This is a genomic window from Brevibacillus sp. FSL K6-6036 (genome assembly GCF_037964015.1).
GTDB lineage: Bacteria > Bacillota > Bacilli > Brevibacillales > Brevibacillaceae > Brevibacillus > Brevibacillus borstelensis.
In genome coordinates this window covers 3,825,192-3,882,862 of sequence record NZ_CP150173.1, presented here as the reverse complement: position 1 = coordinate 3,882,862, position 57,671 = coordinate 3,825,192, and the positions used below count along the sequence as shown (strand labels likewise).

Annotated in this window: 44 protein-coding genes (2 of these 44 cut by a window edge); 42 read left to right on the top strand and 2 right to left on the bottom strand. The window is 54.3% G+C overall.

Going from position 1 to position 57,671, the window contains the following annotated elements:
- From NST37_RS19410 to NST37_RS19305, 22 genes are all read left to right on the top strand, one after another.
- Positions 1–520: the 3' portion of a hypothetical protein gene (locus NST37_RS19410; RefSeq protein WP_171506434.1), read on the top strand. The gene continues 236 nt to the left of window position 1, outside the view; 520 of the gene's 756 nt are visible here — the last part of the coding sequence; its start codon lies beyond the left edge, outside the window; the stop codon is at positions 518–520.
- The gene (locus NST37_RS19405) at positions 517–1,239 is read left to right on the top strand and encodes a thioesterase domain-containing protein (protein ID WP_003389547.1); all 723 of its coding nucleotides are present in this window, start codon (positions 517–519) and stop codon (positions 1,237–1,239) included. The genes NST37_RS19410 and NST37_RS19405 overlap by 4 nt, the downstream gene beginning before the upstream one ends.
- 515 nt (positions 1,240–1,754) lie before the next feature.
- Complete coding sequence (locus NST37_RS19400) at positions 1,755–3,101, top strand: MFS transporter (protein ID WP_122958505.1); 1,347 nt, start codon at positions 1,755–1,757, stop codon at positions 3,099–3,101.
- A 158-nt stretch (positions 3,102–3,259) separates the two neighbouring features.
- Positions 3,260–4,492: a M20 family metallopeptidase gene (locus NST37_RS19395; protein WP_003389545.1), complete on the top strand. Its 1,233-nt coding sequence runs from the start codon at positions 3,260–3,262 to the stop codon at positions 4,490–4,492.
- 152 nt (positions 4,493–4,644) lie between these two features.
- Entirely contained in the window at positions 4,645–6,333 is a 1,689-nt protein-coding gene (locus NST37_RS19390; protein WP_327925988.1) for a sigma 54-interacting transcriptional regulator, read from the top strand.
- Positions 6,334–6,462: 129 nt separating this feature from the next.
- A complete protein-coding gene (locus tag NST37_RS19385) occupies positions 6,463–7,395 on the top strand; it encodes an NAD(P)-dependent oxidoreductase (RefSeq protein ID WP_285843607.1) in 933 nt (310 codons plus the stop codon).
- Between the two features lie 214 nt (positions 7,396–7,609).
- Complete coding sequence (locus tag NST37_RS19380; RefSeq protein ID WP_339185665.1) at positions 7,610–10,507, top strand: WG repeat-containing protein; 2,898 nt, start codon at positions 7,610–7,612, stop codon at positions 10,505–10,507.
- A gap of 391 nt (positions 10,508–10,898) precedes the next feature.
- Positions 10,899–11,906: an asparaginase gene (locus tag NST37_RS19375; RefSeq protein ID WP_003389540.1), complete on the top strand. Its 1,008-nt coding sequence runs from the start codon at positions 10,899–10,901 to the stop codon at positions 11,904–11,906.
- 103 nt (positions 11,907–12,009) lie between these two features.
- Complete coding sequence (locus tag NST37_RS19370) at positions 12,010–13,437, top strand: leucyl aminopeptidase family protein (protein WP_003389539.1); 1,428 nt, start codon at positions 12,010–12,012, stop codon at positions 13,435–13,437.
- 112 nt (positions 13,438–13,549) lie between these two features.
- The gene (locus tag NST37_RS19365; RefSeq protein ID WP_003389538.1) at positions 13,550–14,242 is read left to right on the top strand and encodes a copper homeostasis protein CutC; all 693 of its coding nucleotides are present in this window, start codon (positions 13,550–13,552) and stop codon (positions 14,240–14,242) included.
- 250 nt (positions 14,243–14,492) lie between these two features.
- Entirely contained in the window at positions 14,493–15,791 is a 1,299-nt protein-coding gene (gene hcp / locus NST37_RS19360) for a hydroxylamine reductase (RefSeq protein WP_039070509.1), read from the top strand.
- 414 nt (positions 15,792–16,205) lie between these two features.
- On the top strand, positions 16,206–17,174 hold the full coding sequence (gene speB, locus NST37_RS19355; RefSeq protein WP_003389535.1) for an agmatinase: 969 nt from the start codon (positions 16,206–16,208) through the stop codon (positions 17,172–17,174).
- A gap of 117 nt (positions 17,175–17,291) precedes the next feature.
- Positions 17,292–18,764, top strand: a complete 1,473-nt coding sequence (locus NST37_RS19350) for an aldehyde dehydrogenase family protein (RefSeq protein ID WP_031931891.1) — start codon at positions 17,292–17,294, stop codon at positions 18,762–18,764.
- Positions 18,765–19,273: 509 nt separating this feature from the next.
- The gene (locus tag NST37_RS19345) at positions 19,274–20,077 is read left to right on the top strand and encodes a serine hydrolase (RefSeq protein ID WP_003389531.1); all 804 of its coding nucleotides are present in this window, start codon (positions 19,274–19,276) and stop codon (positions 20,075–20,077) included.
- 116 nt (positions 20,078–20,193) lie between these two features.
- Positions 20,194–21,063, top strand: a complete 870-nt coding sequence (locus NST37_RS19340) for a YitT family protein (protein WP_003389530.1) — start codon at positions 20,194–20,196, stop codon at positions 21,061–21,063.
- A gap of 261 nt (positions 21,064–21,324) precedes the next feature.
- Positions 21,325–21,798 carry a nucleoside deaminase gene (locus NST37_RS19335; protein ID WP_051567340.1) on the top strand — a complete coding sequence of 158 codons (474 nt, stop codon included), beginning with the start codon at positions 21,325–21,327 and terminating at the stop codon, positions 21,796–21,798.
- A 264-nt stretch (positions 21,799–22,062) separates the two neighbouring features.
- Positions 22,063–22,416: a DUF1516 family protein gene (locus tag NST37_RS19330; RefSeq protein WP_003389528.1), complete on the top strand. Its 354-nt coding sequence runs from the start codon at positions 22,063–22,065 to the stop codon at positions 22,414–22,416.
- A 187-nt stretch (positions 22,417–22,603) separates the two neighbouring features.
- Positions 22,604–23,527, top strand: coding sequence for a MurR/RpiR family transcriptional regulator (locus tag NST37_RS19325; protein ID WP_003389527.1), 924 nt, complete (start codon positions 22,604–22,606; stop codon positions 23,525–23,527).
- Positions 23,528–23,555: 28 nt separating this feature from the next.
- On the top strand, positions 23,556–24,317 hold the full coding sequence (gene nagB, locus NST37_RS19320; protein WP_003389526.1) for a glucosamine-6-phosphate deaminase: 762 nt from the start codon (positions 23,556–23,558) through the stop codon (positions 24,315–24,317).
- A 140-nt stretch (positions 24,318–24,457) separates the two neighbouring features.
- Positions 24,458–25,210 carry a hydrogen peroxide-dependent heme synthase gene (gene hemQ / locus NST37_RS19315; protein WP_003389525.1) on the top strand — a complete coding sequence of 251 codons (753 nt, stop codon included), beginning with the start codon at positions 24,458–24,460 and terminating at the stop codon, positions 25,208–25,210.
- A 147-nt stretch (positions 25,211–25,357) separates the two neighbouring features.
- The gene (locus tag NST37_RS19310; protein ID WP_039070507.1) at positions 25,358–27,073 is read left to right on the top strand and encodes a YcdB/YcdC domain-containing protein; all 1,716 of its coding nucleotides are present in this window, start codon (positions 25,358–25,360) and stop codon (positions 27,071–27,073) included.
- A 145-nt stretch (positions 27,074–27,218) separates the two neighbouring features.
- On the top strand, positions 27,219–29,471 hold the full coding sequence (locus NST37_RS19305; RefSeq protein WP_172920605.1) for an S-layer homology domain-containing protein: 2,253 nt from the start codon (positions 27,219–27,221) through the stop codon (positions 29,469–29,471).
- A 74-nt stretch (positions 29,472–29,545) separates the two neighbouring features.
- Here NST37_RS19305 and NST37_RS19300 read toward each other — a convergent pair whose 3' ends face one another.
- Complete coding sequence (locus tag NST37_RS19300) at positions 29,546–30,382, bottom strand: SDR family NAD(P)-dependent oxidoreductase (protein ID WP_327925788.1); 837 nt, start codon at positions 30,380–30,382, stop codon at positions 29,546–29,548.
- Positions 30,383–30,677: 295 nt separating this feature from the next.
- Here NST37_RS19300 and NST37_RS19295 point away from each other — a divergent pair, with 295 nt between their 5' ends.
- The 11 genes from NST37_RS19295 (at position 30,678) to NST37_RS19245 (ending at position 44,303) form a co-directional block, all read left to right on the top strand.
- Positions 30,678–32,171, top strand: a complete 1,494-nt coding sequence (locus NST37_RS19295; RefSeq protein ID WP_031931890.1) for a HAMP domain-containing sensor histidine kinase — start codon at positions 30,678–30,680, stop codon at positions 32,169–32,171.
- Entirely contained in the window at positions 32,168–32,860 is a 693-nt protein-coding gene (locus NST37_RS19290) for a response regulator transcription factor (protein WP_003389519.1), read from the top strand. Before NST37_RS19295 ends, NST37_RS19290 begins: the two co-directional genes overlap by 4 nt.
- A gap of 129 nt (positions 32,861–32,989) precedes the next feature.
- Complete coding sequence (locus tag NST37_RS19285; RefSeq protein ID WP_339185664.1) at positions 32,990–34,489, top strand: S-layer homology domain-containing protein; 1,500 nt, start codon at positions 32,990–32,992, stop codon at positions 34,487–34,489.
- 187 nt (positions 34,490–34,676) lie between these two features.
- Complete coding sequence (locus NST37_RS19280) at positions 34,677–35,660, top strand: aromatic acid exporter family protein (RefSeq protein WP_003389517.1); 984 nt, start codon at positions 34,677–34,679, stop codon at positions 35,658–35,660.
- Positions 35,661–36,243: 583 nt separating this feature from the next.
- Complete coding sequence (locus NST37_RS19275; protein WP_039070499.1) at positions 36,244–37,299, top strand: ornithine cyclodeaminase family protein; 1,056 nt, start codon at positions 36,244–36,246, stop codon at positions 37,297–37,299.
- A gap of 23 nt (positions 37,300–37,322) precedes the next feature.
- On the top strand, positions 37,323–38,444 hold the full coding sequence (locus tag NST37_RS19270; RefSeq protein WP_039070498.1) for an aminotransferase: 1,122 nt from the start codon (positions 37,323–37,325) through the stop codon (positions 38,442–38,444).
- Between the two features lie 83 nt (positions 38,445–38,527).
- Positions 38,528–39,940: an AbgT family transporter gene (locus NST37_RS19265; RefSeq protein WP_327925781.1), complete on the top strand. Its 1,413-nt coding sequence runs from the start codon at positions 38,528–38,530 to the stop codon at positions 39,938–39,940.
- A gap of 77 nt (positions 39,941–40,017) precedes the next feature.
- Positions 40,018–41,175, top strand: a complete 1,158-nt coding sequence (locus NST37_RS19260; RefSeq protein WP_039070497.1) for an amidohydrolase — start codon at positions 40,018–40,020, stop codon at positions 41,173–41,175.
- 78 nt (positions 41,176–41,253) lie between these two features.
- Positions 41,254–42,219 carry a threonine/serine dehydratase gene (locus NST37_RS19255; RefSeq protein ID WP_031931884.1) on the top strand — a complete coding sequence of 322 codons (966 nt, stop codon included), beginning with the start codon at positions 41,254–41,256 and terminating at the stop codon, positions 42,217–42,219.
- 1 nt (position 42,220) lies between these two features.
- Positions 42,221–43,333: a dipeptide epimerase gene (locus NST37_RS19250; RefSeq protein ID WP_024983897.1), complete on the top strand. Its 1,113-nt coding sequence runs from the start codon at positions 42,221–42,223 to the stop codon at positions 43,331–43,333.
- Between the two features lie 85 nt (positions 43,334–43,418).
- Complete coding sequence (locus NST37_RS19245; protein ID WP_003388908.1) at positions 43,419–44,303, top strand: LysR family transcriptional regulator; 885 nt, start codon at positions 43,419–43,421, stop codon at positions 44,301–44,303.
- Between the two features lie 181 nt (positions 44,304–44,484).
- Here NST37_RS19245 and NST37_RS19240 read toward each other — a convergent pair whose 3' ends face one another.
- Positions 44,485–45,300: an alpha/beta hydrolase gene (locus tag NST37_RS19240; RefSeq protein WP_003388909.1), complete on the bottom strand. Its 816-nt coding sequence runs from the start codon at positions 45,298–45,300 to the stop codon at positions 44,485–44,487.
- A 305-nt stretch (positions 45,301–45,605) separates the two neighbouring features.
- On the opposite strand from NST37_RS19240, the gene NST37_RS19235 reads away from it, so the two are divergent.
- The 9 genes from NST37_RS19235 to NST37_RS19195 form a co-directional block, all read left to right on the top strand.
- A complete protein-coding gene (locus NST37_RS19235; RefSeq protein ID WP_003388910.1) occupies positions 45,606–46,784 on the top strand; it encodes an ROK family transcriptional regulator in 1,179 nt (392 codons plus the stop codon).
- A gap of 23 nt (positions 46,785–46,807) precedes the next feature.
- Positions 46,808–47,932, top strand: coding sequence for an extracellular solute-binding protein (locus NST37_RS19230; protein ID WP_024983899.1), 1,125 nt, complete (start codon positions 46,808–46,810; stop codon positions 47,930–47,932).
- Between the two features lie 123 nt (positions 47,933–48,055).
- Complete coding sequence (locus NST37_RS19225; RefSeq protein ID WP_003388912.1) at positions 48,056–49,132, top strand: ABC transporter ATP-binding protein; 1,077 nt, start codon at positions 48,056–48,058, stop codon at positions 49,130–49,132.
- 12 nt (positions 49,133–49,144) lie between these two features.
- Positions 49,145–50,872: an iron ABC transporter permease gene (locus NST37_RS19220; protein WP_003388914.1), complete on the top strand. Its 1,728-nt coding sequence runs from the start codon at positions 49,145–49,147 to the stop codon at positions 50,870–50,872.
- Positions 50,873–51,057: 185 nt separating this feature from the next.
- Entirely contained in the window at positions 51,058–53,607 is a 2,550-nt protein-coding gene (locus NST37_RS19215) for an NEW3 domain-containing protein (RefSeq protein WP_081924258.1), read from the top strand.
- Between the two features lie 177 nt (positions 53,608–53,784).
- A complete protein-coding gene (gene argH / locus NST37_RS19210; protein WP_003388917.1) occupies positions 53,785–55,293 on the top strand; it encodes an argininosuccinate lyase in 1,509 nt (502 codons plus the stop codon).
- Positions 55,293–56,348 carry a BadF/BadG/BcrA/BcrD ATPase family protein gene (locus tag NST37_RS19205; protein ID WP_339186801.1) on the top strand — a complete coding sequence of 352 codons (1,056 nt, stop codon included), beginning with the start codon at positions 55,293–55,295 and terminating at the stop codon, positions 56,346–56,348. The genes argH and NST37_RS19205 overlap by 1 nt, the downstream gene beginning before the upstream one ends.
- A gap of 10 nt (positions 56,349–56,358) precedes the next feature.
- Complete coding sequence (locus NST37_RS19200; RefSeq protein ID WP_024983902.1) at positions 56,359–57,096, top strand: PIG-L deacetylase family protein; 738 nt, start codon at positions 56,359–56,361, stop codon at positions 57,094–57,096.
- Between the two features lie 44 nt (positions 57,097–57,140).
- Positions 57,141–57,671 carry the 5' portion of an aspartate/glutamate racemase family protein gene (locus tag NST37_RS19195; RefSeq protein ID WP_024983903.1) on the top strand. The gene runs 174 nt beyond the window's last position, so the window shows 531 of its 705 coding nt (coding positions 1–531); its start codon is at positions 57,141–57,143; its stop codon lies off the right edge, out of view.

The following is a 57,671-nucleotide window of genomic DNA, read 5'->3' as shown; positions in this document are numbered from 1 at the left end:
GATAAGCGAGTTTTACCTCGTCACGGTTGCGACGCTAGCAGAAGAGTACGGTTTGCCCGGCAATCCGCCGGAAGCCATGCTTGTTTGTCGCAACAAGGCGCAAACCCGGTTGCGATTGGCAAAAGCCAATGTGGCTCAGCCGCGATTTGCGATTATTCGTACAGCCAAGGAAATCCCTGAAACGGTGAAGGCGATCGGTCTGCCGTGTGTAGTAAAACCTACCGATGACAGCGGTTCAAACGATGTAAAGCTGTGCAGCGGTTTCCTGCTATCTGGCAAAGAAGGTACGTTGCAAAAAGTAGAAGGGGTTAAGGAGGTCCGCAGCATGCCAGGCATCCGGAATGTGACGATTTCCGCAAGAGCGGGAGATCGCGTGTATATACCGCAAAATGCGTACCATCGCTTGGGGTATGTAATAGCTTCCGGCGGTACATATGCGCAGACCGAGTATCGTTTACAAGAAGCGGTAGACAACATCGTGGTTACCGTGAAGGAACAGGTGGAAGCGAGTTGGAGATGATGATGAGAAAGGGAAAACTATTTATGCTTCCTTACGCAGGGGGAAGTGCATCTGTATATTTGAGCTGGAAAAAACACCTGCCTGCGGAAGTCGAACTCATTCCCATGGAGCTGCCAGGCCGAGGAAAACGCTATAAGGAGCCCCTTATTGATTCCGTGCAGAATATGATCCCAGTTTTACTGGAAGATATCACATCACATGAATTATCCACTTCATACGCCATTTTCGGGCACAGCATGGGAAATCTACTCGCACTGGAGTTGGCCAGAGAGCTGGCGAAACAAGACCACCCCTTGCCTGCTGCATTATTTTTATCCGGCAGAAATCCCCCGCATGTGAAGAGCAATTTTTTACGACATGTTTTGTCTGAGCAAGAGCTGGTGCAAGAGATCCTAAAATTGGGGGGGACTCCGCCAGAATTAATGGAAAACCGCGAATGGCTTGAACTGTTTTTGCCGATTATCCGCTCCGATTATAAGCTAGTAGAGACCTACCAATTCAAATGGGATGCACCTCTCGATTGTCCTTTCATGATCTTCAACGGAAAACAGGACCTGCTTATTGATGCGGGGCAAATCGAAGAATGGAGCCGATTTACATCGAGGGAGTATTCTGCTGCTTGGTTTGAGGGAGATCATTTTTATATCCATGACCAGGCGGAGGAAATATGTCGGCAAATGGTGCGGCATCTCGGTGCCCCCACATCTCCTCTGCACTGACAATCGAATGGAAAATGGGCCAATTTGGTGGCCCCAGGCTGTCGAGAGAGTCTCGGCAGCTTTTTTTATGCCCGTGATGCAATCAGGTGTGAAAACAAAAAGTGACGGGATAGTTGTGCAAAGAGACGGGACAGTTATGCCCGCTTCTAGTTTGAAAAAGCTATGCAAACATACAAAACTCATATGCAAATGTGCATAAACGCAAGTGCATCCTGTTGTGATGCGATTTTTGTTCGTCGCTTGAAAAGAGGTGACGCGTTCGGATTATGCGTTTTTACATAAAAAGCAAGACCGCCTTGTCATATTGAAACAGCAGAAGTCTGAATATTCTTATCCATTTCCGGCGAAACGCTGCCCCGAGCCTATCGTTGGCACACTCCTTGCGTTATGAGCTTCGCATGAAATGATTTTTGATAGCGCTTACAAGTCATCGGGAAAGGGGGCGGGAGGTCGTTCATGAGAGCGGCTGCAGGGTACGGCATGCCTCATCAAATAACTTTGAAAGGAAGAGGTGTATGAACGCTATCGTAAAAAAAGCCTGGGGATACCGGCATATCGTCTTGGTCGTGCTATGGCTGCTGTACATTATCAACTACTTTGACCGGCTTGCGGTACTTACCTTTTTGCCCTTCATTCAAAAGGACTTGAATCTCACACCTGTTGAGCTGGGGCAGCTCGCATCCGTCTTTTTCTTTGCGTATTCGCTGGCACAGGTGACCGCAGGATTTTTGGCGGACAAATTCGGTCCGAAAAGAATCATGAATATCGCCATCATCGTCTTCACGCTTGTGACCGCACTGACTGGCGCCGTGAAGTCTTTTGGTCAGTTTCTGGCATTGCGGATCGGACTTGGACTTGGAGAAGGGCATCATTTTGCCCCGGCGTGCCGGACGATCAACAACTGGTTTCCGATTGCGGAGCGCGGGCGTTCCGTCTCCTTTTTTGCCACCTCCTGGGCTGTCGCTCCCGCTATCGTACCGGTTTTGATCACAAGCATCTCGTTCTACTTTTTTGACGGCTCCTGGCGCCCTGTCTTTTATCTGCTTGCGATACCCGGTCTGATCGGCATATGGGCCTTGTGGTACTTTATCACCAACACGCCAAAGGAGATGCTGGAAAAGGGGAGACTCAGCCAGGAGGAGTACGCCCATATCATGGATGCAAATTCAGCCAGTTCCGTGGAAGAGCAAGCTTCCGCTGAGAAAAAGGCGGATAAAAAAAGCAACCGGATTTTTCTCCAGGATGGATATTTCTATGTTTACACAGTCTTGTTGTTTTGCCAATGCGCCGTTTATTGGGGCACGACTACCTGGCTCACGACCTTCCTTGTTCAACAGCATGGCCTGAATCTGAAAGAGATGGGCTTCTTTGCTTCGGCCCCTTATATCGTCGCCTTTTTTGCGATGATGCTGGGGGGCTGGCTGATGGACAAGGTCATGCATCGGATGAAGCCTGTCGCGCTGATCGCCTACATCGGCTGCATTCCGGTCCTGTACCTTCTGGGGAGCGTAGAAAAGGGACAGACCGGCTTGCTTTTGCTGATGCTGCTGCTGGCTGGCTTTTTCGTCAACCTGAACTTTGGCACGATCTATGCCTACATCCAAAAACGCTACCCGACCGAGGTGGTCGGCGGAGCGACCGGCCTTGCCAACGGCATCGGACAAATGGGCTCATTCGTCTCGCCGCTTGTCGCCGGCTATCTGGTGGTTGTTCAGGCTGACGGGTCGCAGGATTTCAGCCGGGTATTCCTCTTCTTTTCGCTGACGGCCGCTGTCGCTGCTGTATGCGCTATGATCCTGAAAGAATCCAAGGTGAAAGCGGCAGAGACCGGAGTGAGGAAAGAAGCGGAGCAGGCGGTTTGAGTGTACAGGCGGCTTGCGGAAGCAGGCAGTTTTACAGAACAAGCCATATGGAAGAAACAAATGAACTGGAATAGTAGATTTGGCAGTAATAGCGGTTTGAGGCGACAGGAGCGGCTTGCAAGGCCCAGAGAGAAAAAGACCGGAGAGGATGGGAAGCAATGGAAAGAGGGAATGAAAGAGAGAACACCGTAAGCGGGAGCGGGTTGGAACAGGCATTTTCCTTGATCGACGAAGCGGATGCCGTCGCTTTCTTGCAGCAATTGATTGCGATCAACAGTGTAAATCCGCCGGGGAACGAAACGGCTGTAGCCGAAGCGATCAGGCGCAGGCTGACAGCCGCCGGCATACAGGCAGAGCTGGATGAAGTTGAACCGCAGCGGGCCAATCTGCTGGCTGTCTTGAATAAAGCGGATGCATCCCTGTCAAAAAAGGTGCTCGTCCTCAGCGGTCACCTCGATACGGTTCCGACCGGGAGTATCGAGTGGGAGCATGAGCCGTTCGGGGGAGTGCGGGTTGGAAACAGACTGTACGGACGAGGCAGCACGGACATGAAGGGCGGCGTCGCGGCCATGGTGCTTGCGATGGAGTATTTGCATCGTGCCGGAATTCGGCTCGGAGGAACCTTGCGCTTTGCGGGGACAGTGGGAGAAGAGGTCGACTGCCTCGGGGCAAAGGCAGTTGCAAGTCGGGGGCAGATCGATGATGCGACAGCGATGGTGATCTCCGAGCCGAGCAACAATCAACCGTTCATCGCGCACAAGGGAGCGCTTTGGCTGGAAGTAGCGACGTACGGCAAGACAGCTCACGGCTCCATGCCTGATCAGGGGGTCAATGCGATCATGGCCATGGCGAGATTCATCCATAAGCTAAACAGCTATCGTTTCAGCTATCAGCCTCATCCGCTGCTGGGCGGACCGACGATGAATATCGGAGTGATCCAGGGAGGCGTAAAAACAAATGTCGTGCCAGATCAGTGCACCATGATGCTGGATATCCGCACCGTTCCTGGACAAAGCCATCCGGAGATCATCGATGGACTCAACTTGCTCTTGGAACAGGTATGCGAACCGGCCAATGCCCGTTTCGCCATCCGTGCGGTGAACGATCTGCCGGCAGTGACAACCGCTGCGGAGGATGCGTTTATCAAGCTTTCATTGGATACAGCCAAGCAGTATTTGGGCCGGGAGTCGACTGTCAGAGGCGTCAATTACTACACCGATGCATCTGTCTACGGACCCCGTCTGGACATTCCGATCCTGATTTACGGCCCCGGAGAACCGACGATGGCCCATCAGCCGGACGAATGGATAGAGGTAGACAAATACATGGAGGCGATCCGCTTTTACATGGGACTTGCGGTCGCATACCTGGGCATTTCCAAAGATCAATAAGGCAGGAATGAAAATTGTAAAAATTTATTCTATTCTGTATAATGGTGGGACAGAAGCGATGTGCCTCCTCCCGCAACGGTCCGAAGAGTGATCGTTGGGGGAGGTATTTTGTATTCCTGCGCTGTTTCTCGATCCCGGAAAGGAGGGGAAGCGTGACGCTGCAGCAAGCATGGAATACCTCTTTTGCCGCAAGCCCGCAGTCCGCATGGAGAGATGCTGTCCGAGGCATGCAGGAAGATGTGCTGTTTATTCTCGCAGAAGATGGCGCTACTGTATCGGGAGCCGTTTGGAAAACGAATCCGGGTCGGGTCGTTTCTGTCGGATCGTCTCAGGCCGAGGAGATTGAAGCGCGTGAAGCCGAGTGGAACGTGCACGAGATCTGGGTATTTGTCGATTCAGCCGGCACGATTCAGGGATGGATGAAAACAATTGACCTGTATCGCCATTTTTATCAGGTGTATAAGGAAAGGCAGGCGTACTATTCACTCGAGCTGGAAACCGTGTTCAACACCAGCTACGATATGTTTTACATCTCGGACGGTCAAGGAATCACGCAGCGCGTAAGTCCATCTGCCGAAAGAATTTACGGGTACAAACCGGAAGATTTGGTCGGGAAAAGCATTTATGAGCTGGAGCGGACAGGCGTATTTCGACCGTCTATTACCCGATTGGTGCTGGAGAGGAAGGAAAAGGTGCAGGTCGTGCAGACGACAGGACTTGGCGGCCGGCTGATGGTCGTCGGTACGCCGATCAAGGACGAGCAGGGAAACATCATCCGCGTCGTCAACTTTTGCCGGGACATCTCCGAGGAAAGGCGGCTGCAGGCCGAGTTGGAGGACGCCCGGGAGCTGCTTGAGGGCTACAAGCAGGAATTGCGCAAGCTGAGTGAAATGACCGCAAAGGAAGCGGGACTGATCTACAAGAGCGAAGCGATGAAACAGGTAATAACGCTTGCCGGAAAAATGGCCGAGGTGGACTCCACCGTGCTGATTCTGGGCGAATCGGGAGTAGGCAAGGAAGTGGTCGCCTCTTATATTCATCAAAACAGCCAGCGGCGGGACAAGCCGTACATCAAGCTCAACTGTTCGGCGATCCCGGAGCATTTGCTGGAATCGGAGCTGTTTGGCTATGAAAAGGGCGCGTTTACCGGAGCGACAAAAGAAGGAAAGCCCGGCTTGTTTGAACTGGCCAACGAGGGGACGCTGTTTCTCGACGAGATCGGCGAGCTGCCCCTTTCGCTCCAGGTAAAGCTGCTCCGCGTGCTCCAGGAGCATGAGCTGGTTCGTATCGGCGGCACCAAGCCGATCAAGATCGACGTCCGCATCATTGCCGCCACCAATCGCAATTTGCAGGAAGAAACGCGGCAGGGGCGCTTTCGCGAGGATTTGTACTACCGCCTGAATGTCGTTCCGGTCCATATTCCCCCTTTGCGGGAGCGTACCGACGATATCCTTCCACTTGTCATCTTTTTTCGGGACCGCTTTACCAAGAAGTACAAAAAAGAGAAAACCTTCTCGCAGGAAGTGCTGGATTGCCTGCATCTATACCGTTGGCCAGGCAATGTGCGGGAGCTTCAGAACATCGTGGAGCGTCTGATCGTCATCACTGATCAGGATGTGATCGAAGCGCATCATCTGCCGGAGATGCTTCACTACGTCCAGCCTTCTGCGACAAAGGTAAGCGTAACAGATATTCTTCCGTTGAAATCGGCTGTAGAGCTTCTGGAAAGACAGCTTCTGGGGATGGCGAAAGAGAAGTACGGCACGACGACCAAAATGGCAGAGGCGTTAGGAGTCGATCAATCGACCATCAGCCGGAAGCTCGGAAGATGGAAGCTTTGAAATGAAAATCGAACCTTTAGATGGAGGGCCATGGACTCAATGCACCGGCTTTTCTGCTCCGTAGCCAGCATAAGATGGCTGAAGAAAAGGATAGAAGGAAATTCCGGAAAGTAAAGAGAAGTTAAAAATTTGGAACACCGCAGTAGAGAGAGGAGAAACGAAATGACAGCACATACGGCAGGAAAGACGATCGGGTTTGTGGGTATCGGGGTGATGGGCAAAAGCATGGCCGCCCATCTCATGAAAGCAGGGTATGAGGTGCTCGTGTACAACCGCACCAAGCAAAAAGCGGAGGAGCTGTTGGCGCAGGGAGCCGTATGGAAGGATCAGATTTCGGAGCTGGCTGCCGAAGCGGATGTCATTATCACGATGGTAGGATACCCCAAAGACGTAGAGGAAGTCTATCTCGGAGAAAAAGGAATTGTCGCCCATGCAAAGCCGGGCAGCTACCTGATCGATATGACCACCTCCAAGCCGTCTCTGGCGCAAAAAATCTATGAAGAAGCCAAAAAACGCTCTCTGCATTCCCTGGATGCGCCTGTATCCGGCGGAGACGTGGGGGCCAGAGAGGCCCGCCTCACGATCATGGTAGGCGGTGACTCGGAAGCGTTTGCGGCGATGGAACCGATTTTCAAACTGATGGGAACCAACGTCATCCTGCAAGGGGGCCCCGGAGCCGGTCAGCACACGAAGATGTCCAACCAGATCGCGATCGCTTCCAATATGATCGGGGTCTGCGAGGCCATCGCGTATGCCAAAAAAGCAGGGCTCGATCCGGTAAACGTATTGAAGAGCATCGAGGCGGGAGCGGCAGGAAGCTGGTCTTTGAGCAATCTGGCTCCACGCATGATCGCAGGCAACTTTGCCCCCGGATTTTATATCAAGCATATCATCAAAGATATTTCGATTGCGCTGGAAGCGGCAAAAGAGATGGGGCTTGCGACGCCCGGCTTGGAGCTGTCCCTCTCGCTGTACCAAGAGCTCGCGGAACAAGGTTTGGAAGACAACGGCACCCAGGCGCTGATCAAATGGTACGACAAGCATTTTGGTGAGAATGGGTAAGTCTCGCTGTGAATAAATAGACAAATGAAAGAGGGCCCGAGTCGTGCAGACGAAGGGCTCTTTTTCTTTTTGTAAGACACTTTTTGAACAAGGCAGAGTAAAGGCGGGGGTAACGGTGAAGCAACAAACATTCCTTCCGCACGTGCAACATTTTTCCTCCGCCAGCGTCAAAGATAGACCAACATTTTGCTGACACGTCAGGAGGAAAACAGATGTGAAAAAACGCATTGTTGCACTTTGCGCGGCTGCTGCACTTAGCTGGAATGCATGGGCTGTTCCGGGGCAAGCAGCCAGCTTCGCTTCCATTCAGCCTTACATCACCGACTATAAAATCGGATTTACAAACGGACAAGCGCTGGTCACCAAGGCCGTCTATGACGAGTTTTCCAAAGTCGGCTTCTATTACACCGTAGTGAAAAACGGGAAGAGGGGAATCCTCGATGCCCGTACCGGAAAGGAGCTGACTCCGCCAATCTGGGACGATGTGGAGATTCCTGAACAAAAGCAGATTGCAGTGGTTCGCAATGGCGGATGGTTTCAATACATCGATCTAGCCAAAAAAAGCGTCTCGAAAAGCAAGTACGCGGGAGCACATACCTTCTTTTTGTCTCAGGCCTATCCGAGCGTTATTTTGATGCAGGGCCAGACCTCGATGCTGCTCGATCCATCCGGCCGGACCCTGATTGCTCCGTTCGCGGGAAAAATCGAGTTTGCCGATTTGGCCAAGCCGGGAAAGAACGGCGAGGAAGAGACGACACGGTACCTGGTCACCACGACGGCGAAACAGCTTACGGTCTATGATCCAGTAACGGTTAAGCCGATGTTTTCCCTGCCCAAGGCGACCTTGGCTCCGAGCGGCGGGAATCGAATGCCCTATTTCAAAGTGATCGTCGGCGGCAAATACGGTCTTGTCGATGTAAACGGGAAGTACGTCCTGCAGCCGCAATACACAAGCGTCCAAATGATGGGCAGCAGTGGTTTTTTTCGCGTGCAAAACCAAAAAGGAAGCGGCTTGTGGAAGGATGGCCGGATGCTTGCCGAGCCGCAGTACGCCGAGGTCAGAGTCGAGCATGACATGGCAGACGGTTATGTAGTGCTGCAGGGCGATCTGGAGACGTACCACTCCATTTCATCCGGTACCTCCTTTTCATTGAAGAAAGGGGCCAAATATTTGCATGACGGCTACGTTTTGGGGCAGGACCCGACAACCTCCCGTTACGGAGTGAAACGGATCAGCGGTGAAACGGTAGTGCCGTTTGAGTATCCGCGCCTGGAAGGGGTACCGGCGATGTGGCTCTTGGTTCGCTCCGATGGCAAAAAGGGCATCCTGCGCGCAGCGTGGGGAAAACCGGTAAAAGAGCCGGATGCCTGGTTTGATGCGGTGACGACGCTCGGGGGATACGACCTCGTCAGTGTTACGGACGGGAGCAAGACCGGACTCTATTCGCAGCAAAAAGGGCTTCTCGTCCCGCCGCAGTCGGGCACAATCGTCCGCTATGACTCAAAATTCGGGCGCGTGCTGGTCCAGGGACCGGACGGATCGACGCGCGAATACCGGCCAGACGGCACTTCGCAAGACACGGCTGAGCCCAAACCGCAGCGGCTGACGGATGCCCTTTCCTTTATTTATAAGCCTGGAGAAGGAGTCTTTCTCGTGGACACAGCTAGCGGCAAGCCGATCAGCAGTCACGCTTACCAGGGGGCCAATGTGGCTGCAGGCGGAAAACTCGTCGTGGCCTTCAGTGCCGGAGAAGCCGACCTGTACACGGCGGAGGGGACACTGCTGACAGCGGATGTCAAGCTTCCGGCAACCCATTCTCCACAGGAAGGGACGACAGTAACGCTCTTTCCGTCGGGAGAAAGCATGTATGCAGCCGGGATGAAAAAAGGGACACAGCAGCAAGCGTTCATCCGCGTAGCGGGCGGGGCAATAGAAGCGCTGACAGATTTTGTGTATCGCAGCGTTTCGATTCAGCCATGGGGGGATCGGCAACTGATCGCGCTGCAAAGGGCTGATGGCAGCTTTGATCTTGAGGTATTGGCGAGCGGACAGATTGCAGCCAGGCTGGAGCAAGTGCAAAACTATCGGCTGGAAGAATCGCAGTCCGGACTGTTTGTCCAGAAATCGGGCGGATGGGACGTCTACTCGGCCGATTTGAAGCAGATGACGAGTGGAAGCTACGGCCGGCTTGAGGTTTTGTCCACGTACAGCGGTGCGAAACTCGTCACGTATTGGGACAAGAAAACGGGACTTCTCGGCGTGCTAAGCAAAGACTGGCGGACAGCCGCTCCTCCGGCGTATGAATCGATCAAGCCGATGGATCAGGTGTTTCCGATGCTTGGCGTGGAACAGCTTCCGGCACCATTTGTCTTTACGACCAAGGACAAGTTTGGCTATCTGGACGCGAACGGCGCCGAGCTGTTTCGCACCGCTCTTTTGACCAAACGGCCGACAGTCACGTATCAAAACGTAACCGCCCAGCCATTTCCTGCCTACCAGCAGCTGCTTCAGAGCGATCCGCTGAAGCTGGTCGATTTCGGCAAGCCGTACAAGTGGGATCGCGAACTCAGCGGAGAGGCGAACTTCTTTGCCAATCTGGCCTTGTATTTCGACCTTCCGACCGGTTCCGGGAAGCGGGAAGTGCTGGCTTTCCTGACCGGAAAAGGAATTCTGCAGCCAGATCCCGCCCGTACGGATTTTGCGGGAACCGACTTTTACGCACTGATGCATAATGTCGTCCAGGGAACGAGCGGCAAGTCGCTGACCCAGCAGCAGTTGGTAGATTGGGCGACCAAACGCGGGCTTGTGCGTGAGCGGGGCGGCCATTACCAGGGAGACATCTATGCGGATTATCACCAGTTGTTTTTCCAAGAGCTGCTCAAAGCCCAGGCCGGAAAAGGCAGCTACAAAGCAAAGCCTCTGGCCCTTTCAGCCCTCGATGAATCCCAGCGAAGCATGCTGAGCACGCGGATCATCGTAAACGGCAGGGCATTCGAACAGCTCCCCGTCCCGCTGCCGAGTGTCGAACTGGACCGCCATCTGAACACATTGATCCAGCAGTACAACAAGCATGCGGCTTCCCTGCTGCAAGCAGCGGTAAAGCAATTATAGAAAGCAAAAGTCCGTCTTGTGCATGTGAGCATAGGACGGACTTTCTTTTAGATCCGGACAGTCAATCCCCAGAGCACCGTACCCTGAGCATTTTTCTCCCTGTTTCAATCTCCTTCATCAAAGCCAGCCTTTTCTCCCAAGACCTTCAATTTCGAAAGTTGAAAAAAGAAAGTTGACGATGCTATACCCGACTGTTACTATCAAATTAATAACATGGTTGGAGAAATTAAATGAGGAAATATGGTTCTTTGACGTTTTCTATTCCATCTTCCCACATTGCCTCCACTAGTTTTTCAGGTTAACCCATTATTTAATACCATCAGTGGATTAATTCTGTACTGTTGGTCCTTCCTTTCCACACATACCATTAAGACAGAGTTGGTGATTAGAAATGAATTACAGCACATTGGTGGAAGAATACCGCGGTGGAGTGCTGGAGAATATCCACTTTGGCGTCATCTGCGGCGTAGACGAATCAGGAAAAGTCATCTTGTCCGCGGGCAGCGAAGAGCATATGACGTTTCTCCGCTCGGCGGCAAAGCCGTTCCAGGCCATCCCGGTCGCCAAACAGAAAATCGACGAAAAATTCGGGCTGACCAGCCGTGAAGCCGCCCTTTTTGCCGCTTCCCATCGCGGCGAGACGTATCATATGGAAGGATTGGAGTCGATCCTGAAAAAAACCGGCATTTCGGAAGAAGAATTGCTGACCTGCCCGACCTATCCGCTCAACGAAGAACCGAAGTTCGCCTGCCTGCGCGAAGGCGTGCCGAAGCGCCGTCTTTTCCACAACTGCTCCGGCAAACACCTGGGCTTTCTCGCCCTTTCCAAAGAGATGGGCTATCCGACAGACAGCTATTACGATGTCAGCCATCCTGCCCAACAAAGCGCTTTGGAAGCGTTTGCTTATCTGGCTGAGTATCCAAAGGACAAGATTGGCCTCGGCGTTGACGGGTGCGGCTTCCCTGTTTTTGCCGTGCCGCTCGTGAACATCGCCAAAGCGTATTTGAAGCTCGCTTGTCCCGATCTGATCGCGGACGCAGAAACGAGAGAGGCAGTCGTGAAAATTACCGGATGGATGTCAGCCAATCCCGACATCATCGCGAGCCACAATTTCGTTTGCACAGCGCTGCTGACCGATCCCAACATCATTGCCAAAGGGGGCGCGATGGGGGTATACGGCTTTGGCCTGAAAAAAGAACGCATCAGCTTTGCCCTGAAGGTTCTGGATGGCTCTGAACTGGTGTGGCCGCTGGTAATCGCCTCGATTTTGGAGCAGATCAACTACGAGAACAAGGACACCATTGAACGCCTGCGTGCGCTGGTGCCAAGCGAGATTAAAAATGACAACCATTTGGTCGTTGGCGAAAAGCGCACGGTGTTTCAGTTGGAAAAACGATAAGACGATGAGGGCAGCATGATACGTGAACCTGTTGCCTGAATAACGCCGCAAGCTGTCTGCATGCCGCTTGCATGACCAGGCAAGAAGAAAGGGATGGAAGAGGATGGACATTTCGGTTGGACAGCAGCGGGAGATGGAAGTCACGATCCGCCTGCTTTTCCAAGACTCGCCAACAGAGCACCTGCCGTATGCGCTGCGCCCGCACATGAAAGCGAAGGGAGCTGTCACCTGGTTTTTTGGCCGCGGAGAAGAAGGGCATGAGCTCATTATCGGACTAGGGGAGCGGGCGCGTTTTGACCTGGAGGCATTGCGCGATGCGGCGGGCAATGCGGGTCGGGCCGCGGAGAAGGAAAGGGTTACAGAAGCATGTGTGACGTTTGATTCGCTGGAGCCGCTGTTTGCTGCCGGACTGGACCGTCATAGCGCAGTCACAGCCTGGACAGAGGGCTGGCTTCTCGGTACATATGTGTTTGACCGGTATTTGTCAAAGGCGCAAGAACGGAGTGTCTCTATGCTGCATATCGCTTGTCCGGGTGCAGAAAAGGCGGAGCAGGCGATCGAATGGGCCCGTATCCGTGCAAAGGGTACATGCTTTGCCCGCGATCTCGTGAATGAACCGCCCAATCAGCTGACGCCGGTCTCCTTTGTCGAGCGGCTGCAGAACCATTTCGCCGCACGAGACGTGGATGTGACGGTTCATCGCGGGGAGGCGTTGGAGCGTTTGCAGATGGTTGGCCTGATCACGGTTGGCAAAGGCAGCGTCCATCCGCCGGCTATGGTGGAAATCCGATACTGCACCGACCCGTCCCTGCCGCTGACCGCGCTGATCGGAAAAGGAGTCACCTTTGACATGGGCGGCATGAATGTCAAGGCCGGGCGGGATATCAGCGACGCCCGCATGGATATGGGCGGAGCGGCTGCTGTCGCGGGCGCGCTGGACATCCTCACTTCCGTAAAGGCAAGGGCCAATCTGCTGGTGCTTCTGCCGATCGCAGAAAACGTGCCGGACGGCGGAGCCTTCTTGCCATCGGATGTGATCCGCTACCCCAACGGTCTTTCTGTGCAGACGGCCAATACGGATGCAGAGGGGCGTCTCATTTTGGCCGATGCCCTGATTCACGCCGACAGGCTGGGAGCCAAGCAGGCAATCGATATTGCCACGCTGACGGGGAATGTCGGGGAAGCGCTCGGCTTAAAGCTGGCCGGTATTTGGGGAGATTCCGGGATGACTGCCAAGCTCATCGCGTCAGGTAATGACTGTGGAGACAGACTGTGGCCGATGCCGTTGGTAGACGATTACGAAGAATTGCTGAAAAGCGACTATGCCGACATGACCAACATCAGTCCGATCAGCTACGGTGGAGCGATTGTCGCCGCGTTGTTTATCCGCAGGTTTGTGGCCGCCGGCATGAAATGGGTGCACATCGACATGGCTCCCCCTGTACAGGCGAAAGCCACCGGAGGCTATCGCGTCATGGGTGCCACCGGATATGGGGCGAGACTGCTCGCGGACTACGTGCTCGCTCAATAGACGGGCAAGGCAGAATTGTCAACCAGCAGCGCGGAAGATCAGCCCTTGGCGTTGCTGTTTGTCATCGAAGCGTTTTACAATAACAGGAAAACGGACGGGAGGATACCGTGCTATGTTGTTGGAAGTCATCGCGACCTCTGTAGAGGACGCCAAACGAGCGGAAGCGGGAGGAGCCGACCGGCTCGAGCTGATCACCGGGATACTGGAGGGCGGCGTAACCCCGAGCTGGGGCTTGATCGATGCTGTGGTCCGGGCCGTATCCATTCCGGTCAATGTGATGGTGAGACCGCACAGCCAGTCGTTTGTGTACACGTCTGACGATTACCGGGTCATGCGCGAAGACGTGCGAATCATTCGCGAGCTCGGCGCAGCAGGTATCGTCACCGGCATGCTTGCTCCTGACGGCCAGATCGATACGGAAGGGCTGGAAAGCCTGCTGGATCAGGCGAAAGGGCTGGATGTGACATTCCACCGCGCATTTGACGAGGCGGCTGACCAGTTGGAGGCCGTGCGGCTGTTGATGCGTTATCCGCAAATTTCGCGGATTCTCACCTCCGGCGGACAGAAAAGCGCCATCGATGGAGCGGAACGGATTGCCGAGCTTGTCCGGATGACCGCTGGGGAGCATTTGAGCATTTTGGCCGGAAGCGGGCTGGGCCTGGCAAACATCGCTGATTTCGTCGGTCGTACGGCTGTAACGGAAGTCCATTTTGGCACCGGCGTTCGGGAAGCCGGAAGCGCGCTCAAGTACGTAGATCAGGAGAAGGTAGCGGCTGTCAAACGATTGATTGCGGCAAAGTCATAACCAGGGAGCAGAGGAAGCAGCAAAATCGAAACGGCTTTTTCCCGGGCCCCGGTTCATAATTTGGCAACACATCATATTTCATAGAGAAACATGCGATACAAGGTCCTCGCCCAAGTTTAGGGAGAGGGCTTTTTTTGCGAAAAACCGAAAAGAATGGCAAATAGACGAATCTGTGAAGTACATCACATCTTACGTTTTTCGCCTCCTCTATAATCCGGAGTAAGAAGTGATCCATAGGGGAGGTATTGATATGTTTTGCTATCAATGCGAGCAAACACCGACAGGCGGTTGCAAAACGGTGGGAGTATGCGGAAAGACTGAGGAGCTTGCCAGTATTCAGGATACGATCATTTTTGCGCTCAAAGGGATTGCGGCATATGCAACGCATGCCCGACAAATGGGACACATCGACCCGGAAGTGGACGGCATTACACAGGAAGCACTCTATTTTACTTTGACTAACGTGAATTTCAATTTAGATGAACACTTGAAAATGGCAATGAAAGTGGGCCGTGCAGCCATTCGCGTCATGGAGCTGTTGGATCAGGCCCATACGAGCCGGTTCGGCATCCCTCAGCCCATCCGCGTTTCGCAAAACAAAATCGAAGGAAAGTGCATCGTCGTGACCGGGCACAACCTGTTTGCGCTGGAGGAGCTGCTGAAACAGACGGAAGGAAAAGGAATCAATATCTACACCCACTCGGAGATGCTCCCCGCACACGGGTATCCCGCCCTCCGCAAGTACAAGCACCTCAAGGGAAATATCGGGAAAGCGTGGTTTGACCAGCGCCGGTTGTTCGAACAGTTCCCGGGTGCGATACTAGCCACGACCAACTGCGTCATGCCGATCAAGGGGACATATGCCGATCGCTTCTTCTCGTATGATGTGGCCGGACTCGAAGGCGTTACCAAAATTGAGAATGACGACTTCGCGCCTTTGATCGAGCGGGCACTCGCATTGCCGGATGCGGATGTAGAGTCGGATCAGACGCTGCTGACCGGATTTCACCATGAGACCGTACTGGGTATTGCCCCGGAAATTCTCGACGCCGTAAAGGCAGGCAAAATCAGCCGCTTCTTCGTCATCGCGGGCTGTGATGCTCCCGGAAAAGGCGGAGACTACTACCGGGAGCTGGCCACTTCTTTGCCGGCGGATGCGGTGATCATGACCACATCCTGCGGCAAATTCCGCTTTAACGATGTCGATTACGGCAAAGTACCGGGTACGCAAATCCCTCGCTACATCGATCTGGGGCAGTGCAACAACTCCATCTCGACGGTCAAAATAGCCGTCGCTTTGGCGGATGCGCTGGACTGCGAGGTCAACGATCTGCCTGTCAGCATCGTCCTCTCCTGGTTTGAGCAAAAGGCGGTAGCGATTCTCTTGGGGCTGTTCAGCCTGGGAGTCCGCGACATTCGCATCGGACCGAAGCTGCCCGAATTCATCCAGCCCGGGGTATGGGAGGTGCTTCAGAATTTGTTTGGAGTCAAAGCAATCGGAGAAGCACAGGCAGACCTCCAGGATATGATGGGACAAAACGTTTCGTAAGCCTGGTCTGGAGAACAGTTGCGCCAAAGAGACATGCCCGTTTCAAAACAGGCTCCCTCCGGTCTGCCGGCCCACATGACGTCAGAAAAGCTCCGAGCAGAACAGGCAGGCAATTATGCTTGGACCTATCACATTTCATCCGAAAACACCTTGCAAAAACCATGCAGGGAATTAACCAGAGACAGAACGTCCGGATATCATCAGGACGTTCTTTTTCATTGTTTTAGAAAATCCCTTTCTCGCAAATGGGATCGTATTCCAAAAAATGAGAAACGGACAGAGCGAACTGGAGCGCAGAGAATGCGAGTTGATGCGGTTTCCACGCAAAAAGCCTTCGTCTTTCATTCACGTTCCGTTTGGCATGCGGTTTGCTACATGGATGGGTACCATGGACGAAACACGGAGGTGAACAGCTTGCAATATCCGTTGTCTCCAGACGTAAAACCGGAATTTTGCACCACGGGCTCTTACATGCGGCTGCCGGCACAAAGGGAGAACGCCAGAGTAGCCATCGTCGGTCTGCCCTTTGATACGGCTGCGTCTTTTCGCGTAGGAGCCCGCTTTGCCCCTCAGGCGATCAGACAGGCTTCCATGCTTCTGTTTCCGTATCATCCCGTTCACAAGGTCTTTCCATTTGAGGACACAAGAGCTATCGACATCGGGGATGTGCCGGTGATTCCGCACAATATCCATCGCAGCTACGACCGGATGGAAGCCGTCATGCTGGACTTGATGGCCAAAGGGATCGTACCGATCGGACTGGGAGGCGACCATTCCGTCACACTGGCCACATTGCGCGCCGCCAAAAGGGTGTGGGGGTCAGTAGCGCTGATTCAGTTCGATTCCCACACCGATACATGGGATACGTATTACGAAGAGAAGTACTGGCATGGCTCTCCGTTTATCCGCGCCCACGAGGAAGGGCTGCTGTTGCCGGACAAGGTTTTTCAGATCGGCATCCGCGGTACGCTGAACCACCCGGGTGACCTGGAAGCCAGTCTGGAGCTTGGCTATCACGTGATGACGACCCAGGAGCTGCGCAAAACCGGAGCCGCCGAAACGGTGAGAAAGATAAAAGAAGCGATTGGAGATACTCCCTGTTTTCTCAGTTTTGATATTGATTTTGTCGATCCCGCCTATGCGCCCGGGACAGGAACGCCGGAGGTCGGAGGATTTACAAGCTTCGAGACGCTGGAGCTGATCAGAGGACTGACGGACTTGAACTACATCGGCTTTGATCTGGTGGAAGTGCTGCCGCCCTACGATCCGGCCCAGACAACATCGCTGCTCGCGGCGACGCTCATCCACGATTTTGCAGCACTTGTTGCCCTGCGGGAGAAGCGGCTGTTGGCAGCGGGGGAGATGGCGGCAGATGCCGAGTAACGACAACAAGTCCCCTTGCGGACAGTGGCCGCAAGCCTTTGTGGATAATGGCTACAAGCATCGTCACTTGGGTAATCAAGCACACATCAGTAATACGAGGAAAGGTGGGGCATGCAGATGTTCAATCTGAAGATGTACATGGCTGGCGAGTGGGTGGATGCGGAAAATGGGGAGACTCGGGAGATTGTCAATCCGGCCACAGGAGAAGTGATTGCACGGGCGGCAGAGGGAACGGAGGAGGATGCCAAAAAAGCGATTCGCGCGGCACGAGAAGCATTCGACAGCGGGAGCTGGTCCGAGCTTGCGGCTGCAGAGAGGGCGCGGTATTTGTTCGCCATTGCTGACAAGCTGGAGGAACGCGCTGAGGAATTGGCTGCTTTGGAGACGCTGGACAACGGCAAGCCGCTGCGGGAAGCCCGCTTTGACGTGGCGGATGCGGCCGCTTGCTTCCGCTATTACGCCGGAATGGTCACCAAGCCTGACGGACAAACGTACCACGTCGCGGACCCGGTACAGGCGATGGTCGTGCGCGAGCCGGTCGGTGTCTGCGGACTGATCGTCCCGTGGAACTACCCGTTGCTGATGGCTGTTTGGAAAATCGCCCCCGCGCTGGCGGCCGGAAATACGATTGTCTTCAAGCCGTCCGAGGTCACGCCTGTTACGGCGATCAAGCTGTTTGAGATCATCGAAGAAGCAGGGGTGCCAGGCGGTGTGGCCAATCTGGTCATGGGACCGGGCCCTACGGTCGGACATGAGCTGGCCGCAAGCCATCTGGTAGACAAGGTTTCCTTTACGGGAGGCACGGCGACCGGCAGAAGCATCATGACTGCGGCTGCAGGCAACATCAAAAAGATTTCGCTGGAATTGGGGGGCAAGTCGCCCAACATTGTCTTTGCCGACGCGGACTTTGAGACAGCCGTAGACTACGCCTTGTTCGGAATCTTCGCCAATCAGGGGCAGGTCTGCTCGGCAGGCTCCCGGCTGCTTCTCGAGGACAGCATTCACGACCGCTTCGTCGAGCGGCTGGTGGAGCGTGCGAAAAAGATACGGGTAGGAGCGGGAGACGAACCGCAGACCGAAATGGGGCCGCTGGTAAGCGAGGCTCACATGGAAAAGGTACTGCGCTACATCGAGTACGGAAAAGCGGAAGGAGCGACACTCGCCTGCGGCGGCAACCGTCTGACAAATGGCGGTTTGGAAAAGGGCTATTTCGTCGAGCCGACGATCTTTGTCGACACGAGGCCGGACATGCGAATCGTCCAGGAAGAAATTTTCGGCCCTGTATTGGCCGTGCAGCGCTTCCGCGATGAAGCGGACGCTATCCGCCTCGCCAATGACACCGTCTACGGCCTCGCCGGGGGCGTCTTTACCCAGGACGGAGCCAAAGCGATGCGGGTCATCAAAAAATTGCGGGCAGGCATCACCTGGATCAACTGCTACCACCCCACCTACAACGAAGCCCCCTGGGGCGGCTACAAGCAAAGCGGAATCGGCCGCGGCCTGGGCACCTTCGGCTTCGATGAATTCACGGAAGTGAAACAGATCAATGTGAATTTGCAGGTGCAGCCAGTCGGCTGGTTTGAGAATTAAGGAAAAAACAGTGAGACACACGTAAACGGACTGGATCAGAATTAGAGAAGGCACGTCAGGGAACGCCACCCCTGATCCGACTTCCTGAATGATCTAAAAAAACAACGAAACAATCCAAAGCTGTAGAGATGAAAAAGGGAGAAAACGCGAAGGTCTTTGGGACACCACCCAGGCGGAATGGAAAAAGCGGAACACTCTTTCAGCGTCCAACCTCTGAGACGCTGCCTTGAGTAGGCTGCTTTTGGACGCAGTTCCGATTTTGGAATGGAGCCGGACAGTAACGGCTTCCCGCAGTGTCCCACCGTACCCTGAGCATTTTCTCCCTTTTTCATCTCCTCCCCAACAGCCCTACAGGCATTTCCAATCTCGCCAAAGAAGCTTTCACAGGCTATTTCTCAAAACCAAGGAAGGATTCCAACTCCCAGCCGGGGAATTTCCCCTCATTGGCAAAACATTGGCTGTCAATCAGACCACCAGGTACGGAAGAGAATAAAGGAGGAGCAGGCCACATGAAGAGTTTGCAGGAGAAGCTGGAGACGATCATCGCTGCGGCCGGCGGACAATGGGGAGTGGTAGTGGAAGAAATCAACGGAAGCTTCTACTGGGAACACAACACCACGCAGACTTTTGCAGCCGAAAGCATCATCAAAGTCCCCGTCATGGCAGCCGTTTTCGATGCCGCCAGCAAAGGAAAAGTCCGCCTTGACGAAACGGTACTGATGAAGCAAACGGATCAGGTCGCAGGTTCCGGTGTCATGCAGCATCTCACACCTGATACGCATTACCCTGTGTACGATCTGATCACCCTCATGATCATTCAGAGCGACAATACCGCGACCAATATGCTGATCGACCTCATCGGCGAAGATCAGGTGCGGCTCACAATGGCAGAGCTTGGCATGCACGACAGCTGCTACAGCCGAAAGCTGATGCTGTACCCGGCGGACAGTCCGCCCAACAACATGATTACCGCTGGTGACATCGCCCGGATGCTCAAACGGCTGGCAACAGGAACGTTTCTTGGCGAGCATGCCTGCCGCCAGATGATCGGGATCATGAAAAAGCAGCAGGTGCGAAATGCGCTGCCTGCCCGGCTACCCCGCATCGAGGAGGGAGTGTCGGACGCCGCTGCCGTGTGGGAAATGGCCAATAAAACCGGCTGGGACACAGGCCGCCAGCACGATGTCGGCATCCTGTTTGCAGGCGGAAAAGCGTACTCCCTGACAGCCCTGTCGGAGAATGCTCCCCCGGATGCCTCCCTGCAGGCGATGGCCGCTATCGGATATGAAGTGTACCGCTGTGCGGTGAGCTGACCATAGAGAGCGAGTACAGAAAAAATCCCCAGTTTGCTTGGGGGTTTCTTTTTTGGGCAAAACATGGTAATGTATGGACGGTTTTCATCTTAGTGAAAAAGGCAGGAGAAAGAAAAGTGTCACGAAAACGTCGGACAGGTGCAAGCTTGAACAGTCCGCAGCGCAAAGCAGTCGAATACGGCATGCTGCTCGTGGGTTCCTTTGTGCTTGCCACCAGCTTCAACCTGTTTCTCAACCCTAATCAGCTAGCATCGGGAGGAGTATCGGGCCTCTCTGTCATTTTGTACCATCTCTTTCACTGGCCGCCGTCCATCGTCCAGTGGGCGCTGAACATCCCGCTGTTTTTGTTGGGCTTTTGGCTTTTAGACAGGCAGTACAGCATGAAGGCGGCGGTAGGCTCTATCGTCCTGCCGTTGTTTGTCGCGCTGACCAGCCATCTTGAGCCGCTTACGGATAACACGCTGCTCGCCAGCATTTACGGCGGGATGGGCGTAGGGCTCGGGATCGGCATCGTCTTCCGGGGCCGGGGCTCTACAGGAGGATTTTCCATCGCTTCGCAAATCCTGCACAAGTACAGCGGCATCAGCCTGGGCGTATCCGTTGCTGTCTTTGACGGCTTGGTCATCCTGCTAGCCGGTTTTGTCTTTACTCCCGAAAAGGCGCTGTATGCCTTGATTGCCCTGTTTGTGACCAGCAAAACGATCGATATCGTGCAGATGGGCTGGAATACGTCCAAAGTGGCGTACATCATCTCCGATGAAACAGACAAGATGCGCGAGGCGATCTTGTTTGATCTGGACCGGGGCGTGACGCTGCTGGACGGCGCTGGGGGGTATACCGGCGACGAGCGCAAGGTGCTGATGGCCGTGGTGAGCCAAAGCGAGGTCAGCAAGCTGAAAATGCTGGTGCGCTCTGTTGACGCTGAAGCGTTTATCATCCTGTGTCCGGCTCAGGAGGTATTAGGCGAGGGCTTCCGGGCTGTGTAGTGGGCATGTGGAGCCGTGGCCTATTGGTGAACGATGTCAGCTTTTGTGTGAAAGCACCAAACAATGAAAAAAGCGTTGCATCCAACAGTTGGATGTATCGCTTTTTACTTTTACAGGCATATCGTGGGGCTCGCGTGCACATTTTTCAAAGACAGCCTCATGAAAGTGATTGGGAAAAGCACAGCAGAGCGACAAGCCTGCAGGAAACCCTGTTTCCATGCTACAATAAACAAAGGAAAATGTCCGGTCAGGGGAGGAATCATGATGACAGAACAGGCATTCATGCAAAAAGCGATTCAGATGGCGTGCGAAAACGCGTCGTCCGGCCACGGTACCCCCTATGGTGCCTTGGTGGTGAAGGACGGCCACATTATTGGAAGCGGTGTCAACGAAGTGACAGCCACCAACGATCCTACGGCTCACGCCGAAATCCTCGCGATCAGGGAGGCGTGCAAGCACGAGAACAGCATCAAGCTGGAGGGCTGTGTCATCTACGCGAGCGGAGAGCCGTGTCCGATGTGTTTGGCCGCCATTTACTATACCGGGATCAAAACGGTCTACTACGGCTATTCCAAGGAAGAAGCAGTGCCTTTCGGATTCAACTCCGGGGCGATTTACGAGCAGATTGCGCTGCCGATGGAGCAGCGTTCGGTCCAGATGAAAAAGCTGGAGAATGATCAGTCGGAGCCAAACCCGTTTGTCATCTGGGAGCAGACACAAGGGAAGCTGGACTGAATGGCTTGCCTGCCTGATGCGACAACATAGATAAGCTCGTGCTGCAGGCATGCGAGACAAACAAAAGGAGTTCATGAGCTACAACCCCTTGGTCGCAGCAAAATGGTCAAGGGGTTATTTCTTGTTCAAAAAAGGAGAGTAGGGATAGCTGCTTATCCGAGTGCTTCGTCACAAAAATGTCGCACATCGCGGGTCCTGTACTTTTCCTGACTTTACGTTATAATAAGTTTAGTAAAATGACTGTTGGCAGGGAGTGAACGATTCGTGTATAAAGCGTTGGTGGAATCCCACGTTGGTGGCTGGGAAGTGGCCTTTGTCCTTCTGATCATCGGCTATATCCTTTACCGTGCAGGAAAAGAACGGGTAGCAAAAATTCTACATATGATTTTGCGTCTGATGATTGTGATCATTGCTGTGTCCGGCATTTGGATGCTGTTTGCGTTTCGTGCGGGCGACTGGCTGTACTACGTCAAAGGCCTTCTCGCGCTGATTGTCTTTGGACTGATGGAAATGTCGCTGGGCCGCGCGCGCCGAAACGAAGCGAGCATCGGCTTTTTCGTCGGGGCGCTGGCGCTGATGGTCATCGTGATTCTGATCGGATATCGGGTAATCGTGTAAATAGTGTTTTGCAAGGAGACAGGCCAATTCCTACAAAGGGATTTGGCCTTTTTATATGCCAAGAAAACCGGAGAGACGATGTTTTTATTCCCCAATTTTTCTTTTTGGAGAAATACTCCACTTTATGATAACATATTGGAGGAATCATTCGTTTTTCTGCACGAAGCAATAGCCAAGGAGGTAACCGATGACAGAATCAACAGCAGACAGGGGAGAATGGACGACAACGAGTACAGGCAAAACAGCCACACTGCTGGAGATCAACAGTCTTCTTCCTTCCTACACCAAATCCGAACGCAAGGTAGCGCAGTACGTTCTGGCCCATACCGAAACCGTTATTTATGCGTCGGTCATTGATTTGGCGGAGAAGATCGGGGTGGGGGAGACCACGGTTTTGCGCTTTTGCCGAAAAATCGGTTTCCGCAGCTATCAGGAATTTAAGCTGGCACTCGCCCAGGAACTGGCAAATCCGTCCCAGCATTCCCGCGATGAGGTGACCAAGGAAGATTCATTGCATGCGATTGCGCAGAAGGTTGCCGCTTTTAACGTCCAGTCGATTCACGATACAGACGCCCTTTTGGATGTCGAACAACTAGGGCGCTGCGTACAGTTACTCATAGAGGCGAGAACGATTCATTTCTACGGGGTAGGTACCTCGGGGGTGACAGCTCTTGACGCCAAATACAAGTGCCTGCGTATCGGGCTTCGAGTAGACGCCTTTTCCGATGCGCATTTGCAAGCGATGGCAGCATCCACGCTGGAGCCGGGCGATGTGGCTGTAGGCATATCTGTATCGGGCAGTACAAAGGATACGATTGACGCCCTGAAACTGGCGAAAGAAGCCGGCGCCTCCGTCATCTGTCTGACTCATTACCGCCGGTCCCCGATTACGCAGCATGCCGATATTACGCTCTTGACCGCCGCCAAGCAGGGGCCGCTGGAGGGCGGTTCGCTCGCTGCGAAGATCGCCCAGCTTCACGTGATTGACGTACTGTGCACAGCGGTATCCCAGAAAATGAGCGACAAGGCGTTGACCTACAAGCAGAAGACAGCCAAAGCCGTATTGGATAAAGTGTATGAGCCAGCCCAACCGGGCAAAGGCAAACCATAAAATGAAAGAGATTGGACAGGTGACTTACATGAAGTGGAAAATCGTTGAGAATTACGAGGAGTTGAGCGCGGAGGCAGCCAGGCTTGTCGCTATGCAGGTCAAGAAAAAGCCCGACTCTGTGCTCGGACTGGCTACGGGAAGCACGCCGGTCGGCATGTACAAGGAATTGGCTCGTATGTATCGCGTAGAGAATCTGGACTTTTCCCGGATTACCACCTTTAATCTGGACGAATATGTCGGACTGTCGGTCGATCATCCGCAAAGCTATCATGTCTTCATGCAGGAGCATTTTTTCCGCCACGTAAATCTGCTCCCGGAGCATACTCATATTCCGAGCGGAGACGCCTCCGACCTGGCGACGGAATGTACCCGATACGAGCAAGCGATCAAGGCTGCAGGTGGAATCGATGTGCAAATCCTGGGGATCGGGGGGAATGGCCACATCGGGTTTAATGAGCCTGGTTCTGCGGCTGACTCCCGGACGAGAGTCGTTCAGCTCGCCCAAAGAACGATCGAAGACAATGCCCGCTTCTTTTCTTCCATCGAGGAGGTCCCGACAGCAGCGGTATCCATGGGAATCCAGACCATTCTGGAGGCCAGGAAGATCGTGCTTTTGGCCAGCGGCGAATCCAAGGCAGAAGCCGTTCACCGCATGCTGGAAGGAGAGCCGACAGCGGAAGTGCCAGCGTCCTTGCTCCAGCAGCATCCAGACGTGGTCGTCATCATGGATCGGTCGGCTGCCAGCCGTCTCAGCGCCGAATGCAAGGAAACCGAACACGCCCGTCTGTAAGGCGTGTTTTTTGCTGGACACGAAATGCAGAAGGCAGAGGGTTGTTCACCAATTCGTATCGGATAACCCTCCGGCGATTATGCTATACTGGGAATGGTAACAGGAAATACAAGCCATATCACGCAAAGGAGCTGATCCTGATGAGTACAAACGAAGCGCTTCTCACGTTGGAAGGTTGGTATACGTATCACGATTTCCGCAAGATCAACTGGGAAAAATGGAAGAAGGCGACTCCGGAAGAGCGCAATGCAGCTGTGGACGAGCTCCAAGGGCTCCTGAAAGCATGGGACGCAAACGAGCAGGAGCAGGCAGGCAGCACTGCCGTCTATTCCATCCTCGGACACAAGGCCGATCTGGTGTTCATGTTCCTTCGCCCGACCATGCAGGAGCTGGACGCGATCAAAACCGCCTTTAACAAGACGAAATTTGCCGACTTCACGGAAGTGGATTATTCCTACGTATCTGTAGTTGAATTGAGCAACTACGTACATAATCCGGGCGAAGATCCGAAATCCAACCCGCACGTCCGTGAGCGGCTCTATCCGACCTTGCCGAAATGGGAGCACATCTGCTTCTACCCGATGAACAAAAAGCGCGACGGACAAGACAACTGGTACATGCTGACCATGCAGGAGCGCGCGGAAATGATGCGCTCCCACGGCATGATCGGCCGCAAGTACGCAGGCAAGGTCAAGCAAATTATCGGCGGTTCCGTAGGCTTTGACGATTGGGAATGGGGCGTCACCCTGTTTGCCAACGATCCGCTCGAATTCAAGCACATCGTGTACGAAATGCGCTTTGACGAAGTAAGCGCGCGCTACGGCGAGTTTGGCAACTTCCTGGTGGGAAATCGCGTGACTGCGGAGTCCCTGCAGGCGATGCTGCAAGTGTAAAGAGGCGCCATCACGAAGGCTTCTGACCAACAAAACCAGTGCAAACATACAAAAATCTACCGCTGCAACGAGCGGTAGATTTTTTATTTTTCCAAATTAATGGTAATATAACTAATGATGTGTAAATTTGGGAAGGGGTTGTATGGCTTGAAAAACAAAAAACAAACCTGGCGGCTCACGGCCGGACTGTCAGCGGCTGTGTTGTTGGCGTCGCTGCCTTTGCCCGCGGGAGGAGTTCTCGCGGCTGGGAGTACGGGGGCTGCTACTGCAGCAGCGGAAGCTGACACGGCAAGCTTAACAAAAACGCAAGTAATGGATAGGGCGGGGGAAATTGTCAGCATTCCGGCTGAGTTTACATTGGAGGGAGCCTCCCTTACAAACAATCATAGTCTTCCGCCAACTTGGAATCTCAGGTGGAAAAGTGAAGGTGATGAATCTAAATATATCCATATGGAGATCGATGCCCGAACAGGTACGCTCATTGAGTACTCGAGAGATACCGGCAAATCAAAAAAAACGGGCGGGAATTTGGTAGAGGAAGAAAAAGCTCTGGGCTCAGCAAATGGTTTTTTAATCCGAGCCTTGCCAAAGGAAGAATGGGAGAATCTCTCGGAACCAAATGAATTTGGGTTGAATTTCGACTACTACTATGATTCGGCACAGGAACGGGTCTATACCTTCACCCGTATGCATGACGGCATTCCATTTATCGAGAACGGCGTTCAAATCGTTACAGACCGAGCCGGCGTAGTTGTCAAATACAAACGATACTGGACGGATGAGCCTCTTCCTGAAGCAAAAGACATCCTGGCGGAAGAGGAGGCAGTCAAACGTCTGGCTGAAAAGACGAGGCCGTCACTCGTGGTTGTAGATTTGCCTTCTCGTAGGAGTGGCTTTAGCTTTGACGAACACGATGCTTTTTATGAAAAGGGAGAGGCGTACAAACTCGTCTACGGCTATCTAGGCAAAGACCCCCGCTATCTGGACGCGAAAAGCGGCAAAATGCTGAACATATGGGGAACGGAAGCAAAAGACTATGAGATTACTCCGCTTGGAAACACCATCAGCAAGTCAACGGGAGAAAAATCGATAACGCAGGCAGAGGCGAAAAAAATCGCGGACGATCTGCTGAAGAAGCTTCCGGGTTCATACCGGTTTCTGCAATTTAGAGGGGGCAGCTCCGCCCAAAACCTAGAGCAAGTAGTGGAACGACACGCAGGTATGGAATATGTGCCCGCAGATCCGCAAAAGGAAAAGACCGAGAAGGTGACAGTGATTATTAGCCCTAAAGGCGAACTGCTCCAATATTATAAAGAGATAAATTCAGAAAGCAAAAAAGTTGACAAGGCAATTTCCTATGAACAAGCGAAAGAAATTGCCCTTCAGATGGTGAAGACCTTAATGCCTGAACGTTTGGGGGAACTGTATCTGATCGAACGAAATCCTCCTTCCGATCAAGAGGTCGAGGAGATACTGGCAAGTGGGAATCGGAATTATGTGTTCAGTTACGGTTTACTGATCGATGGCATCCCATTTGATCCTCTTTATCTTGATGTCAGGGTAAAACCTGGTACAGGGGAACTGGTGGAATTTGGATTTCTACAAGACGCAAAACCGCCAGCCACCCTCCCAGCAGCAAAAATCGACCGGGAAGCAGCAAAGAAGATCGAGCAGAAGAATCAAAAAGCCATGCTCACTTACTTTCTGCCGGAGAATTGGATGGATAAAGCCAAACGTGGAGAGAAGCAAACACCAATGCTCGTCTACCGCTACATAGGCGATGAAGGACTCGTAGATGCGGTCACCGGCGAATGGATCATTCTGGATAAACAGAGAGAGAAAGAAAGCAAGGGCCGAAAATAAGCGGAAAAAGAACCGATGTATCTACGGCATGAGGTACGGCATGAGGAAAGATATCCATGACAAAATCTCTGTTTTTGCCAGATGAATGGCAAAATTGATGTGAACAAAATGAACAAAACGTAAAAGTCGAAAGGAGTTGGACGAAGTGACGAGAAAAAAGCAGTCCTGGAAGCTTGCAGCCGGGCTGACTGCAGCCGTGTTGATGACGTCATTGCCTTTACCCGCAGGAGGACTTCTGGCAGTGGGCAGTACCGCATTTGCGGCAGAAGCGAAAACGGGCGGGATGACAAAGGAAGAAGCGGTCAAAAAACTGCAAGGCTATGTATCCATCCCGGGTGATTTCAAGCTGGAGCGGGCTACCTACCTGGACCCGGAAAGAGAATCCTTCTATGATCGCCCATCCTGGCGCCTGAGCTGGGATGATGGGAAAGAAGGCGGTATTTACGCGACGATCGATGCGAAGACAGGCGTTTTGCTGGACTACTCGAAATATACGGAGCAGCGGGAAAAAGGGGCAGGGGAAGCAAGTCTGGAGGAAGAAGCCGCTCTGGCAAAAGCGCAGGAGTTCATAAAAAAGGTAGCGCCAAAAGATGAGCAGCGGAAGCTCTCCCAGCCGAATGAATACAAACAGCTGCTTCCTTACTACTATAGTTTGGGAAGTGAACACACATTTGCATTTACGCGGGTGGAAAACGAAATACCCTTCCTGGAGAACGGTTTTCAAATCGTCGTCTCCCAGGACGGGGAGGTAGTAGAGTATCACAGGTTGTGGAGTGACGAGGCGCTCCCGGACGCAAAGGATGTGCTTGGGGCAGCGGAAGCAGAGAAGCTGCTGGCGGAACGGACCAGCCCTTCTCTTGTGTTTGTGGAAAAGTCATCACTGACCAGGCAGCCCCTTCAAGACCGGAGTCAGTATCAGCTAGTCTATCGCTACCTGGAAAGCGACCCCCAGTTTTTGGATGCGAGTAGCGGCAAAGCCTTGAACCAGCGGGGCGAGGAAGCGAAGGAATCCGTGTTCAAGCCACTGGGTAGCGCAGTCCGCAAGACGGACGGTGAAGATCGCGTCATAACCAAAGAAGAGGCGCAAAAAATAGCCGACCAGGTGATCAAGCTTCTCCCCGGCTCGTATCGTTCCGATGGCAATCGGGGCAGCGGAAGCAGCACAGGACCTGACGGAATCGAACGGCGCAACTGGAGCTTTGATTACACTCCGCTTCACACCCAGGAGAAAAATGTGGAGCCGGTCAAGCTTCGGATCAGCGACCGGGGAGAGCTGATCGAATATTCCAGCAAGGAACGAGGTTTTCGTGCAGAGACTGGCAAAAAGATCGAAAAAGCGGTTTCCTACGAAAAAGCGAGCGAGAGTGCCCAGCAACTGGTGAAAACGCTGCTTTCCGACCGCCTGGGCGAAATTTATATGATTGATCGCACGCCTACGGAACAACAAATCGAAGAGCAACTGGAACGTGGTCAATACTACTACATTCCGTTTGGCTGGATGAAAGACGGCATTCCGATCGAGCATGCCGAGTTTGAAGTCGTGGTCAATCCTGAGACGGGTGAAGCGGAAACGTTGAACCTTCGCGGGGAAGGCTATCCGAAGATCGAGAGCCCGACAGCTGCCAAGATCGACAGGGAGGCGGCCAAAAAAGTAGAGCAAGAGCAGCAAAAAGTGTTGCTCACCTACTATCAGCCGCAGGCGAACTACTACAGGGCAGCGCCGGACAAACAAAAGCCGCTTCTCGTCTACCGCTATGCAGGGGACCGCGGCATGGTGGATGCAATCACTGGTGAATGGATCAGTCTGGACAAGCAGCTTGAAAAAACGAAGGCAAGCGATATCTCGGATCATCCTGATCGGGAGGCATTGCAATTTGCCGTTCGTTTGGGCCTGTTTCCGGTAATCGACGGGAAGGTTGAGCCGGATAAGGAGGTGACCCGAGGCGAAATGGCCGTCATCGCTTCCCATCTCATTGAGCGAATCGAATTTCACCGTTCGTACAGCCTCTCCAGCGACGAGGGGCGACAGCCGTATCGCTTTGATGATGTCGATCCAAAGCATCCGCTGTACGGCGTCGTCCAGAAGGGAGTTCAGACCGGTCTCTTCGCCAAGAAAGGGAGCAGATTCGAACCGGATCGTCCGATTACCCGGGCGGAGGTGGCTGAATTCGTAGCACGCCTGCTGGGATACGGCGACCTTTTGGATAAAACGGACATCTTTTCTGCCCCATACGGAGACGTAGAGAAAAACGCTGTTCCAGCGATAGCGCTCGTCCATGCGTTCGGGCTTCTGGGCGAAAAGGGGAAAGCCGATTTTAAGCCGAACGGGACGCTTACCAGAGCAGAAGCGGCCAGGCTGGTTCAGAAGCTGATCGAACTCAAGAAAGACTACAGATAGAGAAAAATAGCTGGCTTCGGTCAGATGGATGACTGCCGATTTTGCAAAAGAAATCGGCAGTCTTTTCCATGTTTCTATCCGAGACGGAAGGGAGGGATCGTTCTTCCATCGATATCTGTAAAGTCGTATTCCTCTGCCAGCTCCCCTACTCTCACGATTTGACCGCTTTTTTGCTTCACTTCCGGGTCACCTGCCAATGCGCAAATGGCACGCCCGATGTAGTGAGGAGTTTCGGTGTTCTTCAATTCCTCGACAGCTTGCCAATGGTCTGCGTCCGTGTTGAACGCGGCCAGCACAAGTTCTGTTCTCATCCATCCCGGAGAAACCGCGACAACGGCGATGTTGTCAGCCTGAAGTTCTGTTGCCAGTCCGTAGGCCATTCGGTTTAACGCGTTTTTTGCTAAATCATAGTAAAAATGTCCAGTGTATTTGTGATCGTCCCAAAATGTTGTATGCACGATCAGACCTGATTGGCGCCTTCGCATAAGCGGGACGGCGAAGTGGTTGGTCGCAAGCTGTGCCCGCACACCTGCCTGAAACATGTGATCCCAATGCAGCAAGGGCAGCTCCCAAAAAGGCTGATATTCGATAGCCAGCTCGTTCCCGCCCCACACATTATTCACCAGGATGTCCAATCGTCCTTGCTCCTGTTGGATGCGGTCAATGACAGCTTCTGTTTCTTCGTCGTTTGTGTGGTCGCAACGAACGGCAAATGCGGTTCCTCCATGGGATTGAATTTCTGCTGCAGTGTCGTCAATTGTTCCCGGATAGTTTTGCGTAGATTTTCCTCTGACACTTCTCCCGGTGACATACACCGTCGCCCCGGCTTTCGCCAGCTCCACCGCAATTCCTCGTCCGGCGCCTCTGCTTCCCCCCGTGACCAAAGCGATTTTGCCTGTCAATGGATTCATGGAACAGATCTCTCCTCTCGATTAACCTTGCGTAAAAGCAAGTCATGCCTCTATTTTTGCAGGCCAATATGACATCTGCTGTCTTGATTGCCAAAATTTCAGTTGGCTTCTTTGCCCTAGGGTTGTCCCTCTTTTCAGCTCCTTTACGAAAGCCCCGGCAGAGGTGCAGATGAAACCTGAAAGCACGGCAGAAGACTTTCCTGCCTCACGATGCTACAAGAAGACTGCCACCACCCAATCCGAATCCATTGCAGTCATCAACATTTCGTGTAAGATGGGGAAAGGAGGGGTGCCCATGTCTATTCGGCTGCGATTGCTGCTTTCCTATACAGCCATGCTTTTGATTACCGTGATTTTATTTGTCGCGGCCGTGTTTCTCATCGCCGTGGCGGTGACAGGGGACGTCAGGCATGTACGCGACCTGTACACGAGCCGCTATGCCGTCATGCCGTTGACCGAGCCGGAGGAGACCGTGTCTGTAGAGACCAAGTTTCTCGGCAAGAGCGACCCCGAGCAGCTCCTCGACGCGGCATTTTTGCGGGAGCTCGAGCAGCGGTTGGCTCCTGTTCAGGCGGGGATTCTCGTCCGCAAGGGCAGCGAAATCCATCACGCGACGCCGATGCTGCAGGTGCCAGGGATGAAGGCGGCGCTTCCGCCCTACGAATTCGGCAACCTGCATGTACGCGACATTTTGGAGACGGAGGGCCGCTTTTTTTCCTACGTCAAGTTTGATTTTCACTTTGCCGACAAGACAGAGGGCGGCGTTTACGTAATGAAAGAGGTAAGCCCTTATGCGGAGCTGACCCGCAGCCTGTTGCCTGTCTTGATCCTGTTTTTGCTGTTGATGCTTGCGCTGATGAACGGCTTGCTGAACTTCCTCGTCTCGCGGAGCATTATCCGGCCGCTGTACCGGTTGAAAACGGCAACGGAGCAAATCAGGGACGGCGAGCTGGATTTTCATATTGAGCAGTCCGGCCGCGATGAGATCGGCCAGCTCTCCCAAGCCTTTGAGGATATGCGAAAAAAGCTGAAGGAATCCGTGGAGCTCCAGCTGCAGTACGAGGAAAACCGCAAAGAGCTGATCTCCAATATTTCTCACGACCTGAAAACGCCGATCACCTCCATTCTCGGATATGTAGAAGGGATTCGCGACGGGGTGGCGGACACGCCGGAAAAGCTGGAAAAATATCTCGATACGATCGCCCGCAAGGCAAAGGGTATGGACCAATTGATCGATGAGCTGTTCCTGTTCTCAAGGCTGGATCTCGGAAAGCTGCCGTTTACCTTTGAACGCTTGGACATCGGACGCTTTCTGGAGGATTACGTAAGCGAGCTGCGATTTGACCTGGAAGAGAAAAATGTGACGGTCGAGTTTGAACGGCAAGGGTCAGCAGTTTCGGCAGCCCCATCAACGCCCCCGGCGCTCGTACTGGCGGACCGCGACAAGCTGAGGCGGGTTCTGGCCAATGTCGTCGACAACAGCTTGAAATACAATGACAAGCCGGAAAAGCGGATATCCTTTTCGCTGCAAGTCGATACCGGACAGGTGCGAATCGAGATTTCCGACAACGGTCCGGGAATCGATCCAAGAGCGATGCCGAATATTTTTGACCGGTTTTATCGGGCGGAGCAGTCACGTAGTACGGACACGGGAGGGAGCGGCCTTGGCCTGGCCATCGCCAAGCAGATCGTCGATGAGCATCGGGGCACGATCAAAGCGAGCAGCATTGCTGGCGAAGGAACGGCCATCCTGATCACCCTGCCGCGTGTAGAGGGGGCAGAAGCATGACGAAAAGCATTCTCGTCGTTGAAGACGATAAAAGCATTGCAGAGCTTCAACGTGATTATTTGGAAATAAATGGGTTCCGTGTGGATGTGGAGCACTCCGGTAGCGCTGGACTTGCAAAGGCGCTGGAAGGCGACTACGATCTGATCATCCTTGATGTCATGCTGCCCCATGTGGACGGATTCGAGCTTTGCAAGCAGATTCGTACGAGCAAAGACATCCCGATCCTGCTGGTCACGGCCAAAAAAGAGGAGATCGATAAGATCAGGGGGTTCGGTCTGGGAGCAGATGATTACGTGATCAAGCCGTTCAGTCCCGGAGAACTGGTGGCCCGCGTCAAGGCGCATCTGGCCAGGTACGAACGCCTCTCGGGCGGAAGGGAGCAGCGCAGCGACGAGATCCAGATCAGGGGTTTGCGGATCGACAAAGCGTCGCGTCGCGTCTTCGTCAACGAGAGGGAGGTGCCTTTTACCACGAAGGAATTTGACCTGCTGGCGTTTCTCGCAGCCAATCCGAATCGCGTTTTTAGCAAAGAACATCTGTTTGAACGCATTTGGGGACTGGATTCCGCGGGTGATATTTCTACCGTGACGGTCCATATTCGCAAGCTCCGGGAAAAGGTGGAGACCGATCCCTCCCATCCCCAGTATATCGAGACGGTCTGGGGTGCCGGGTACCGGTTTACGGTGTAGGAGAAGCTTGTTTAGAAAATGTTTCGACCCGCTTAAGGTTTTTTTAAGAACTGCTTTAGAACGGGTTTAGATTTGCTCCCTATCCTGAGGAGGAACGAGAATCCTCTGGAATGGAAGGAGCGTTACCACATGAAAAGAAAAGCTTCGCATACAATCACCGGACTGCTTGCCACCGCTGCAATTGGTACGTCTGTTCTGATACCTGTTCAATCTGCCTGGGCAGCGGCCAACTTTGCCGATATAAACAAAGCCGGGTCCTATCAGGCTGCAGTGAAAACGCTGGCAGAACAGCACGTATTCGAAGGATACGGTGCTGATCTGCTCAAGCCGCAGCAGGCGATTACCCGTGCCGAGCTGGCCAAGTTGGCGGTGGCGGCATTCGGTCTGCCGACAGGTCAGGGAAGCGCAGCTTTCACCGATGTAGGAAGCGGCGACTGGTTTCATCCGTACGTGACGGCTGCTGTCTCCGCGGGCATCATGAGCGGAGACGAAGCAGAATTCCTGCCTGATCAACCGCTGACCGTCAGTGAACTGGTGCATGTCGTGGCGAAAGCAAGCAAAACAGATAGAGCGGCCCTCCAGAAAATCCTGGGCAATGCGCAGTCTCAGGCGAAAGCATCCAGAGCCGAGGCGGCTTATCTGGTGGTCGAGGCCAAGCGTACGGCCCAGCAGGCCCAGCAGGTTCAGCAGGCAGCCGAGAACAGAGTGACGAGCATCGAAGCGCAGAACGTGATTACGCTGGTCGTGAAGTTCGCGAAGCCTTTGCCAAAAGAAGAGGTGGAGCTGGAAGCAGCGAAGAAAAACTTTGTCTTTGACAACGGCTTGACCATCCGCAATGTGCCGCAGCTGATGACAGGCACTGAAGCGACGTATATCGTGCCGACCACCGTTCAGAAAGAAGGAACCACCTACACATTGACGTACAAAGGGAAACAGGCAGGCACATTTGAAGCCAATCCGGAGAAGCTTGCCCTCCGTTCGACCCAGCAGGTTACAAGCGACACGTTTGAAGTGGAATCCAGTCTCGAAGACGGCGTCACTGACTACGGAAACGTCATCGTAGCGTACCGCAACTCTCGCCCGAATCCGTTCGCTCTCGACGAGAACAACCAGTACAACGGAAAAACGTATGAAATTCTCTCCTCGATGCGGGATATATCCGTCACGATCACGCCAGAGGGCGGCGAACCGATCAGAGCGGGCTACGTTCCTTTCACGCAAGCAACCGATGGCCGCCAGGCGCCAAAGTTCCGACTGCCTGACGGACAGAAGCTGAAGCCGGGCACCACGTACACGGTGACAGCGGATTGGGCGACGCTGCAGAAAAACACGTTCGTCGCAACCGAGAAGGCGCCGCTGACGATTGAAGAAGTGAAGGCTGCGGATGAAAAAACGCTGTCTGTCACCTTGGCCGAAGATCCGAAGGACGAGCTTTTCGCCTTGCGCAGCATTACGCTGACAGCACCGGACGGTACCAAGCTCACTGCCGATTACAAGCCGACAAGCCGCAAGGGTCAGGTAGGGACATTTGAATTGAAAGACGGAGCGCTTGAAGCGGGCACGACATACGAGGTCGCTCCTGCAGGCGACTGGGCGATTGCTGATAGTGTCCGTGTAACGCTTGAATAGAATGTTAATCACCCGCACAAGTTTATGAATTCTATGCCGCGAGAGTCTCTCATGAAGAGAGACTCTCTTTGTTTTGCACGGCGTTTTTGATACTGTATTAGGAGGAAACAAGCTCTGCCGGACATGGCCGGGAAAAGGGACAAGAACAAAACAAAGATGACCAACCAAAGAAGGACGGAACAGCAATATGCCTTTAAAAATTGGATACCGAACGATAAAAACTGCAATTGGTACGGGAGCGGCGATTCTGATCGCTCAGCAGCTGGGCCTTTCTTTCTATGCCTCGGCCGGAATTATTGCGATTCTCTGCATTCAGGTGACGCGAAAACAGTCGTTTCGGACAGCGATCAACCGCATACTCGCCTGCCTGCTTGGATTGGTGGTCGGGGTTGCGCTGTTTGCCCTCCTCGGGTTTCAGCCCGTAGCGCTGACGCTTCTCATCCTCGTCTTCCTCCCGCTGGCTGTCCGCTTTGGCATTCAGGAGGGCTTCGTGACCAGCATGGTCGTCCTCTTGCATCTCTATTCTGCGGAGCGGATGGACGTGCCCGTCATTTTAAACGAGCTTGCCCTCGTTACGATCGGCGTTGGTGTTGCCTTGCTGGCCAACCTCTACATGCCCAGCCTGGAAAAGGAGCTGAAGGGCATGCAGGCGGCTGTGGAGAGGAACTTCGCGACCATTCTGCAGGAGTTCTGCTTTTACCTGCGCCACGGCCAAAGCGATTGGGACGGGCGCGAGATGATCGAGACCGAAAAAATGCTGGAGGAAGCAAAGCTGCTGGCCTGGCGCGATGTAGAGAACCGCATCGTCCGCAAAGAGGAAGACACCTACTACGAGTATTTCGTCATGCGGGAAAAACAGTTTGAATACCTGGAGCGGATGCTGCCGATCGTATCGACACTCAGCGTGCAAGTGCCGCAGGGGCATCAAATCGCGGATTTTCTCGACCACCTGAGCCATTCCATCCATCCGGGCAATACGGCGTACCGCTTCCTCGACAAGCTGCAGGTGATGCGGGAAGAGATCCAAGAGGCGCCGCTGCCCCAGTCGAGAGAAGAATTCGAAACCCGCGCGTCACTCTTTACCTTGCTGCGGGAGATCGAGCAATACTTGTATATTAAGCACCAGCTGGGCAGGAAAAGTCCGGTGAAGAGGAAAGAGCAGGGGTATTAGAAGTGAGTGCAAAACCGCCCGGAGGCTGCAATAGTTGCTGCTCCGGGCGGTTTATTCGTAATTACTGATTGCATTTGGCAAAGGAGAGAAAACTGTGAAGAAAAGATATATGATAAGTTTTATTGCCTCTATTCTTATGATTATTTCTTCTTTAATAAGTTTGCTTCTAAGATTATCTATGTCTTTATCTATCGCTTTACCAACCCTTTTATTAGTGGGAGGAATCTGCTTCTTTATATCTGCCTTCGTATCCATGAAGAAAGAAAAGGAATAGACGAGTTTGATCGCGGAACAGAGAGTCGGAGAGCATTTGCCACAGTTCGATATACCCCCAGTCCACTTTGTCCCCCATATCCATATTTCACCAAGCATCCTCTCTGTACGGCTAGAATTGCCGCCAAGTATCCACAGGATCTGTGATTTCTTCTTTTGCAGCAATTACTCCCTACTTAATTGAGCCATCCACTTCCCCAAACCCCTAAATTTTCGCAATGGTTACCATTGCGATTTCTCATTTTTTCATAAATTTCAACTATGATACTGTAAAGCAAAGAACATCGAGAGAGGAAAGGAGTGCTGCGCGTTGTTGCCATTTCGCGTCATCAACCAGAAAACGACTGAACAAATTTTGGACATGGCCCGCGTCATCGAGACGGTGGAACAAGCCTATACGCTGAAAGCCCAAAAGGAGGCCACCCTGTTCCCCATGGTTTTCCACGAATTCGAGCCGGGCAAAGCGGATATGGACATCAAGTCCGGCCATCTGACAGGTGCCAACATTTTCGGATTGAAGCTGGTCTCCTGGTTTGGAGAAAACACGGAGAAGAATCTGCCCCAGCTGATCGGAATGGTCATGGTGCTGGACAGCCGTACAGGCGCTCCGCGGGGAATCCTCAGCGGCGAGCATATCACATGCATGCGCACGGGTGCAGCCGGGGGGATCGGCGCCAAATACTTGGCGAGACCGGAGTCGGAGCATCTGCTGATCGTCGGCAGCGGTCATCAAGCCCCTTTTCAAATCCTGGCCACGTTGATTGCCATGAAGCATGTAAAAAAAGTATCTGTATACAACGCCCGCTCCTACGAACGAGCTGCTGCGTTTTGCGAAAATATCCAGTCCAGGCTGCTCAAAATGGTCGCCTCCCAGTTTAAAGGACAGGATGATCTCTTAGGCGAGTACACCAAGCGCTGTCAGATCGAATTTGTTCCCGTAGAGAACATCGAGCAGACGACAAGAGAAGCGGACATCATCATCACCGCTACATCTGCCCGTCAGCCGTTGATCCGGAAAGAATGGGTAAAGCCGGGAACGCATATCACCTGTGTCGGAGCGGATATGGAAGGCAAGCAGGAGATCGATGAGCATTTGTTTGCCGCAGCCCGCGTTTTTGTAGATGACGTCACGCAATCGGTGAACGTTGGAGAAATGGAGATTCCCGTAAAGAAAGGCGTCGTTACGAAAGAGACAATCGTAGCGGAAATCGGCGAAGTGATCCTGGGCCGGACAGCCGGACGGACGTCGCCTGAAGAGATTACGATCTTTGACAGCACCGGCATCGCCCTGCAGGATTTGCTGACCGCCAAGCTTGTGCTTGAGGTGGCGGAAAAGACGGGTGCCGGTACGGTAGTCGAACTCTAAGAAAAGGGAGGAGCAAACAAAAGATGCAGGTAAAACCGTTTAAAGTCGAAGAGTGGATGAATGAATATGAAATGGATGCGGTCTACAACATCGCCGAGACATGCGTGGATTCTCTGACCGTGGAAGAATTAATCCGCCTGTCGGATGAGCCGGAGCGCTTTTTTGGCGAACTGGCAAAAATGAAGCTGACGTACGGTCATATCGAAGGATCGCCGGAGTTTCGCTCGCTGGTTGCGGGTTTGTACAAAACGATGAAGCCGGAAAATGTCATTTCGATGAACGGCGCCATCGGGGCCAACTTCCTGCTGCTTTACTCACTCGTGGAACCGGGGGACGAGGTCATCACCGTACATCCGACCTATCAGCAGCTGTACTCGGTGCCGGAATCGTTCGGGGCACAGGTGAAGCTCCTCGGGCTGCGTCCGGAAAACGGATTTTATCCCGATCTGGGTGAACTGAGAAGCATGGTCAGCCCGAAAACGAAGCTGATCTGCATCAACAATCCGAACAACCCGTCCGGCGCGCTCATAGGCGAAGAGATGCTGCGCGAAATCGTGGAAATCGCCCGCAGTGTGGATGCCTATCTGCTCTGCGACGAGGTGTATCGCGGACTGCATCAGGACCCCGAGGTCGTCGTTCCGTCCATTGCGGACCTGTACGAGAAAGGAATCAGCACAGGCAGCCTGTCCAAGGTGTTTTCGCTTGCCGGCCTGCGTCTCGGTTGGATTGCGGGACCGCTTGACGTGATCAAGGAATGTGTCAAGCACCGCGATTACAATACGATCAGCTGCGGCATGATCGACGACGTCCTCGCCGTGCATGCATTGAAAAACTACGACAAGATCATGGACCGCAACCTCGGAATCGTCCGCACCAATCTGCAAATTCTGGACGACTGGGTGCAAAATGAACCGCTTATCTCGTATGTGAAGCCGCAGGCCGGGACGACAGCAATGCTGAAATACGAGCTGGACATCCCGTCCGAGGAGTTTTGCATCGACCTGTTCAAAACGACCGGGGCTTTCCTGACGCCGGGAAGCTGCTTTGACATGGAAGGCTATGTGCGGATCGGCTACGCGTGCGCCACAGACGTGCTGCGCGACGGTCTGGCAAAAGTATCAGAATATCTAAGGGCCCGCCGCTAAGTGCCGGCCCTATAAAAATACAATTGATTGCATAAATATAAAAATGTTATTATTAAAAAAAGTTTAGGGAGGGGAAACTGCTTATGGCGCAACCAGAAATGAACACCAAGCCTTCGCTTTCCAAGGTGAAAGAAATAAACGTCTTCGTCTTGCTCTTCGCCGTGCTGGCGATCGCGGTCGTCTTGACCTATCTGATCCCGGCGGGCGAATACGGACGCGTGGACGTAAACGGCAGAAGCGTCGTCGATCCGCAATCATTCCAATTTATCGAATCATCTCCGGTAAAGCCGCTTGGACTCGTTAACAGCGTCCATACCGGCATGGAGGAAGCGGCGGGCATTATCTTTTTCGTTTTGATTATCGGCGGAACCTTCGGTATTTTGACAGCAACCGGGGCGATTGAGGCTCTGATCGTCACGCTCTCACGCAAGCTGCAAAACCAGGAAAAATGGCTGATTCCGATCATGATGTTCTTCTTTGCCATGGGGGGATCATTGATGGGAATGGCGGAAGAAACGATTCCGTACATAGCCATTATGATACCGCTGGCAGTCGCTTTGGGATTTGACGCGATCACAGGGGCGGCGATTGTCCTGGTAGGCGCCTCCGTCGGCTTTACGTCGGCGATCATGAACCCGTTTACGGTCGGGGTAGCGCAAGGCATTGCCGAGCTTCCGACGTTTTCCGGGGCGGCGTACCGCATTGCCATTTTTGCCGTAATGTACATCGTCTCGGTCGGATTTGTCTACCGCTATGCGATGAAGGTGAAAAAGGACCGTTCACACGGGTTCTTCGGCAATTTTGAGGGGAAAGACGCCTCGGAGATGCTGCGCGGCGATATTGTTCTCACGACGAGACACAAATGGATTCTCGGCTGTTTTGTGGTCAATTTTGTCGTTCTGGCCTTCGGCGTAATCAAATACGGCTGGTATATTACGGAAATTGCCGGACTGTTCCTACTTTTGGGAATTGTCATTGGGCTGATCGGGAAACTCTCGTCCAACACGATCGTAGAATCATTCATGAAAGGAGCCTCCGGCGTAATTGCAGGGGCGCTTGTGATCGGCGTTGCCCGCGCGGTCGTGGTCGTGCTGAACGAGGGCCACATTCTGGATACGATACTCTACTATGCAGCAGCGTTGATCAATGAGATTCCGGCGACGCTGACCGCGTTTGGCATGCTTGTGCTGCAAACAATCATCAGCTTTATCGTGCCGTCCGGCAGCGGAATGGCCGCCTTGACGATGCCGATCATGACACCGCTCGCCGATCTGGTGGGCGTGACGAGACAAACCGCAGTGCTCGCGTACCAGTTTGGGGACGGGATTTCGAATATTTTCATCCCTACATCCGGGTACTTCATGGCGGGCCTGGCAATTGCCGGAATTCCGTGGATGCGCTGGATGAAGTGGATTCTGCCGTTGATCCTCCTTCAGTACGGCGTTGCCATCGCTGCAGTAGTCGTGGCCCAGCTGATCGGCTACGGGCCGTTTTAAGAAATATTGGAACAGGGGGATGTTTCGCGGACCAGCGAGCTTCCTGCCTGCATCATTTTTGCTAGGAGCGTGATTGCATGACTAGAGACTTGTGCACGCCAGAACTCGCCCAATGGGCTGTCGGCCACCGCCGCTACCTGCACCAAAATCCGGAGCTGTCCGGGGTGGAATTCGAGACTGGCGAATACATCAAAAAATGTCTGCAGGAGCTGGACATCGAAATTCTCGACTTTCCCGCACCGAGCGTCGTCGGCTTTTTGAAAGGAACCGAAGGGAAAAAGACGATTGCGCTGAGGGCTGACATCGACGCGCTGCCAGTCCTGGAGGAAGGCGAGAAGGATGGCTATATTTCCAAGCGCGAGGGCATCGCCCATGTCTGCGGCCATGACGGACATACGGCCGTGCTGCTCGCCGCCGCCAAATGGCTGTCGGAAAACCGGCAGGAAGTGAAGCCGAACGTGCTGTTTTTGTTCCAGTCCTCGGAGGAAATGCTGCCGAGCGGGGCGGAAAAACTGGTGGCCCAGGGAGCGGTCGACCAGGCGGATGCGGTCTTTGGCCTGCACCTCTGGCAGCCGCTGGAGAAAGGAAAGATCGGCATCACCTACGGCGCGATGATGGCGTCGGCGGACGATTACCGCATCGTCATCGAAGGAAAGGGCGGGCACGGCTCGATGCCGCATGAGACCATCGATCCGATCTACATCGCCAGCCATGTGATCGGCGCTTTGCAGGGAATTGTCGGACGCCGGATGAACGCCATCGAGCCGGCGGTCATCTCTGTGGGTAAAATCGAAGCGGGGACGACGTACAACATCATTCCCAACCAGGCGGTCATGTCCGGCACGTTCCGCTCGCATTCGGAAGCGACCCGCCGGGCTCTGGCGGAAGAAATGAAGCGGACCGTCGAGGGAATCTGCGCCGCTTTCGGAGCAAAGGGGACGCTGGAGGTCGACTGGGGCACGCCGCCGGTGGTCAATGACAAAGAGATGAGCCAGTTCGTGGAGCAGGTCGTGACAGAAAAGCTCGGAAGCGAGCTGCTTGTTCACGTCGATCCGGTCATGGGCGGCGAAGACTTCTCCCACTACTTGCTCAAAAAGCCGGGCGCCTTTGTGTTTGTCGGCATGAACGGCGAAAAGAGCGCCTATCCGCATCATCACCCTCGCTTCGATATCGACGAAGACGTGATGCCGACAGCGATCAATCTGTTCATTCAACTCGTCAAGCAGTTTGCATAAGGACTTGCCGACAAAGGTGACCTAATAGGCTCGCCCGGCCGTTTGCACAAGGAGTTTGCCTAAGGAGGTTTTTACAGGATGCTATCCGTTTCATTTTTCGATATTGTCAAAGCGCACAAGGATTTGCAGGGCCAAGTGACGAAGACGCCGCTGCTGCGTTCGGACGCTCTGTCCGGGGCAGCAGGCGCGGACGTGTGGCTCAAGCTGGAATGCTTGCAAAAAACAGGCTCGTTCAAAGTCAGGGGAGCGCTGAACAAAATCGCTTCCCTGAGCGAAGCAGAGCTGGCCAAAGGCGTTATCACCGCTTCTGCGGGAAACCATGCGCAGGGCGTAGCCTATGCCGCGTCCCTGAAAGGCGTATCCGCCCTGATCGTCGTGCCAAAGACGGCTCCGGAGACGAAAAAGGCCGGAATCAAGAAGTACGGAGCGGAACTGGTCGTTCACGGAGACAACTACGATGAAGCAGAGGCGCATGCATACCAGCTAGCGGAGGAAACGGGCAGAACCTTCGTGCACGCATTTGAAGACGACCAGATCATCGCCGGTCAAGGGACGGTCGGACTGGAAGCGCTGCTGGAGGAGCCCGATTTCGATACGATCATCGTTCCGGCTGGCGGCGGAGGCCTGATCTGCGGGATCGCGACCGCAGCCAAGGCGATCAATCCCGCGGTGAAGGTGATCGGAATCCAGACCCATGCGTCGCCGCCGTGGTACTATTCGTTCCGGGAAGGACGCCTGGTCGATGTGGAGTACAGCGACTCGCTTGCTGACGGCCTGCACGGCGGCATTACCCAGGGCAACCTGGATCTGGCGCTGAAGATCGTGGACGACATACTCCTCGTCGAAGAAGAGCACGTCGCACAGGCCATGCACTGGCTGGCAAAAGAGCATCACCTGATGGTCGAAGGCTCGGGCGCAGTCGGCGTCGCAGCCCTGCTGCAAGGGGCCGTTTCGGGCATCGCGGGCAAAAAAGTGCTGACGATCGTCAGCGGCAGCAATGTGGACGCAGGCAAGCTGGCAAAGCTGATCGCGAGGTACGAATAGGATGACGCGGATTCGGTCCATCGACATTTACGCGATTGCGCTGCCGTTGATCCGCCCGTTTATCATAGCCTACGATACGTTCCGCGAGATGCCGACGATCCTGGTCCGGCTGGAGACAGACGAGGGAGTCGTCGGATACGGCGAGGCTACTCCGGACGAGCATGTGACAGGGGAGACCTACTGGAGCACGATCGAGGTCATCAAGCATCATCTGGGTCCGGCTGTGCTTGGAGAAAACCCGTTTTCCATCGAGCGGATTCACGACAGGATGAACCAGAAGGCAAAGGGAGTCCCGGCGGCCAAGGCAGCGATTGACATCGCCTGCCACGACCTGATGGGCAAGCTGGCGGGCCAGCCGCTCTACCGTTTGCTGGGCGGCCCTTCTCACGACGAGCTGGTCATTCCTTATGTCATGAGCATTCAGCCGCCGGAGGTCATGGCCCAAGAGGCCAAAGCGGCTGTCGCCGAAGGGTACGGAACCTTGAAGCTGAAGGTCGGGACGGACGTCGCCTCAGATGTTGCCCGGGTGCAGGCCGTACGCCAAGCAGTCGGGCCCGATATCAGGCTCCGGGTCGACGTCAACCAGGGCTGGGGGTACGCCGCCGAGACCTTGCAGGCGCTGAAGCATATGGAGGCGTTGGGCATCGACTGGATCGAGCAGCCGGTTCACGCCGACGACCTGGACGGTATGGCCGATATTCGCCGAAAGACGGCGATCCCCGTGATGGTTGACGAAGGACTTTTGGGAGACAAGGAGATGCGGCTGATCACCCAGAAAAATGCCGCAGACTGGATCAACATCAAGCTGATGAAATGCGGCGGTTTGTACCCGGCAGTGCGATTGAACCACCAGGCGGAAATGGCGGGAATCCGCGTGCAGATCGGTTCGATGGTGGAGTCGGCCGTCGCCACCGCGGCGGGAGCGCATCTTTCGCTGGCAAAGAAGAATATCTGGTCCAACGAGATGGTCGGCCCCCGGATGTTTGCCAAAGACGTGGCGGATTTCCCCGTTACCGGCGACCGCATCCGGCTTGGCGAATCACCGGGGCTGGGAATAGCAGTAAACGAAGAGACTGTTGCGTCTTTGATGCGCATTCACGTGAAATTGGCATAGCATAAATGGGCTCCATCGGGTACACTTTGGGGAATAAGGAATGAGCGTTTGACGCCTTCCAATTCGGACAAAGCGAGTGTAGACGATGGAGCTTCGTAATTTAAGGACCTTTCAGGTCGTCGCCGAACATTTGAATTTGACCAAGGCAGCCGAGCATCTGGGCTACAGCCAGCCGACCATTACCCTGCAAATCAAGGCGCTGGAGAGGGAGCTGGGCCATTCGCTGTTGAACCGGGTGGGAAAGAAAACATTCCTCACCCCGGCAGGCAAGGTGGTCAGGCAGTATACGGAGCAGTTGTTTTCCGTCATGCAGCTGATGGAAGAAGAGCTGAACCACCTGAACAACCCCTTTGGCAATCTGGTTGTCGCCGCTCCTGAATTTTACTGCACCCAGTACATGCCGCACATGCTGAAGTCATATCTGGAAATGCATCCGCAGGTGAATCTGCAGGTCATTTCCTGCAGCAGCCAGGAGGCGCTGCGCAGGGTGAACAACCATGAAGCCGACATCGGCATCATCGCGGGAACATGCGATCTTTCGGATATTTATGCAAGTGTGGTGGATCTGGAGGAGTTCGCGCTGGTCGCTACGCCGGAAATGATTGCCGGGCGCAGCTTCTCCGAGGTGCTGGAGCAGTATCCGTTCCTGTCCTACCAGGAGGGCTGCAACCTCGACGGGTTTATCAGCCAGTGCCTGGCGGAGATCAACTACTCTCCCCAATCCGTCATCAAGTGCACGAGCGAAGAGACGATCAAGCGGTCGGTGCTCAATCACACAGGGGTCGCCTTTCTCAGTACCGCGCTCATCCAGGCGGAGCTGCGTTCCGGAGCGGTAGAGGAGCTGCACCGTTTTTCCCGGCGTGCCGAGACGTCGATTATTTGCCTGAAGCGGCGAAAGGACGAGGCGGCGATTGAGACCTTCGCCGAGCTGGTGACCGATGTGTGGCAAAGCGTTCGGGAAAATCAGTAGGGCTTCGTATAACGTAAAAGAGCATCTCATCCAGAGATGCTCTTTTCAGCGTCTTTGGGAGTGGGTTTTGGGGCGGGGCAAGGTAAGATCAGGTCAGGTAAGGTAAGCTAAGCTAAGTTAAGCTAAGCTAAGTTAAGCTAAGCTAAGCTAAGCTAAGCTAAGCACTGACAGCTAGCCTGTTTTACCGTAGTCCATCGAGAAAATCCCGCACTGCCCGATAGAAGCCATTCGGGTCATCAGAGTGGACACCGTGACCGCATTCTTCAAAAACTTCAAGCTTTGTATTGGGCCTGCGGGAAACCATAAGCTTGGCCTGATGAATATCCATGACAAAGCTTTTTTTTCCGTGAATAAGCAAAATGGGGCAAGTAGAGGACAGCCAGTCTTCCCACCAGACACCATTTATGTTTTGTGTAGAAATATTCATCCCTCTTAAGTCGGAGCGAAATCCCCAGCCCTGTTCATCCTCAAACACGCTTTCCGAAAAGTAATCAATGGCTCTAACCCCTGCGCGCTCCAATGATGCTCTCAGTTCCTCCAGTGAAGCGGAACGGCTGGGGAGCTTTTCGGCAAAGGACATGTCGGCATTGATCTCGACACCGATGTCTTCCACAATAACGGCTCTGACGAGTTCAGGATAACGTGCAGCAAATTGATAGCCGTTTACTCCGCCTAAAGAATGCCCCAGTATGGTGACAGGCTGTCCGCCAAGCTCCGTGTCAATAAGGCTAAAAATATCATTCAGGTAGCTTTCTCTGGAGTAATCCAGATCGGGAGAGTGCTCACTCCAGCCATGTCCGCGTTGGTCCAAACCGATCACCCGCCAACCCTCGATTTTGGAGGCGAAGTCTGAGTAGGTTCTGGCATCGTTCATATGTCCGTGCAGCATCAGTAAAATTTCTTCACCCTCACCCCCGAAATCAAGGTATGAGAGCTTCATCTTTCCCGATTGAAAGTACTTTCTTGTTGGCAATTGATTGTCTTTTGCGTGAAGCATTTCCTTTCCTCCCTTTCCCATCCGAATTGAACGAAATTTGATGGCAAGTCAACTGTAACGGATAATAGTGACAACTTTTGTCATGATTTAAAAATTTGTGTACAGCTATTTGGCATATCGCTTGACTCTGCTTGATAACGAGAAATGTGCGATAACGTAAGAGCTCTTCCCTGCGATCCATGGAGCTGTTTTTGTCCCTACCGTCATATACATCTAAAGAGTTTGACTATTCAGCCTATGACGGGTATAATTTGGATAACTTTGTTAGTTAAATTAACTAACTCTTTGGTGGTGAATGGCAAAGCGTGCGTTCTTCAAAAAGAACAGGCAGCAGCAAGCTTGTCAAAAAGTGGAACAAGGAAGAGATATTGCAGCAGGTCATTTTGCATGGACAAATTTCCCGCGCCGACCTTTCCAAGGAGACGCAGCTCAGCCGTCCGTGTGTGTCGGCCCTCGTCGATGAAATGATTCAGGAAGGCCTCCTGCACGAGGTAGGCATGGGAGACTCGCGCGGCGGCCGCAAGCCGATTTTGCTCGAGTACAACTATCAGGCATACGCGATTGCCGGGGCTGTGTTCGAAGGCTCCACGCTGGATATGGCAGTAGCTGATCTGAAAGGACGGTTTTTGGGGCGTTATCAGAAGCGGCTGTCACAGCCTGGAAACGGGGAGCTGGTGATCGAGGATTTGGCCCAAGGGCTGGAGCGGCTGCTGGAGGAAAGCAGTCTTCCCGCTGACCGGCTGCTCGGGATCGGTGTCGGCCTGCCCGGCGTTACCCAGCGCGGGAGCGGTACGGTCAGCTTTTCGCCCAGCACAGGCTGGATGGGCTCGCCAATCCAGAAGACCATCGAGGAGCGCCTCGGGCTGCCTGTTATCATCGACAACGACGTAAACATGATGACCCTGGGTGAGTACGTCCGCGGCGTCGGGGTCGGCCACAGCACGGTCGTCTACATGTATGTAGGCACCGGGATCGGCTCCGGCATCATCCTGGACGGACAGTTTTACCGCGGGAGCCGGGAAGCGGCAGGGGAGATCGGCTTCATGATGATCGGTCCCGCCAATTCCAGAAAGGACGGAGCGTCGGGTGTTTTCGAGACGCATTATTCCGCTCCCGGCATCGCATGCAAGGCCAAGGGATTTCTCTCTGACCTTCAGGAAGGGTCGAGTGTCATAAAAGAGCTGATTCGGTACGCCGAGAAAGGACACGAGGAAGCCGTCCGACTTCTGGACGAAGTGTACCTCAACTGGGCATACGGAATAGCCAATATTGTCAGCATCCTGAACCCGGAGCTGTTGATCCTGAGCGGGGAGATGGTCCATATCGATGATAAAGGGGTGAAGCGGATTTCCGATTGGCTAAGTGAGTGGGTGCCCGTAGCGCCTCGTCTGGAAAAGGCTGCTCTTGGCGAACAGGCGGGCTTGATCGGTGCCGTCCACAGCGTTTTAGAGGCGTTCCCGTCCACGAGACTGCTGGACAGGTAACAGAAAAAAAGGGGGAGTTTGTTTTGAAACAGTCCAACAGCACACTGAAAAAATGGATGCGAGGCGTGTTTGCCAGCTCGCTGGCCCTGACGGTTGCGGCGTGCTCCGGCGGTGGACAGGAGGCGAAGCCGGCAGACAGCAACAATACTGGCGGGCAGCCGTCCGGCGAAGCGAAGCCTGCCGAACCGGAAGGCGACCAGAAGCTGATCATTTACACCGCACGCGACAAGAACATCTTCGAAATCGTCCTGCCCAAGTTCAATGAAAAGTATCCGAATATCGAAGTGGAGACGCTGGAGATGGGAGCGCAGCAGATTCTGGAACGCGTACGCGCCGAAAAAGCCAATCCGCAGGCCGATTTCTGGTGGGGCGGCACGCAGTCCGCTCTGAGCACGGCGGCGGATGAGGGCTTGCTGGAGCCTTACAAGCCGACGTTTGCCGACAAGATTCCGGATTTGTACAAGGACCCGCAGGATCGCTGGTATGGAGAAATGCTGCTGCCGGAGGTCATCATGTACAACTCCGAGGCGCTCAAGCCGGAGGAAGTTCCGCAAGACTGGGATGAGCTGATCGATCCCAAGTACAAGGATAAAATCGTAATCCGCAACGTTCTGCCATCGGGAACGATGAGGACCATCTACTCTGCCATGATCTACCGCCAAGGACCAGACACCCCGGAAAAAGGCTACGAGTGGCTTAAAAAGCTTGACGCCAACACCAAGGAATACACCCAGGACCCGACCAACCTCTACCTCAAGCTGGACCGCCAGGAAGGCGTCATCTCTCTGTGGAATCTGCAAGACGTACTGATTCAGAGCAAACAGAACAACCATCCATACGACTTCGTCTATCCAAAGAGCGGGGCACCGATCCTCGTAGACGGCGTCGGCTTGATCAAAGGCGCGAAAAACGCGGACGCGGCCAAGAAGTTTTACGAATTCCTGTTCAGTCCGGAAATTGCCGCCCAGCTTGCCAAGGAGCGCTTCCAGTTCCCGTCCCGCACGGACATCAACAAGGACGATCTGCCTGACTTCATGAAAAACCTCGAGCTGAAGCCGCTGGAGCTGGATTGGAAGGTCATGGCGGAAAAAGAAAAAGAATGGATGCAGCATTGGGACGAAAACATCAAAGGAAAAGGAAAGAAGTAACCGGTTTCACGGACAGCGACCAGACGGGGAGGCACACAAGTCGCTCCGTCTGGCTCTTGCATAGAGGTGGTCTTTATGCGATCACTTCCGGACCGGGCCCATTTTTTTTAGGGAGGACACCTGATGAGCAGCGTAACACTGGATCACGTACACAAGCGATTTGGAAAGGCCAAAGGGGTAGAAGATGTCCACATTCATATCGAATCAGGAGAATTCTTCACGTTTTTGGGCCCCAGCGGCTGCGGGAAGACGACTACCCTCAGAATGATCGCCGGCTTTTACTACCCGACGGAAGGGCGCATCTCGTTCGGCAGCCAGGATGTGACGATGCTGCCGCCCAACAAGCGCAATACCGGGATGGTTTTCCAAAACTACGCCCTGTTTCCGCATATGACGGTGTTTGAAAATATTGCCTTTGGCTTGCAGGTTCGAAAAATGGCGAAAGCCGACATCAAAGAACGCGTGGAGAGGATCATGAAGCTGGTCCGTCTCGATGGGTACGGAGAACGCCGGATCGACCAATTGTCTGGCGGACAGCAGCAGCGTGTCGCTCTCGCCCGTGCCCTCGTCATCGAGCCGCAAATCCTGCTGCTCGACGAACCGCTGTCCAACCTGGACGCGAAGCTGCGGGAAGAGACCCGTTATGAAATCAAGCGCCTGCAAATGGAGCTGGGCATCACCACCATTTACGTGACGCACGACCAGGCGGAGGCGATGTCGATGTCAGACCGCATCATGGTCATGAACAGCGGAGTGGTGCAGCAGATCGGCACGCCGCACGAGATCTACCACCGGCCGGTGAACCGCTTCGTCGCGTCCTTTATCGGCGAAACCAATCTGTGGGAAGCGACAGTGACAGGAATTGAGGGCCAAAACGTCTATGTGCAGGTGACGCCCGACATCTCCCTGTGCGGCTCCTTGCAGCAGGCATCCCCGCAGGTTCGTTTGGCGGTCGGAGAAAAGGTAGCGCTTTCGATTCGTCCCGAAGCGGTTCGGGAAAGTGCGGGAGCGGACGGTGAGAACGTGGTGAGAGGAACCGTGGCGCTTGCCGAGTTTACCGGTGCATGCGTCAACTACGTGACCAGCGTCGGACCCCACCAGTTGAGGAGCATGTTTATCAATGAAGGAAGCGCTGTCAAACAGCCCGGGGAGGCCATTTCCCTGCACATTCCAAAGAACAGCATCTATTTTGCCGGATAAGGAGGAAAAGCGATGAGAGCAGAGCTGCAGCCAGGATCGGCACCCGCAAGGCGAATGTCGTTTACCTCTTCGCCGGCATTTGTGTATGTACTGGTTTCGCCGCTGTTTTTGATCTTGCTGGCGTACGTCATTTACCCGCTCTGGGAAACGTTTGTCGCCAGCGTCCACATCGATGGCGAGACGACGTGGAAAAACTACGTCCGCTTCTTCAGTCTGGAGCATACGGCCAATCTGGAGGCGTTGTGGACCAGCATTTATATATCCGTCCTGAGCGTCATCAGTTGCGGAATTGTCGGAGTGACGATGGCTTTTTTGCTGGAGCGCTACGAATTTCCGGGGCGAAAAATCCTGTCGGTGCTTGCCTTGGTGCCGATGGCCCTGCCGCCGCTGATCGGGGTGCTCTCGTTTACGTTTTTGTACGGTGAGAGCGGCATTTTCCCACGGGCGTTCAAGGAATTGTTCGGCCTGGCCCAAGTGCCGTTTTCCTTGAAAGGGATCTGGGGTGTTGTCGTCGTTCACACCTTTACGATGTACACGTATTTCTTCATGACCGCGTCGGCGGCGATCAAGGGGCTTGACCCGTCTCTGGAGGAAGCAGCCGCAAGCCTTGGGGCAGGGCGTTTTACCGTTTGGCGGAGAGTCATTTTGCCGATGCTCACCCCTGCGCTGGTCGCCTCGTCCCTGCTGGTGTTCATGATTTCGATGGCGTCCTACACGGCCCCGCTCATCTTCGGAATCGACCGGACGATGACGATGCAAATATATCTCTCCCGAACGAATGGAGACCTGGACATGGCGGCGGCGCAATCGACGATTTTGTCGATCGTGTCGGTAGCCTTCCTCCTGTTGATGCGCTGGTATCAGGGAGCGCGGAATTATCAAAACCAGAGCAAGGGCGTCAGCGTGCACAGAACGGAAATCAAAAGCAAGACAGGCCGCTATATCTCGATCGTGCTGGCTTTTATCGGCATCGTCATCCTGATGCTGCCCATTTTGGTGCTCGTTTTGATTTCCTTCTCCGTGGACGGCACGTGGACGGTCCAGATATTGCCGCCAAAGTATACGGTGGATCATTATCTCGACTTGTTTACCGACAAGAAAACCTGGCGTCCGATCATGAACAGCTTGGAGCTGAGCGCGATTGCCACAATCGGGATCGTCCTGTTCGGGGTGGCGGCAGCCTATGCGATGGTAAGGCTGCGTTTTCGCGGAAAGACATTGCTGGACGTCCTGATTATGCTGCCCTGGGCACTGCCTGGGACGGTCGTGGCGGTCAACCTGATCGCAGCCTTCAGCGAGCCGACCGTGTTCAGCTTCAACCAGGTGTTGATCGGCACCTTCTGGATTATCCCGCTTGCCTACTTTGTCCGCCATCTGCCGCTCGTGTTCCGTTCGACGTCGGCTACGCTGATGCAGATGGACCCGTCTGTCGAAGAGGCGGCGCGAAACCTGGGGGCTACGTGGTGGTACAGCTTCCGGCGGGTTGTCTTTCCGATGGCGTTCGGCGGGATACTGGCCGGGACCTTGCTCGCGTTTGTCCAGTGTATCGGCGAGTTCGTGGCATCTATTCTGATCTTTACCCCGCGGACTACGCCTCTTTCCGTGGCGATTTTCCAAAAGATGTACTCCTTTGAATTCGGTACGGCATGTGCATACGGCGTCTTGCAAATCGTCGTGATCATCATCGTGCTGTTCGTCTCCAGAAAACTGACCGGCGACAAGGCGGGAACGGCGGTTTAAACAGGCAAGATGCCTAGCAAGTCCGCCGTCAACTGTTGGCGCTTTGATTACTCGTGCATTTCCGTTTTGCTTCTATGGGTCAATCCGTGGCGACAGCATGAACTCCCCTGCATGAAGGCCATGATTGATAATGCAGGAATTTCCTGCAGATAGATCATCTTACAGAGGAAATGGAGGAGGGTTCATTGAAAAAGGGGACTTTTGCCAAGCTGTTTTCCGTCACTACAGCCGTCGCGCTGGCCGGCAGTCTCGTCCTGCCGCTGGCGCCCCAGACCGCTCATGCCGACCGCGGTGTCGTCGACCTGTGGAAAGCGATCAAGCCGCTGACCACGATTGCCAGCGCCATGAACACAGGCGCGCATCCCGACGACGAGCACAGCGCAATGCTGGCGTACCTGTCGCTGGGCAAGGGAGTGGACACGTCCAGCATCATCGCCAATCGCGGCGAAGGCGGACAGAACGAGATCGGCAGCGAGCTGGGCAATGCGCTCGGCATCATCCGCACGAGGGAGCTGCAGGAGGCGTCCAAGGTCACCAATGTGACGCTGGGCATCCTCAGCGAACAGATTGATGATCCCGTCTACGATTTCGGCTTCTCCAAAAGCCCGGACGAGACCCTTTCCAAATGGGGAGAAGAGGAGGTCTATGAACGGCTGATCCGGAAAATCCGGGAGCTGAGACCTGACGTAGTCATTCCCGCTTTCCTGAACGAGCCTTCTACGCACGGACATCATCGCGCCATCAATGTCATCACGGTCAGAGCGTTTGAGGACGCAGCCGACCCGAGCGTGTTTCCCGAGCATCTGGCCCAGGGGCTTTCGCCGTGGCAGGTCAAAAAGCTGTACGTCCCGGCGTCGGCAAAGGACTATGACGTCAGAGTGCCTGTAGGCGAGTATGACGAGATTTACGGAGCCTCGTATCTGCAACTGGGCGAGGAATCCCGGTTTATGCACAAGAGCCAGGGGATGGGGCGGCACTACGACGAAGGCCCGAGCTACAATTACTACAAGCTGGAAAAGTCGGTCGTCCCGGAGAATACAGGGAACACAGCAAAGGAAAAAGAACCCGATTTCTTTGAAGGCATTGCCTATACATTTGACGATCTTGCCGAGGAAGTGAAGAAAGCCGCAGGCGGTGGCAAGCTGGCAGCGGAGCTGTCCGCGCTGCAAAAGGATGCCGACCGGGTGATCGCCGCCTATCCGAGCTTCGCCAGGGTGGCAGAAGAAGTCCACGCGATGCTGGCCGACGTCAGGAAAACAAAGGCGGCTGTGGAGGCATCCGGTCTGGAGCGCGCAGTGAAGCAGGATGTGCTGCATCGGCTGGAGGTAAAAGAAAACCAGCTCAGCAAAGCGAGTGCGGAAGCGTTGTCGCTCGTAGCCAAGGTGCGCCCGGAGACGGGCGAGCTGGTCGCGGGACAGACGGCCAAAGTAACCGTAACGGCTTATAATGGCGGCCAGGTGAAATGGAGTCAGGTGAAGCTGAGCTTGCATGTCCCGGAAGGATGGAAGGCGCGGGCAACAGGTCCGACCAGCGTAAACGGTCTCGGATATAACCAGACGGCAAAAGCCGAATTCGAGGTGACGGTGCCAAGCAACGCGTCTTTGTTCCAGCCGTATCAAGAGCCTTTGATCACGGCGGATGTTGCGGTCACTGCCTTTGAAACGGCTTCTGTCACTCACGTCGTTCCTGCTGACGCGGTGGCCGTGCTGCCCGGCTTTGCCCTGTCGGTCAGCCCGGGCGCGACCGTGCTGAATACGCTCAAGCCGGAAGAGCCGATCTCGGTCAAGGTGACAGTCAAAAACTACAATCCGGGAGCAGCCAATTCCGCCATTTCGCTGGAGCTGCCGGATGGCTGGTCTGCTGAACCGAAGTCCGTGCCTGTTTCCTTCGCGGCCAAAGGTGAGACCAAATCGGCAGCGTTTACGGTGAAGCCGGGATCTTCGGTAAAGCCGGGCCAATACAAGGTAACGGCTGTCGCCCGCGGAAACGGAAAGGAAAGCCGCCAAGGCGCCCAGGTGATCCGCTATCCGCATATCGGCACCACATACTTTGTCCAACCGGCAGAGGTTGCGATCCAGGCCTTTGATCTGAACGTGCCGGAGGGCTTGAAGGTCGGGTACGTCTCCAGCGGCTTTGACAACATCGACCAATACTTGCGCCAAGTCGGGGTGGACGTCGTTTCGCTCAGCGCCAAAGACATCGAATCGGGCGATCTGAGTCAGTACGATTCGATCGTGCTGGGCATCCGCGCCTACGGATTCCGGCCGGAGCTGATTCCGAGCAATGCCCGCCTGCTCAAATACGTGGAGGACGGAGGCAACCTGGTGGTGCAGTACCACAAGCCGGAAGACAAATGGAAGCCGGAGCTGGCGCCGTATCCGATCACCATCGGGACGCCGCTGATCCAATGGCGCGTGACGGACGAGAATTCCAAAGTGACGATGCTGGCGCCTGAGCATCCGATCTTCAACACGCCCAACAAAATCACGGACGAAGACTGGAATCATTGGATTCAGGACCGTTCCGCCTACAATCCGTCCAAATGGGCGAAGGAATATGTGGAGCTGATCAAAAATGGCGATCCGGGCGAGAAGGAGTTTACCGGTACGTTCCTCACCGCCACATACGGAAAAGGGACGTATACGTACAGCTCGCTCGTCTGGTACCGTGAAATACCTGCGCTGGTGCCGGGGGCGATCCGGCTGTTTGTCAACATGGCCAGTCTGAAGCAATAAATATACAGCAAGCGATCGCAAAGAAAATGCGGGATACCCGACGCAGACAAGAAAGGCGAGAGAAGCGGGAGGCTGCCGTTTGCCGGCTGTCCTCCCTGTTTCCAGCCTTGGGGAAGCTTTAACCGAAGAACGTATATCCTCTAAAAAATAAAGAAATGGCCGGAAGGAGAAACACCGATGGATACCAAAGAACGGATCTTTCAGCAGGAGGGGGACCACTTCCCTGGAAAGACGTATGTCGAAGCAGTATTGGAGCCAGCCTTTACGGAAGCCAAAACCCATCTTTTGACGCCGATGATGGCGATCAACAAGGCCCATCTCATCATGCTTCGCGAGCAGGAGCTGATCACGGATGGAGAGGCCAAACAGATCGCCCGTTCGCTGCGCGGCATCGATCTGGAAGAGCTGCGTCGCTCCTCGTACACGGGACAATTTGAGGATTTGTTCTTTCAGGTGGAGAGCAAGCTTCTGGAGCTGGCGGGTGACGTCGCGGGCAATCTGCATCTGGCCCGCAGCCGCAATGACATGGGTGTCACCATTTATCGCATGGTACTGCGCGAGAAATTGCTGGTGACACTATCGTCAGCTATCGCCCTGAAAGAGCAATTGCTCCGGTTTGCAGATGAACACGCGGAAACGGTCATGATCGGGTATACGCATACACAGCAGGCTCAGCCGACGACCATGGCCCACTATATCATGGCCGTGGTCGATTCGCTGACGCGGGATATCCGCAGGCTGATCAGCGCGTATCGGACCTGCAACCGCAGCCCGATGGGGGCGGCAGCACTGACGACGTCCGGTTTCCCGATCAGCCGGGAGCGGGTGATGAAGCTGCTGGCCTTTGACGAGCTGGTAGAGAATGCATACGATGCGATCGGAGGCGCCGACTATTTGGGTGAAGTCGCTACGGCTGTGCAGCTGGCATCGATCAACCTGGGACGTACCGTTCAGGATATGCTGCAGTGGTGTACACAGGAGTTTGCCGTATTGAAAGTGGCAAGCCCCTATGTACAGATCAGTTCGATCATGCCGCAGAAGCGAAATCCCGTCTCTTTCGAACACATGCGGTCCCTGCTGTCGTCGGCGGCTGGCAACGCCAGTACCGTTTTGACGATGATGCACAACACTCCGTTCGGCGACATCGTCGATACGGAGGACGACATGCAGCCGTACGCATGGCGCAGCCTGTCTGTCCTCGATCAGATGTACCGGCTGATGGCCTGCGTGGTAGGGACGATGGACGTCAACAAACAGGGCTTGCTGGAGCGGGCCAAGGGCAGCTTTGCCACGGTAACGGAGCTGGCTGATACCCTTGTTCGGACGGACCGCCTGTCTTTCCGCACCTCCCACCACATCGTCAGCAGAGTGGTAAAAGAAGCGATGGCACGCGGACTTCGGGCCGATGAGATCGGGCTCGATCTCGTTCAGGAGGCGGCACAGGCCGTTATCGGAAGAAACATGAGTCTGACCGAGCAAGAGCTCAGGCAGGCGCTTGATCCCGTTCATTTTGTGGCGATCCGCAAGCTACCCGGGGGTCCCAGCCCAGATGAAATGAGACGCATGATCACCCATCGCAAGCAAGAAGGCCAAACCGACTCGGCCTGGCTTGCAGCGGAGAAGGAAACAGTTCGGCAAGCTATGAGCTATCTTGATCAGATCACGTCCGAATGGAGTGAAGCATGATGACCGTGACACGCATTCCCCTCTTGGCCGTAGACGGCGGGGGAACAAAGTGTCTGGCCGTATTGGTTGACGACTCGCAACAGATCGTGGCTACGGGTCGTGCGGGCTCCTGCAACTACCAGGGGATTGGCAAAGAGCTGGCAGCCCGGGAGCTGGAGGCGGCGATACGGGCAGCGCTGCAGGAAGCCGGAGTCCGGCAGGAGACAGCGAGCGCAGACGAACCTCCATCGACTCGCCGCTCCAGCGATCGCCAGACTCGGGAGAACAGCCCTGCGCTTGGGAAGGAAACGCTGGAAATTGAATGCGCGGTGTTTGGACTGGCCGGACTGGATACCGAATACGACCGGCGCGTGATTACGGAAATGGTGGTTGCCGTCTTGCAAAAGCTGCAAGTACATGTGCGCCATTTGCTGGTGGAAAACGACGGCTTCGCCGCCCTTTTGGGGGCCACAAACGGGGAGCCGGGAATTCTCGTCATTGCTGGTACCGGTTCGATCGCCTTCGGTGTCAACAAGGCTGGCGAAACGGCCCGATCAGGCGGTTGGGGCCATCGGGTCGGAGACGAAGGGAGCGGCTACTGGATCGGCAAACAGGCCGTTACGGCTGTGCTGAGGGCAGCGGATGGACGCGGAAGCCAGACTGTACTGACAGACCTGCTGCTGCCGCATATCGGTCTTGCTCACGTAGAAGAGCTGTTTAACTGGACATACGGTTCGGAATACTCCGTCGACAAGCTCGGGGAGCTCTCTCTTCTCGTCAGCCAGGCAGCCGACCGTGGAGACTCTGTTGCCCTCGGCATTTTGGAGAGGGCGGGAGAAGAGCTGTTTCTTGCGGCCAGAGCAGTGATGGAGCGGCTGGGCATGGGCAGAGAGCCGTTCAAAATGATCCTTCAGGGAGGCGTCTTGCAAAACGATGAGCGGGTCCGTTCGATCGTCATGCAGCGAATCCGCTCGGCGGCTCCCCAGGTTGTGATCGACAAGGCTCAAAACGAACCTATTTACGGTGTAATCGCCAAAGGATTGGCATATCTCAAAGGGAGAACCGAGAGACATTGAGGTGAAAAGCATGAAACGATGGATGTTTGTGTTTCCCCATCCCGACGACGAATCTTTTGCATGTGCCGGAACATTGGCAAGGTGCCGGGACGCTGGACATGAAACGTGTCTCGTTTGCGTCACGTCCGGCTGCAAGGGGCGTCCTGGTCCGTTTCCCATCAACTGCCGGGAAGAGCTGGCCCGGCATCGGGAGCAGGAGCTTGCGCGTGCAGCCGACGTTTTGGGGATCGGAAAGCTGGAGCTGCTCCGTTATCCGGATGGCGGATTGTCAGCAGTGGAGCCGGAAGAGCTTGCAGAGCGCATTTGCCAGTTGATCGTGGATTGGAAACCAAACGTGGTAGTCACGTTTCCGCCGGACGGCGTGACCGGGCATCCCGATCATATCGCCGCCTCCAATGCTACCGTTGCCGCAGTGGAACGGGCGGAACAGCAACTGCAAAACGGGGAATACCCCTCGCTCTATTTCGTATCCATTCCGCATTACTACGACCATTGCCCCGACAAGGGACCGAGGCCGGCCGTCCCCATTACAGGAAAGGTGGACATCACGCTATACCGTGAACAAAAAGCGGAAGCGCTGCGTGCCCATCAAAGCCAGGAATACTCGGTCAATCGGGCTTATCCGGGCGTAATGAACGGAGACAGCAGCGTAATCGGTTGTTACGAATACTATACACTGGTGCGAGAGAGAGGCAGGGCCGTCACTCCGGTTTCCCCCGAGAAAGAGATTCCCTTGATCCACCTGTAGACTTATACTAAGGGAAAACAAATTGGTGAAGGGGGAGCGGGCTAATGAAGACGATTGGATTGATCGGCGGGATGAGCTGGGAGTCCTCCGCGGTGTATTATCGTTTGCTGAATGAGGCCGTAAAGGCGGAAAGAGGAAATTTGCATTCTGCCAAATGCCTGCTGTTCTCCGTTGATTTCGCAGAAATTGCGCATTTGCAGCATCAGGGAGAATGGGCGGAACTGGGCCGGGAAATGGTGCGTGCAGCCCAAAGACTGGAGGCCGCCGGTGCCGATATGATTGTGCTTTGCACAAATACGATGCACAAGGTCGCGGAGAAGATCGAGACACTCGTCCCGCTTCCCTTTATCCATATCGCTGACGCTACGGCTCACTCCATCAAGGCTGCCGGTTTAACGAGAGTGGGCCTGCTTGCCACCCGTTTTACGATGGAAGAGGAGTTTTACACGGGAAGGCTGAGGGACAAGCACGGCTTGGACGTGCTCATTCCTTCTGCGGAGGAACGGGAAGCCGTGCATGAAATTATTTACACGGAGCTATGCCAGGGAGTAATCCGGGAAGAGTCGAAAGGCAGG

Bases quoted from the DNA above. Each gene is read 5' to 3' on its own strand.
- NST37_RS19405 (WP_003389547.1), top strand. From the start codon at position 517: ATGATGATGAGAAAGGGAAAACTATTTATGCTTCCTTACGCAGGGGGA.
- NST37_RS19400 (WP_122958505.1), top strand. From the start codon at position 1,755: ATGAACGCTATCGTAAAAAAAGCCTGGGGATACCGGCATATCGTCTTG.
- NST37_RS19395 (WP_003389545.1), top strand. From the start codon at position 3,260: ATGGAAAGAGGGAATGAAAGAGAGAACACCGTAAGCGGGAGCGGGTTG.
- NST37_RS19375 (WP_003389540.1), top strand. From the start codon at position 10,899: ATGAATTACAGCACATTGGTGGAAGAATACCGCGGTGGAGTGCTGGAG.
- NST37_RS19370 (WP_003389539.1), top strand. From the start codon at position 12,010: ATGGACATTTCGGTTGGACAGCAGCGGGAGATGGAAGTCACGATCCGC.
- NST37_RS19365 (WP_003389538.1), top strand. From the start codon at position 13,550: ATGTTGTTGGAAGTCATCGCGACCTCTGTAGAGGACGCCAAACGAGCG.
- hcp (WP_039070509.1), top strand. From the start codon at position 14,493: ATGTTTTGCTATCAATGCGAGCAAACACCGACAGGCGGTTGCAAAACG.
- NST37_RS19350 (WP_031931891.1), top strand. From the start codon at position 17,292: ATGTTCAATCTGAAGATGTACATGGCTGGCGAGTGGGTGGATGCGGAA.
- NST37_RS19345 (WP_003389531.1), top strand. From the start codon at position 19,274: ATGAAGAGTTTGCAGGAGAAGCTGGAGACGATCATCGCTGCGGCCGGC.
- NST37_RS19335 (WP_051567340.1), top strand. From the start codon at position 21,325: ATGATGACAGAACAGGCATTCATGCAAAAAGCGATTCAGATGGCGTGC.
- NST37_RS19325 (WP_003389527.1), top strand. From the start codon at position 22,604: ATGACAGAATCAACAGCAGACAGGGGAGAATGGACGACAACGAGTACA.
- nagB (WP_003389526.1), top strand. From the start codon at position 23,556: ATGAAGTGGAAAATCGTTGAGAATTACGAGGAGTTGAGCGCGGAGGCA.
- hemQ (WP_003389525.1), top strand. From the start codon at position 24,458: ATGAGTACAAACGAAGCGCTTCTCACGTTGGAAGGTTGGTATACGTAT.
- NST37_RS19300 (WP_327925788.1), bottom strand. From the start codon at position 30,382: ATGAATCCATTGACAGGCAAAATCGCTTTGGTCACGGGGGGAAGCAGA.
- NST37_RS19295 (WP_031931890.1), top strand. From the start codon at position 30,678: ATGTCTATTCGGCTGCGATTGCTGCTTTCCTATACAGCCATGCTTTTG.
- NST37_RS19290 (WP_003389519.1), top strand. From the start codon at position 32,168: ATGACGAAAAGCATTCTCGTCGTTGAAGACGATAAAAGCATTGCAGAG.
- NST37_RS19285 (WP_339185664.1), top strand. From the start codon at position 32,990: ATGAAAAGAAAAGCTTCGCATACAATCACCGGACTGCTTGCCACCGCT.
- NST37_RS19280 (WP_003389517.1), top strand. From the start codon at position 34,677: ATGCCTTTAAAAATTGGATACCGAACGATAAAAACTGCAATTGGTACG.
- NST37_RS19270 (WP_039070498.1), top strand. From the start codon at position 37,323: ATGCAGGTAAAACCGTTTAAAGTCGAAGAGTGGATGAATGAATATGAA.
- NST37_RS19265 (WP_327925781.1), top strand. From the start codon at position 38,528: ATGGCGCAACCAGAAATGAACACCAAGCCTTCGCTTTCCAAGGTGAAA.
- NST37_RS19260 (WP_039070497.1), top strand. From the start codon at position 40,018: ATGACTAGAGACTTGTGCACGCCAGAACTCGCCCAATGGGCTGTCGGC.
- NST37_RS19255 (WP_031931884.1), top strand. From the start codon at position 41,254: ATGCTATCCGTTTCATTTTTCGATATTGTCAAAGCGCACAAGGATTTG.
- NST37_RS19250 (WP_024983897.1), top strand. From the start codon at position 42,221: ATGACGCGGATTCGGTCCATCGACATTTACGCGATTGCGCTGCCGTTG.
- NST37_RS19245 (WP_003388908.1), top strand. From the start codon at position 43,419: ATGGAGCTTCGTAATTTAAGGACCTTTCAGGTCGTCGCCGAACATTTG.
- NST37_RS19240 (WP_003388909.1), bottom strand. From the start codon at position 45,300: ATGCTTCACGCAAAAGACAATCAATTGCCAACAAGAAAGTACTTTCAA.
- NST37_RS19225 (WP_003388912.1), top strand. From the start codon at position 48,056: ATGAGCAGCGTAACACTGGATCACGTACACAAGCGATTTGGAAAGGCC.
- NST37_RS19220 (WP_003388914.1), top strand. From the start codon at position 49,145: ATGAGAGCAGAGCTGCAGCCAGGATCGGCACCCGCAAGGCGAATGTCG.
- argH (WP_003388917.1), top strand. From the start codon at position 53,785: ATGGATACCAAAGAACGGATCTTTCAGCAGGAGGGGGACCACTTCCCT.
- NST37_RS19205 (WP_339186801.1), top strand. From the start codon at position 55,293: ATGACCGTGACACGCATTCCCCTCTTGGCCGTAGACGGCGGGGGAACA.
- NST37_RS19200 (WP_024983902.1), top strand. From the start codon at position 56,359: ATGAAACGATGGATGTTTGTGTTTCCCCATCCCGACGACGAATCTTTT.